Source organism: Volucribacter amazonae, from assembly GCF_029783845.1.
GTDB lineage: Bacteria > Pseudomonadota > Gammaproteobacteria > Enterobacterales > Pasteurellaceae > Volucribacter > Volucribacter amazonae.
Genome location: NZ_LWID01000001.1, coordinates 2,107,843 through 2,165,513, shown reverse-complemented (window position 1 = coordinate 2,165,513; position 57,671 = coordinate 2,107,843). Strand labels below are relative to the sequence as shown.

The following is a 57,671-nucleotide window of genomic DNA, read 5'->3' as shown; positions in this document are numbered from 1 at the left end:
GTTCGCCTTAGCCAAAGTTTGCTACATACGTTTTGGTTTTTACCCAGCGTATCCGCTTGCTATGCAATGAAAAATCTCCTTAACCAAAAACAAAATCTCTTTTATCAAGATTATCAAATCATTGTTGCTGCAGGTAACCAAGCAGGTATGGGAGCAGACGCCTTAATCCCTGTGAAAAAAGCCATGCAAAATCCGTTAAAAACCAAATCAATTACCCTATCTTGTGGCAAACTTACCACTGGCGTCTCGGTTGCCCCTTGGACAGGCATATTTATGTTACGCAATTTAAGCTCCCCTGAAACCTATTTTCAGGCAGCCTTTCGTGTGCAAACCCCTTGGGTATTGCGTGGACGAGATCCTAACCAACCCAATAATGAATGTATTATCAAACAAGAATGCTATGTTTTTGACTTTGCCCCTGATCGCGCCTTAAAGCAACTGGCGGATTATTGTATTCAACTCAATACTGACAACAAAAACCCTGAACAAAAAGTGGCTGAATTTATCCAATTCTTACCTGTATTAGCCTTTGATGGTAGCAGTATGCGAGAAATTGATGCCGCTGGTATCTTAGATTTAGCCATGAGTGGAACAACAGCTACCTTACTTGCTCGCCGTTGGGAAAGTGCGTTGTTAGTGAATGTGGATAATGATACCTTGAAAAAATTGCAACAAAGCGCTGAAGCAATGCAAGCCTTGATGAATATTGAAGGCTTCCGTTCTCTCAATCAAGATATTGATACCATTATCAATAAATCGGAAAGTGTGAAAAAAACCAAACAACAAGCCAATGAACAAGAACTTAGCCCCAAAGAGAAAAAACAACTAAAAGAGGAAGAAAAACAAGAACGCAGTTTACGCAAACAAGTACAAGAAAAACTGATTAAATTTGCCACACGCATTCCTATTTTTATGTATCTCACTGACTATCGTGAATACACCTTACAAGATGTGATTACCCAACTTGAACCTGAACTCTTTAAGCGTGTTACTGGCTTAACACAACAAGACTTTAATTTATTAGTGAGCTTGAATTTATTTAATAGCGGTATGATGAACGATGCCGTCTATAAATTCAAACGCTATGAAGATGCAAGTTTAAGCTATACAGGCATAGAAAAACGACAAGATGAACGGATTGGGTTGTATGATACCACTATAAGCAAACAAGAATACAGGCTACTTAATCCCCACTAATTTAAACCAATAAGTTAAAATAAGTTATTAACTTTATTTTAACTTATTGTTATTTATATTAAATTTAATAGAAATTTTTCAGTAAATTTTCAGTAAAAATAGATCTAAAACAACTATCCGCTATTTTTTTATTTAATAAATTAAATGATATTTGCGTCCTTTGTACATTTTTGTTATATCTACTATCAGTGATTATTTTAATTTTATGAGGGTATTTCCTATGATTGAACAGTACTCAGCAATGCGACACAATATCAATATGCTTGGGCATTTTCTTGGCGAAACCATTAGTGATGCACAAGGTAGCGATATTCTTGATTTAATTGAAAATATTCGTGTGTTATCACGCAATTCTCGCAATGGTGATGATCAAGCAAGAAATCAGTTGCTTGATACTTTAGAAAATATCTCAAATGATAATATTATTCCTGTTGCTCGTGCATTTAGCCAATTTCTTAATCTGACTAATATTGCTGAGCAATATCAAGGTATTTCTCGTCATCATCAAGACAAAAATGCGTCAGATCGTTCTATTTCTGCCTTATTTCAGCGATTAAAAGCACAAAATACCTCTCAACAGCAACTGTTAGATACGGTTGAGAAATTGCTTATTGAGTTGGTTTTAACCGCACACCCTACTGAGGTAACTCGCCGTTCTTTGGTGCATAAACATGTAGAAATTAATAAATGTTTAAGCAAATTGGATCATGATGATTTGACCGAAAAAGAACGTAAACAAATTGAAAGCCGTTTATTACAGCTTATTGCGTTAGCTTGGCATACCAATGAAATTCGTACTCAACGCCCAACCCCCTTTGAAGAAGCAAAATGGGGCTTTGCGTTTATTGAAAATAGCTTATGGCAGGCTGTTCCAGCATTTTTGCGTCAATTAAATGAGAATATGGTGGAACATTTTGATTTGCAATTACCTGTTGAATTGACCCCTGTGCGTTTTTCTTCTTGGGTTGGGGGCGATCGTGATGGTAATCCTTATGTAACTCATCAAGTAACGGAAAAAGTATTATATTTAGCACGTTGGAAAGCCGCCGATCTCTTTTTGAAAGATATTCAAGCCTTAACGGAAGAATTGTCTATTGTTGAATGTACCCCTGAATTTAGACAAAAATATGGCGATCATATTGAACCTTATCGGGTGTTGGTCAAAGAATTGCGTAGTAAATTAATCAATACCTTAGCTTATTATAATGATTTACTCTCTGATCGTAAGCCGAGTATTGATGAAAGTGTGATTATTCGTTATGACGAACAACTTTGGCAACCGCTTTATGATTGTTATCAATCTTTATTGGCTTGTGGTATGCGTATTATTGCTAATGGTTTATTATTGGACTGTTTACGCCGTATTCGTTGCTTTGGGGTTACCCTTTCTCGTTTGGATATTCGTCAAGAAAGTACAAGGCACACTGATGCGATTGCTGAAATTACTCGCTATATTGGCTTAGGCGATTATGCACAATGGACAGAAGAAGATAAACAGGCTTTTTTAATTAAAGAACTCAACTCTCGCCGTCCGCTTATTCCTTTAGATTGGACACCTTCAGCGGAAACTAAGGAAATTTTGGATACCTGTAAAGTTATTGCTCATCAGCCAGAAGGTGTCATTTCCTGTTACATTATTTCTATGGCTCGCACAGCCTCTGATGTGCTGGCTGTGCATCTATTATTAAAAGAAATGGGTGTGCCTTATCATTTACCTGTGGTGCCTTTATTTGAAACCCTTGATGACTTGGAAGCCTCTGAGCAAGTGATGACCCAATTATTTAATATTGGTTGGTATCGTGGGGTTATTAATAATAAACAAATGGTGATGATTGGTTATTCCGATTCCGCCAAAGATGCAGGTATGATGGCAGCCTCTTGGGCACAATATCAAGCACAAGAATCTTTAGTGAATTTATGTGAGCAATTAGGCATTGAATTAACCTTGTTCCATGGGCGTGGTGGTACTATCGGACGTGGTGGCGCACCTGCTCATGCGGCATTATTATCTCAACCCCCTCGTTCTCTTAAAAATGGCTTACGAGTAACCGAACAAGGGGAAATGATCCGTTTTAAACTCGGCTTACCTGACGTAGCAGTAGAAAGTCTTGATTTTTATGCCAGTGCCATTTTAGAGGCAAATTTATTGCCACCGCCTGAGCCTAAAGCAGAATGGCGTAACCTGATGCACGAACTTTCCCAGTCGTCTTGTCAGATTTATCGTGGTGTGGTGCGAGGGGATAAAGATTTTGTGCCTTATTTCCGTAGTGCTACCCCTGAGCAAGAATTATCCAAATTGCCTTTAGGCTCACGCCCCGCTAAACGTAATCCCAATGGAGGGGTTGAAAGCCTGCGTGCCATTCCTTGGATTTTTGCTTGGATGCAAAATCGCTTAATGTTACCTGCTTGGTTAGGGGCTGGTGCGTCATTACAGCAAGCTATTGCTCAAGGTAAGGGCGAAATTTTAGAAGATATGTGCAAAAACTGGCCTTTTTTCTCTACCCGTATTGGTATGTTAGAAATGGTTTATAGTAAAGCAGATACTTGGTTAGCCGAACATTATGATCAGCGTCTTGTTAAACCTGAATTATGGTATTTAGGTAAACATTTGCGTGAACAACTTAATGCGGATATAAAAACGGTGTTATCTTTATCGCACGAAGATAACTTAATGACCGATTCGCCTTGGATCGCTGAATCCATTGCCCTACGCAATATCTATACTGATCCATTAAATATTCTGCAAGTGGAATTATTATGCCGTTTACGCAAACAGGGGGAACAACCTAATCCTGATTTAGAACAAGCATTAATGATTACTATTGCAGGTATTGCTGCGGGTATGCGTAATACAGGTTAAATTTTGGATTTACACTTAAAGAAACAAGCTAAATACCCATTAAGGGTATTTAGCTTTTTGCTTATAAAACAAACAATTATGCTGTAATTCTATTAATTTTCAGCAAATCTTGCAAAAATCCACCGACAATCAGGCAAAACTAAAGTACAATATCGCTATTTAAATTCATTCCTAGGATAAATTATGGTCGCCAAAAAAAGCAATAAAAACAACATAGACTTTGAACAAACGCTAACGCAATTAGAAGATATCGTTGTTCGTTTAGAAACTGGCAATCTTAGCCTAGAACAATCCTTAGCCGAATTTGAACAAGGTATTCAACTGGCTAAACAAGGGCAACAACGTTTAAGCCAAGCTGAGCAACGTATTCAGATTTTATTACAAAAAAATGAAACAGCTGAATTAAATGATTATCAACTTGATGAATAATTTCTCCATAGAATGTGTGCATAAATATGTATCAATTTAATCAAGACTTACAACAATTACAGCAACGAATTAACCATTTTCTTAACCAACAAGTAGATAATGTGAGTTCTTCTCATTTATTAGATGCCATGAAATATGGTTTATTACTTGGTGGTAAGCGTATTCGCCCTTTTCTTGTTTATGCCACTGGGCGTATGCTCAATGCTGAAATGCAACATCTTGATTATGCGGCGGCAGCCATTGAAGCTATTCATGCTTATTCTCTTATTCATGATGATCTTCCAGCAATGGATAATGATGAGCTACGGCGAGGACAACCAACTTGTCATATTGCCTTTGGTGAAGCCTCCGCAATTTTAGCGGGCGATGCACTACAATCTTTTGCTTTTGAGTTGGTGAGCCATATTCCCACTTTGTCCCCCCCTCAGCAACTTAAATTAATTCAGCAACTTGCCATTGCCGCAGGGGTAAAGGGTATGTGCCTAGGGCAAAGTCTTGATTTATTGGCTGAACATAAACAAATTTCTTTAGCCGAACTTGAACAAATCCACCGTAATAAAACAGGTGCATTATTAACTGCGGCAGTGATGATGGGCTTTTATTGTTCCCCTTATTATCAAGATAAACAATTAGGCGAACAATTAAGCCAGTATGCACAAGCTATTGGTTTGGCTTTTCAAGTGCAAGACGATATTTTAGATATAGAAAGCGATAGCCAAACCTTAGGCAAAACCGCAGGCTCAGATTTATTGGCTGACAAAAGCACTTATCCTAAATTACTGGGATTAGCAGGGGCAAAACAAAAAGCACAGCAACTTTATCAACAAGCTATACAAGCATTAGACAATATTTGTTTTAATACTACCGCACTTCGTGAACTCGCGGCATTTATTATTCATAGAAAACATTAATGTGGGGCAATAATAACCATGCAAAAGTATCCTCTTCTCACTCTCATTGATTCACCTGATGATCTCCGCTTACTTAGCAAAGATCAACTTCCTCAAGTCTGTCAAGAACTACGAGATTATTTATTGGAATCAGTGAGCCAAACTAGTGGTCATCTTGCATCAGGTCTCGGCACAGTAGAGCTTACCGTTGCTCTCCATTATGTATTTAAAACTCCCTTTGATAATCTCATTTGGGACGTAGGGCATCAGGCGTATCCTCACAAAATTCTCACTGGTCGCCGCGATAAAATGCACAGTATTCGGCAAAAAAATGGCTTACACCCATTCCCTTGGCGTGAAGAAAGTGAGTTTGATGTGCTGAGTGTTGGGCATTCCTCTACTTCAATCAGTGCTGGATTAGGTATGGCAGTGGTAGCACAGAAAGAAAATGCAGGGCGTAAAACCGTCTGTGTGATTGGTGATGGTGCAATTACAGCAGGTATGGCATTTGAAGCCTTAAACCATGCGGGTTCATTACATACGGATATGTTAGTTATTCTTAATGACAATGAAATGTCCATTTCAGAAAATGTGGGGGCATTAAATAATTACCTTGCTCGTTTATTATCAGGCTCATTTTATTCTTCTATTCGTGAAGGGGGCAAAAAAATTCTGTCCAATCTTCCGCCAATTAAAGAATTTGTCCGCAAAACAGAAGAACATGTTAAAGGCTTTGTTTCACCTGTTGGCACAATGTTTGAAGAATTGGGGTTCAATTATATTGGTCCGATTGACGGACATAATATTGATGAACTCATTACCACGCTCAGTAATATGCGTACATTAAAAGGTCCACAATTTCTGCATATTATGACCAAAAAAGGCAAAGGTTACGCCCCTGCGGAACAAGATCCCATTGGTTTTCATGGTGTCCCTAAATTTGATCATCTTAGCGGAAAACTGCCTAAATCTAGCACTGTACCCACTTATTCTAAAATTTTCGGTGATTGGCTTTGTGAAATGGCAAGCAATGACGAGAAACTTATCGGCATTACCCCAGCGATGCGAGAGGGGTCTGGTATGGTTGAATTTTCTCAACGTTTTCCACAGCAATATTTTGATGTGGCTATCGCTGAACAGCACGCAGTTACCTTCGCAGCTGGATTAGCCATTGCAGGTTATCGCCCTATTGTCGCTATCTATTCTACATTTTTGCAACGTGCTTATGATCAAGTGATTCACGATGTCGCCATTCAAAATCTTCCTGTTCTCTTTGCCATTGATCGAGCGGGTATTGTGGGCGCGGACGGACAAACCCATCAAGGGGCATTTGATATTAGTTTTATGCGTTGTATTCCAAACTTGGTGATTATGACCCCAAGCGATGAAAATGAATGTCGGCAAATGCTATATACGGGTTATCATTGCGGTAAACCTGCTGCGGTACGCTATCCTCGTGGCAACGCAGTTGGAACAGAATTAACTCCACTACAATCTCTTCCCCTTGGACAATCTCGGCTTATTCGTCAAGGTGAAAACATTGCATTATTAAATTTCGGTACATTACTTCCTGCGGTAATGGAAGTGGCAGAAAACCTTAATGCAACAGTTGTTGATATGCGGTTTGTTAAGCCTATTGATGAACAAAGAATTATCGCACTTAGCCAAACGCATCAGCTTTTAGTCAGCATTGAAGAAAATGCCATTCAAGGCGGAGCAGGTAGTGCGGTTAGTGAAGTGCTAAATAAAAATCAAAAATTGACCGCACTTTTACAACTGGGTTTACCTGATTATTTTATTGCTCAAGGTACACAGCAAGAAATGCTGGCAGAACTCAAACTTGATAGTCAAGGAATACAACAGCAAATTCAGCATTTTCTTGCTCAACAAGAACTTTAAATAAAAAAAATGAAAAAATTTGATTTTTATTGAACTATTTTAGCGTAAAAGAGTCTGAGATAATGCTAGTGTACTGCATATTGCAGATGTCTTTTTTATCTTATTTATTAAGACCTCGCCGATATTCAATTTATTGAATATCGGTTTTTTTTATCTCTTATAGCCGTTTCAATTTAAAATGAGATAAGGCGGTACGCCGAAGACAGTACAAATAGTACGGCGAGGCGTACCAACGCTGTATCATTTTAAAGTGGAACGACTATATAATTTAAAAAAGCATCAATCTCCCACATTCATAGCCAAAAATCTATCCCTATGCTAAAATCGCAAATTCTTGATAGATTAGCTAGATAAACAGAAGAATGTCCACAGAACCAGCCAATTCAGTGCAACATAAAAAAAAGAAGAAAAAAACAGCCTCGTTTAGAGCAAACTGGAAAATATTTTTATGTAAATGTATTTTTACCATGTTCTGCTTAGTGGCTTTTTATATGCTCTATCTTGACAGTAAAATCCGCAACAAAATGGACGGGCAAATTTGGCATTTGCCAGCGGAAGTTTATAGCCGTATTGAAAGTATTCGTACCGAAAATCAGCAATCTATGGACGAAATCAAACAATTATTATTAGATAATGGCTATCGGCAAACCACTATGCTTGCCGCCCCCGGTGATTTTAAAATTGAACAAAATAGCTTAGTTTTAATCCGCCGCGCTTTTCCTTTTCCTGATCAGGCTGAGGCACAACGGGTTTTTCGTTTACGCTTCCAGCAAGATAAATTGCAAGTGATTGAAGATCTGGTTAATCAGCGAGCCATTGAGTCTTTTCGCTTAGCCCCTAAATTAATTGCAATGTTACAATCCGAAAATGAAGAACGCTTAGCGATTGCATTGCAAAACTATCCTCGTTTACTGATTGATACCCTATTACTCACTGAAGATCGCCGTTTTTATGAACATTCTGGGATTAGTCTTATTGGGATCACAAGGGCAATGCTAACCAATTTAAAAGCAGGTTATACTGTACAAGGTGGTAGCACTATCACTCAGCAATTAGTGAAAAATCTGTTCTTGAGCAATGATCGCAATCTTATTCGTAAAGCCAATGAAGCATTAATGGCAGTGATTTTAGATTGGCGTTATGATAAAAATCGCATATTAGAAACCTATCTCAATGAAATTTATTTGGGACAAAGTGGCGATATTCAAATCCATGGTTTTGAATTAGCAAGCCAATTCTATTTTGGTCGCCCAATTCGTGAAATCAGTTTAGATCAAATTGCTCTATTAGTGGGTATGGTAAAAGGACCGTCATTGTATAATCCTTGGCGTAATCCGAATAATGCTATGGAACGGCGTAATGTGGTATTGAAATTATTGGTCGATCACAAAGTCATCGGGCAAGAACTTTACGAGATCCTTATTAAACGCCCACTCGGTGTACAAGCGAGAGGGCAAATTACACGGAATTATCCCGCTTTTATCCAAACCTTACAAAAAGAATTAAGGGAAAATCTTGCCGAATATAAAGCAGGCACGCTACTTGGTGCAAGAATTTTTACCACACTTGATGTCAATCAGCAACGCTATGCAGAACAAGCTGTTATTCAGGGTGTGAAAGCCTTACAAGAGAAAACGAAAAACCCTTATCTACAATCTGCTTTTGTTGTTGCCAATTATCATACTGGCGAAATAAAAGCCTTAGTGGGCGGTGTACAAACTCAATATGCTGGGTTTAACCGAGCGGTCAATGCACAACGTCAAATTGGTTCGTTAGTCAAACCTGCTATTTATTTAACTGCTTTGTCTAAACCAGAGCAATTCAGGCTGAATACCCCAATTCAAAATCAACCAATCACGATCAGAACCAAAGGTAGCCCACCTTGGCAACCACGAAATTATGATCGTAAATACAGTGGCTCTGTGATGTTAATGGACGCTCTAGTGCGTTCCCTTAATATCCCCACTGTAAATATCGGTATGCAAGTTGGTTTATCGGAAGTGATTGCTACCCAAAAAAAGATGGGCTGGGATAAAATCGCTATTCCTCATGTTCCTGCAATGTTGCTTGGATCTTATGCCATTTCGCCTTATGATGTAACTAAACTTTACCAAGTGATTGCCAATGAAGGCTATAAAATCAACCTAACGACTGTTGATGTCGTAGTAAATCGGCAGGGGAAAATTATTTACCAACCTAACCAAACTGGTGAGCAAGTGGTGCCACAACAAGCCGCCTTTCAAACCTTATATACCATGCAACAAACCGTAGAAAGAGGAACTGGACGTAGCCTACAACGAGAGTTTGCCCATTTACACCTAGCGGGTAAAACGGGTACTACCAATGATGCACGAGATACTTGGTTTGTCGGTATTGATGGTAAAGATGTTGCCACTGTTTGGCTTGGAAGAGATGATAATGGTGAAACTAAACTCACAGGGGCAAGTGGGGCATTACAAATTTATCAGCATTATCTGCAACAAGCTAACATTAAACCACTCAAATTAACAACGCCTGCGGAAATCCAATGGGTAGGTATTAATAGTTATGGTGGCTGGGATTGCAACAGCTCACGCACCATTCCCGTTTGGGCAAAACCCAACCAACGTTTTTGCCAACCGCAAACCGTCAATTCCAATACAATGCCAAACAATAATGACTCAACACCAAGCCTATGGGACGTTTTAAAGGAAAAGCCTAATGTCGCTCCAGTGGAAGAAGCAATGCCGGCTAACTAAGATAAAAAAGACGGTGTAATGGACAAAAGTGTGGGATCTAATTATTTTTATATCACTCTACTGGCTCTTTTTATTCAAAAAAATCCTTTATAAACATATATCTTACATTTTCTGCTTAATCCATTATGATTAATTAATTTTCTCTTAAGTTCACTAAATAAACTTTCTAACTGATTTGTTGTTTTTTTTCAATATTTTATAGCAATTCAAAATAAAATATTATGATAACTAATTTTATCAGGCAAAAAATGGCATTCTCAATAGATCTACGATAACACGTAAAAAAGTCCACGAAGTACAAATAATATTAGTTGCCCCTATGGTGTATCAAAACACTATGACCAGTAGTTTTTTTGAAGCCTGGTTTGAGCATACTTTACTCCCCTCATTCACACAGAAATCGGTCATTATTTTGGATAATGCATGTTTTCATAGAATGGGTATTTTGCAAGTAATGGCGAATTAAGCGGGAACATCATATTTTACTGCTGGCACCTTATTCGCCAGAACTTCATCCCATTAAACGCACTTGGGCAAATATTAAGAAGATATATACGTGCTATACTACTTTGTTCGGGTAACTTGGCGGATATGCTGGTGTATCATTCTTATTTTAATTAACGAAAAAAACGTGGCATTAAAACCACGTTTTTTCTTACGACTTGTACTATGCGTTTTTTCCCCAAACTTCTTCGGCGATTTCCCGAATAAAGTTTAATTTATCCCATTGTTGCTGTTCCGTTAGGATATTGCCTTCTTCGGTGGAGGCAAAACCACATTGTGGACTTAAACAAAGCTGATTAATATCCACATATTGTGCCGCCTCTTTGATACGCTTAATGATTTCTGCTTTATCTTCTAATTCACCGCTTTTTGAGGTAACCAAGCCTAATACCACTTGTTGATTTTTAATAAAGCGTAGAGGTTTGAAGTCACCAGAACGGTCACTGTCGTACTCTAAGAAAAAGCCGTCAACATGACAATGCCCAAATAATTGTTCTGCCACTGGTTCATAACCCCCCGAAGAAAACCAAGTGGAACGGAAATTACCACGGCAAATATGCATAGTAATCGCCATATCTGCTGGGCGATCCGCAATGGCTTGATTAACCATTGTCACATAGTCCTTAGCTAATTGGTCTAAATCAATACCTCGTTGCTGATAAGCGGCTCTTTTCTCTTCAGAACACAATTCGCCCCAGCTGGTATCATCAAGCTGTAAATTGCGACAACCTAGGTCATAAAACTTTTGAATAGCCACTTTGTAGCTTTCAGCAATATCCGCTAATAACTGTTGATTATTGTCCGCATAGCGTGCAATGGGTTGATAATCCGTTTCTCTTATCGTACAAATAAGATGCAACATAGAAGGGGAAGGAATGGTAAATTTAACGGGATAGTCCCCTGCGATTTGTTGTAATGAACGGTAATGGGATAAAAATGGATGATTATCAGGAAAAGCCACTTTATCCACAATTTTTAGGGTTTTAGGTCTAACACTATGATGTTTAAATTGTACCGAAAATTTTTCCGCCTCAACTTCTTCCACACCACTTAATGCCGCGAGGAAATCCATATGCCAAAAGGTGCGACGAAATTCGCCATCGGTAACGGCATGTAATCCCACTTGCTTTTGTTTATCAACGAGTTTGGCAATTTCTTTATCTTCAATTTCCGTTAGTTCTGCACAAGATATATCCCCACAAGCACATTGTTGGCGAGCCAGTTTAATCGCTTCTGGTCGCAAAAAACTGCCGACAATGTCAAAACGGTAAGGGGCTTTGGTTCGAGGTTTTGCCTGTTCAAATAAGGTTGTCATTTTCACTCCTATTATTAATAAAGTTAAAAATTTTGCTAAAACAAACCGCACTTTACTAAAGCGAGTATAAGTGCGGTCTATTTTAAAATAATTTTTTATTTACTTTCTAATTTTGGCAAGATGCTATCTTTATCACTGGTTAATAATCCCACTTGTGAATAAATGCCTAATTTACCACGCGTATCCACAATATCTAAATTACGCATTGTTAATTGTCCAATACGATCAATCGGATCAAATGGGGCATCTTCCACTTTTTCCATACTTAAACGCTCTGAGGCATAAGTGAGGTTAGGGGATTCGGTATTTAAAATAGAATAATCATTACCACGACGTAACTCTAAGGTTACTTCGCCAGTAATCGCCTTAGCCACCCAACGTTGAGTAGATTCACGCAACATTAATGCTTGCGGATCAAACCAACGTCCTTGATACAATAAACGCCCTAAACGTAAGCCGTTAATGCGGTATTGTTCAATGGTGTCTTCATTATGAATACCTGTTATTAAACGTTCATAGGCGATATGCAATAATGCCATACCGGGTGCTTCATAAATACCGCGTGATTTTGCCTCAATAATACGGTTTTCAATTTGGTCAGACATACCCAACCCATGACGACCACCAATCCGATTCGCCTCTAAAAATAATGCCACTTGATCACTAAAGGTTTTGCCATTTAATGCCACTGGTACACCCTCTTCAAAGCGAACTGTAACGGTTTCCGCTTGAATTTGTACATTTTCGTCCCAGAATGCCACGCCCATAATTGGCTTAACAATTTTGATGCCAGTGCTTAACTCTTCCAAATCTTTCGCTTCGTGAGTCGCACCAAGCATATTAGAATCAGTAGAATAGGCTTTTTCCACTGACATTTTATAATCAAAGCCATTCGCAATTAAAAATTGCGACATTTCAAAGCGTCCGCCTAATTCATCAATAAATTGCTGATCAAGCCAAGGCTTATAAATTTTTAATGCTGGATTGGTTAATAAACCATAGCGATAAAAACGTTCAATATCATTGCCTTTAAAGGTTGAGCCATCGCCCCAAATATGTACGTCATCTTCTTTCATCGCCGCAACAAGCATTGTGCCTGTTACCGCACGCCCTAATGGTGTGGTATTAAAATAAGTTGCTCCCCCGGTGGAAATATGAAATGCCCCACATTGAATAGCGGCAATCCCTTCATGAGCAAGTTGTGCACGACAATCAATTAAACGTGCATTCTCAGCCCCATATTCCATAGCTTTACGTGGAATGGCATTGTAATCTTCTTCATCAGGTTGCCCTAAATTTGCGGTATAAGCATAAGGTAATGCTCCTTTTTGTTTCATCCATAACAAGGCAGCACTGGTATCTAAACCTCCAGAAAAAGCAATACCCACTTTTTGTCCTTTCGGCAGATGTTGTAAAATTGTGTTTGACATACTCATTCCTATTATTAAGTGATCAAAGAATACATAAAGCAATCGTTTGCTTATGATTAAGCATAGAGTTTTTATTATCAATGAAAAGTGCGGTAAAGTCCACCGCACTTTTAAGGATTAGAGATTAATGTAACTTTAAGGCTGGTTTAATAAAACGGTTAATACGGCGAATTAAAATCATCACGCCTGTTTTTAAACAGCCATGTAAAGCATGGTGATGCATACGATAAAGGGAAACATAAGCAATACGAGCCAATTTGCCCTCAATCACCATTGATTTATCTTCCTTACCAATATTCCCTAAAGCAGTAAACTTAGATAGGGACACCAAAGAACCTTTATCATTGTAAACAAAGGGTTTTAAACTCTTGTTATCAAATAATGCCACAATATTTTTATAACAGCGTTTCGCCATTTGGTGAGCGGCTTGGGCTCTTGGTGGCACAGGTTTACCATTAGCTTGTACCAAGAAAGCACAATCGCCAATGGCAAAAATACTGTCATCAACGGTAGTTTGTAAGGTGTCTTTAACGTGAATTTGATTGATACGATTAAGTTCTAAGCCATCAAATTGTTGTGAAACAGAAGAGACTTTTACCCCTGCCGCCCAAACAATTAAATCCGCTTTGATCTCTTCGCCATCACGTGTGGTAAGTTGATTTGCACTGGCTTCGGTAATCATTGTATTTAATTTGACAACTGTTCCTAATCCCTCTAATTGCTTTAAGACTGATTGAGAAATACGTTCAGGCAAAGCAGGTAATAAACGACTTCCTGCCTCAATTAGGGTAACCTGTAAACAATCACTATTAATTTTACCATAACCATAAGACGACAAATCTTGTGCTGCATGATAAAGTTCTGCACAAAGCTCTACGCCTGTGGCACCACCACCCACAATGGCGATATTCACTTTGCCCTCTTCCACTAAACGTTGTTTACTTTCACTTTCGCCAATATCATCTAAAGCACGATTTTCGGAGAATTTTAAGAATAGCTCGAGCATTTTGTGTTGAAAGCGTAAAGCCTGTTCTTGTCCATCAAGGAAAATACAATGTTCCTCAACACCTTTGGTATTAAAATCATTGGATTTACTACCAATGGCTAACACCAAATAATCATAAGGAATACGGCGGGCAATCACAATCATATCGCCGTCCATACCATATACAGGAGCAAGCTCAACATATTTTTGCTCACGATTAATACTAATGATTGAACCTTGTTCAAAACTAAAATTATGATTTTTGGCATGGGCACGATAGCTTAAAGCATCAACGCCTTCATCAAGTGAACCAGATGCCACTTCATGTAGCAAGGGTTTCCAAAGATGGGTAGAATTTTTATCAATTAAGGTAACTTTGGCACGAGATTTTGCACCAAGTTTATCACCTAAAAAGGTAACAAGCTCTAAACCGCCTGCTCCTCCACCAACAACAACGATATTTTTCATATTGCTTTCCTAAGTTTAACGTTTAATTTTACAAAAAATGATAATTCCATAACACTTGTGCGAATTATATATAACAATGGCGAGCTATTATAGTAAAAAATACAAATATCGCCAGTTAGTTTACTTTTTATACAAAAGAAAGGTTGAAAATCGCTTAATTAAGCAGTGAAATGAATCTTATTACTAACAACTGATCATAAGATAAGGATCAGGATATTGATAAACAAAGCCTAATTCTTGGCAAATTTTCTCGCCAACAATGATACGTTGTGGATCTTGTTCTGAACAAACAAAGTGCGGTAAGTTTACGCCAAATTTTTGTGCCGCATATTGATAATAAGCTTGTTTTGTTGGGTGGATAGGGGCAACCAAATGATATAAACGTTGATAGCTTGGGGTTTCTAATAATAATTGAATGGCTCTGGCACAATCATCTAAATGCACTAAATTAACAGGTTGGTTACCTTGCTTAATATGTTCTCGTTGGCCTAAGCTGTACACAGGGTGACGATCTGTCCCCACTAATCCCGCCAAGCGAATAATATCTATATCAATATTGTTAAAACTAAGCAAGCGTTGTTCTATCTCAAGTAAGCCTTTACTTATATCAGAATGGGGAATAGGCACAATGCTTTCATCAAATTGTCCACTTATATTGGAAAAAACAGATGTGGAACTGATAAAGATAATATGTTGTACGCCACATAACACTGCCTCTTGGATTACATTTTCTACACCAATAACATATTGTTGAATATCAAAAAAATATTGACTTGGCGGAATATTAATCACTAGGGCATTAACCGAAAATAACTGAGTTAGATCATCAGGGGCTGCATTAATCTCTGGCATAAGCTCTAAATGATAAGTTTCTAAGCGTAACAATCGCATTGCTTCTACGCCTTCATGGGTACGTTTACTTCCTTTCACTTGCCAACCTAGCTGTTGTAAATGTTTCGCTAAAGGTAAACCTAACCAACCTAAGCCAACAATAGATACGGATTTATTCATATTTTTCTCCCTGATGTTTAGTCATAAGATTAACCTGCTCACCAGTTTTGTCAAGTTTCTCTATTTTTACCAAAACATGTAAAAAATAAATGTTCAAATAGCATTCAAATGGTAAATAATTCATTTATTTTCCTTTATTTTTTCTATCTTATTGCATATTATTTCATTTCTTTTAAATAATTATTCAAAATAGGAAAAAACTATATGCAAAACAATAATAAACTAAATCGTCGTCATTTTTTACGCAATACGCTTGCCACGTTAACGAGTTTATCATTAGGTTCTGTGGCATTTGCTAATGAAAATAACCGCTCATCAGTATTTTCCCAATTATCGGATAAATTTACGCCACCTACAGCACAGAATTTATTGGGCTTGCACTATAATGAAAACCCATTAGGTATGTCGCCAAAAGCGCAACAAGCGGCTATTTCTGTGATCTCTGGGGCAAACCGTTATGGTGATGAATATGCTGAAACATTGCGTACCTTGGTCGCGCAATATCATAATGTCAAAGAAGATTATATTTTATTTAGTGCGGGTTCTTCTGATGCCATTCGTTTAACTATTGCGGCTCACGCCACAGCTGATACACAATTTGTCGTCCCTGAATTAACTTACGGCGATGGCGAAGATTTTGCTAAGGCTTACAATTTAAAAATAGCTAAAATTAAATCAAATCCACAAGATTGGTCTATTGATCTTAAAGGTATGCAAGAGGCGGTAGCAAAATATCAAGGTCCAAGTATTGTTTATCTCGTTAATCCAAATAATCCAACCTCAACGGTAATTAATTCTAATGAAATTGAAAGCTGGATTAATAGTAAACCCAAAGATACTTTATTTATTTTAGACGAAGCCTATGCCGAATATGTGAATAACCCAAACTATCGTTCTGTTGATCATCTTATTGCCAAAGGGGCGGATAATGTGGTGCTATTAAAAACTTTCTCTAAAATTCATGCTATGGCAGGTATGCGAGTAGGTTATGCGGTAGCGGCTCCAGATAAAATTAAGCATTTGCAAGATTATTTAGAATTTGATGCATTAGCAATTTCTTCTCCATCAATTAAAGCCGCTACTGCATCTATGCAAGACAAAGACTTTTTAGCTTATAGCAAAAAAAGCAATGACAGTGCAAGAGAAATTTACCTCAATACCTTGCAAGAATTAGATATTGAATATCTTCCCTCTGAAACAAATTTTGTCTTTCATAAAATCAAAGGCAATATTGAAGAATTTAGACAACGTATGTTGGAAGAAAATATTAAAGTGGGGCGTCCATTTCCGCCTGCTAATGATTGGTGTCGTGTTTCAGTAGGCACTACTGATGAAATGATTTATGTTTCAAATAAACTTAGAGAGTTTCGTCAAAAAGGTTGGATTTAATAAGAAAAAGATATAGTCGTTTAAGATAAGGCGGTACGCCAACGCCAAAGACTACAACGTCGTATTTTATTTTAAAGATGTAATGGATAAAATCCTACATTTTTGTCCATACAACTATTATAAAAAACCCAAGCAAAAGCTTGGGTTTTTATTACTAGGGAAAGGTAAGAATTACATCATTCCGCCCATTCCACCCATGCCGCCCATACCAGCAGCACCTAAATCCGCTTTATCTTCTTTTGGTAGATCAGTTACCATACATTCAGTGGTAATCATTAATCCTGCTACAGAAGCAGCAAATTGTAAGGCAGAGCGTGTTACTTTAGTTGGATCTAAGATACCCATTTCTAACATATCGCCATATTGCTCTGAACCAGCGTTATAACCAAAGTTACCTTCGCCATTTTTCACCGCACTTGCAACCACAGAGGCTTCTTCGCCTGCGTTAGTTACGATTTGACGTAATGGGGCTTCCATTGCTCGTAAAGCAAGTTTGATACCCACATTTTGCTCTTCGTTGTCGCCTTGTAAACCAGCAACTTTGCTTGCCGCACGAATTAAGGCAACACCGCCACCTGCAACGACACCTTCTTCTACCGCTGCACGTGTTGCGTGTAGCGCATCTTCAACACGAGCTTTTTTCTCTTTCATTTCAACTTCAGTCGCTGCACCCACTTTGATTACAGCCACACCGCCAGCCAATTTCGCCACACGCTCTTGTAATTTTTCTTTGTCATAATCAGAGGTAGATTCTTCGATTTGTTGACGAATTTGTGCCACACGACCTTGAATTTGAGCTTCTTCGCCGATACCGTCAATAATAGTGGTATTATCTTTATTGATAACCACACGTTTAGCTTGACCTAAATCTTCTAAGGTAGCTTTTTCTAATTCCATACCGATTTCTTCTGAAATCACTGTACCAGCAGTTAAGATTGCAATATCTTGTAACATTGCTTTACGGCGATCACCAAAGCCCGGTGCTTTCACTGCTGCCACTTTCACAATACCACGCATAGTATTTACCACTAATGTGGCTAAGGCTTCGCCCTCAACATCTTCGGCAATGATTAATAATGGTTTACCTGCTTTAGCAACCGCTTCTAACACTGGCAATAATTCACGGATATTAGAGATTTTTTTATCCACTAATAAAATATAAGGATTGTCTAACTCTACTGTGCCTGTTTCTGGCTTATTCACGAAGTAAGGGGATAAATAGCCACGGTCAAATTGCATACCCTCAACAACGGCTAATTCATCTTCTAAACCTGTACCGTCTTCAACGGTAATTACGCCCTCTTTACCCACTTTTTCCATCGCCTGAGCGATTAATTGACCTACAACCTGATCAGAGTTAGCCGAAATTGTACCCACTTGTTCAATTTCTTTTGAGCTTTCGCAAGGTTTAGATAAGGTTTTTAATTCAGCCACAACTGCACTAACGGCTTTATCAATACCACGTTTTAAATCCATTGGGTTCATACCTGCGGCAACAGCTTTTAACCCTTCGTTGACAATCGCTTGCGCAAGTACAGTTGCAGTGGTTGTACCATCACCAGCGGCATCATTGGCTTTAGAGGCAACCTCTTTCACCATTTGAGCCCCCATATTTTCAAATTTATCTTCCAACTCAATTTCACGAGCCACAGACACACCGTCTTTAGTAATGGTTGGTGCACCGAAAGATTTATCTAATACTACATTACGTCCTTTTGGACCTAAAGTGACTTTTACTGCATCAGCAAGGATATTCACACCCGCTAACATTTTTACACGAGCATCATTACCAAATTTTACATCTTTTGCTGCCATTGTTCTTTTCCTCTCTAATTAAAATTTGTTGATTATTCTACGATAGCTAATACATCATTTTCAGAAATGATTAATACTTCTTCGCCATCAATCTTTTCTGTTTTCACGCCATAACCTTCATTAAAAATGACGGTGTCGCCAACTTTAACATCTAAAGGTTGTACCGTACCATTTTCTAAAATACGCCCTTTACCCACTGCTAATACTTTAGCACGAGTGGATTTAGTGGCTGCTGAACCAGTTAGTACAATACCGCCAGCAGATTTAGTTTCAACTTCTTCACGTTTGATAATTAAACGATCATGTAATGGACGAATATTCATATTTATTTTCCTTTTTTAAGTGATTAAAAAAATGTTCTTTGACTATATGGGGAACGATTTTATGATTTCAAGAGGTTATTTGTGGTTATTTTAACCGCTTGTCTTGATCTTGCTGTTTTTCGTATTCCGCCTCAAAAATATCTTGTTGTTGATCGGTATTAAACCCCTGTTGACGGCGGAAACGAAAACCTGAGGCAAAAAACTTAATTTTGTTACTTACCAGTTTTTCAATCCATAAACTTGCCATAGGCGTTAATAAAAAGAGGGCGAATAGATCAGTAACAATGCCGGGAATAAAAAAGAGAACACCGGCTAAAATCCAAATGCCTGATTTGAGTAAAGAAGTTGCTGGTATTTCTCCCTGTGATAATTGTTTTTGTACATTAAGCAAAGTGTACCACCCCCTTGCTCGGATCATGGTAAGCCCGACTAAAGAGGATAAGATAAGCAAGGCGATTAACGCTAAAATGCCAAAGGTTGAACCAAACCAAATTAATAACGAAAATTCAAGGTAAACAAATAAAAATGCACAAAGAAAAAATAGAAGTAGTGGCATAATTTCCCCTTTCCTAAATAAATAGGTTTAGACTAATAAATGGGGATAAGTTTGGCAAGATCAATGTTTTTTGTATAAAAAAACTAATGGATAAGATAAAAATTTCTCTATTGTCGCAAAAGTAAAAATGCGATTTCGGTCACATTTTGTTTAAGCTGATTTTTCTATAATCTACTTCAAATGATAAATATAGTCGTTCCACTTTAAAATAATACAGCCTTGGCACGCCTTGTTTTATTTTAATTGAAATGACTATACATTGAGATGAATGAATAAGGATTATTTGACTAATTTATTGAAATGATTAGTTATTTATTAATTAATTGAAGTTGGAAATTGTATGACAAATATGCGTAAAGAAGTTGATTTACTTGGGGAAAGAGAGGTTCCTGCGGAGGCTTATTGGGGAATTCATACCTTAAGAGCGGTAGAAAATTTCAATATTTCTCGTATAAAAATTTCAGATATTCCAGTGTTTGTACGAGCTATGGTTATGGTAAAAAAAGCGGCAGCATTAGCTAATGGCGAATTAGGTGCTATTCCCAAAGATATTGCTCAAGCTATTGTTTCTGCTTGTGATGAAATTTTAACTACAGGAAGATGCTTAGATCAATTCCCTTCAGATGTTTTTCAAGGTGGTGCAGGAACATCGGTAAATATGAATACCAACGAGGTTGTTGCCAATTTAGCTTTGGAATTAATGGGGCATCATAAAGGTGAATATCAATTTGTTGATCCAATGGATCACGTTAATGCGAGTCAATCTACTAATGATGCTTATCCAACGGGTTTTCGCCTTGCGGTATATAATAGCATTATGGCATTAGTAAATAAGTTATTTTATTTGCAACAAGGATTTGAAAATAAAGCCAAAGAATTTGTTGATGTGCTAAAAATGGGGCGAACGCAATTACAAGATGCTGTGCCAATGACAGTAGGACAAGAGTTTCAGGCTTTTTCTGTGTTATTAGAGGAGGAAGTGCGTAATCTTACACGCATTGCGGAGTTATTATTAGAAGTAAATTTAGGTGCAACAGCCATAGGGACAGGGTTAAACACGCCACAAGGTTATGCTGAATTGGCAGTAAAATATTTAGCGGAAGTAAGTGGTTTACCTTGTGTTCCTGCACCAAATCTTATAGAAGCGACTTCAGATTGTGGAGCCTATGTGATGATACATAGTGCTTTGAAACGGACTGCCGTAAAATTGTCTAAGGTGTGTAATGATTTACGTTTACTTTCATCAGGCCCAAGAGCAGGGTTAAATGAGATTAATTTACCTGAATTACAAGCGGGTTCATCTATTATGCCTGCTAAAGTTAATCCTGTTGTGCCAGAAGTGGTAAATCAAGTATGCTTTAAAGTTATTGGTAATGATACAACGGTAACTATGGCTGCAGAGGCTGGGCAATTACAGCTAAATGTTATGGAGCCTGTGATTGCACAAGCAATGTTTGAATCAATTTCTTTATTAACCAATGCTTGTGTCAATTTACGAGATAAATGTATTGACGGTATTACTGTGAATAAAACTGTTTGTGAAAATTATGTCTTTAATTCCATTGGGCTTGTTACCTACCTTAATCCTTTTATTGGGCATCATAATGGCGATCTTATTGGAAAAATTTGTGCCAAAACAGGGAAGGGAGTAAGGGAAGTTGTGTTAGAACAAGGCTTATTAACAGAGCAACAACTTGATGAAATTTTATCGGTGCAAAACCTAATGTATCCTCGTTATAAAAGGGCGTTATAGTTTTTGCATTGTCATTGTTATAGGTGATAAGACGGATAAATGATGATTATTTTTGATTAATAGAGAAATTTTTATGTGCTTAAGATTTTCTTAATATTTATCTGTTTTAATAAGCCTCAACAAAGCAAGGGGCTTTGTGTTTTAAACCATTTAATTTATTAAGGAGTTTTTATGAAGAAAGTAGTTTTAGCCTCTTTATTAGCATTATCAACAGCAACCGCTATGGCACAAGCACCTGCTGGTGGTTTCCAAGATCCTGCCGCACCAGGTGCAACTCAACCACATCATAAAGGTAAAGATTTTAGACAAGGCGGGTTTGTTAATACGCAACAAGAAATCAGCAAAGTGGCGGATTCTTCTAAATGGAAAGATGATCAATATATCTTATTAGAGGGGAATATTGTTCGCCAAGTAGGTAAAGATGATTTTATGTTTAAAGATAACACGGGCGAGATTGAAGTGGAAATTGAAAGACGTGCTTGGGCGGGGCAAACCATTACCCCTGAAGATAAAGTAAGACTTTATGCGGAAGTGGATAAATCTTGGAATAAGATTGAAGTTGAAGTAAATCGTATTGAAAAAATCAAATAAGACGAAAAGCTGTTAAACTATAAAGGAAGATAAGCGTAAGTTTATCTTCCTTTTCTATTGGTTATATAGTCGTCGTACTTTAAAATATAGTCGTCCCACTTTAGAATGATACAGCGTTGGTACGTCTCGCCGTACTACTTGTACTGTCTTCGGCGTTCCGCCTTATCTCATTTTAAATTGAAACGACTGTAATACAGTGTTGGCACGCCTTGCTCTATTTCATATTAAAACAACAATATAATGAACAAATTGGTTAAATAAAAATGCGTATTTTATTGATTGAAGATGACCCATTAATTGGCGATGGATTAAAACAGGGATTAACAAAATCAGGTTTTTTAGTGGATTGGTTTACTGATGGTAAAACGGGTTTTGATGCGTTATCCCTTGCCCCTTATGATGTGGTAGTGTTAGATTTAACCTTGCCTAAACTTGATGGTTTGGCGGTTTTACAAGGTTGGCGTAAAGCTAATCAAGATGTACCTGTGTTAATTTTGACCGCAAGAGATACTTTAGATGAGCGGGTTAAAGGTTTACAAATTGGGGCAGATGATTATTTATGTAAACCCTTTGCTTTGGCTGAGGTGGTGGCACGTTTGCAGGCATTAACTCGGCGGCGGAATGGGCATATTAATCCGATTATTCAACATCATTTACTGACCTTTGATCCGATGAAACGTAAAGTTTGTTTAGCACAACAAGAAATTCCACTGACTTCGCAAGAATACCGTTTATTGGAATTATTTTTGAATAACAAGGATCGGGTCTTATCTCGTTCTTTTATTGAAGAAAAATTGTATAGCTGGGACGATGAGGTAAGCAGTAACGCTTTGGAAGTACATATTCATCATTTACGCAAGAAATTGGGCAAACAAATTATTCGCACAGTACATGGCGTGGGCTATGCTTTAGGAAATAATGATGAAAAGAACTAGTTTAAGTTTTCGTTTAATTTGTTTATTGTCCATTACGGCGTTATGTATTTGGGCAATTTCTACCGCCATTGCTTGGTTTCAAGTGCGTAAGGAAGTGAATGAAGTCTTTGATTCACAACAAATTTTATTTGCTCAACGTTTAGCCTCAACGGATTTGCGTAATTTATTTTTAGAACGTCATCAATTAGGTGGTTTTCGTGAACAGCGCGCAAGACGTCCGCTAAAAAAGATGAAACGTGATGATGATGCCTTGGCATTTGCTATTTTTACTCAGAACGGCGAAATATTAGTAAGCGATGGTGAAAATGGCAATAATTTTATTTATGCCCCAGTAAGAGGATTTTCTGAAACCCATATTGCGAATGATGATGATTTATGGCGAATATTTTGGTTACCGGTGGCGGACAGTAATAACCGTTTGATGATTGCCGTTGGTCAAGAGTTGGATTATCGTGAGGATTTAGTTAATGAAATGGTCTTTGGACAAATGTGGGTTTGGATTGCGGGCTTGCCGTTTTTATTGGCTTTAATGGTGGTGGTTATCCGTAAAGAATTGTCGCCGTTAAAACGTATGAGCAATAATTTATTACAGCGTTCGCCCGATGATCATCAAGCCCTGCCAACGGATCAACTGCCTTCCGAAGTATTGCCCTTGGTGCAAAATTTAAATTTGTTTTTTCACCGCACTTCGGCAATGTTATTGCGAGAACGGCGTTTTACTTCTGATGCAGCCCACGAATTGCGTAGCCCTTTATCCGCCTTGCGTATTCAAACAGAATTAGCCCAAATGGCAGGGGACGATGAAGCAATGCGTCATCAAGCCTTACAAAATTTAACTCAAGGTATTGATCGTGCAAGCCAATTAATTGAGCAATTATTAACCTTATCGCGTTTAGACAGTTTAACCCAGTTAGAGGAGTTGCAGGATATTCATTGGCATTTATTATTGCAATCCATTGTGGCGGATTTTTATTTTCCAGCTCAAAAACGCAAAATGGACATTCGTTTAACTGTTGAACAACCGCCAGCAATTAAACAAGGACAACCGTTATTATTATCCCTAATGTTGCGAAATATTGTGGATAATGCCATTCGTTATTGCCCTGAAGGCAGTGAAGTTCGTTTAATTTTGCAACAAGATAAAGTGATTATTGAAGATAATGGACTAGGGGTGGCGGAAGAAGATTTAGAAAAACTAGGGCAACGTTTCTATCGCCCAGCAGGGCAAAATGAAAAAGGCAGTGGTTTGGGGCTATCTATCGTTTACCGTATTGCTGAATTACACCATTACCAAGTGCGGTTGGAAAATAGAAAAAATTCGCAGGGGAAAATTTTGGGGTTACGAACCATTATTTATCTATAACACAAGCCTATATTGGATAGGCTTGTTATATGTTGGTACGCCTTACCGTACTTGTTGTACTGTTTTCGGCGTGCCTCTTTGCCTTATTTTAAATTGAAACAACAATAGAAAGTGCGGTCATTTTTGCGATTATTTTTTGCTAATGATATGCTCAGTGGTAAGTTGTGCTTCACTATCAGGCCAAGCATTAACCACCGCTTTAACTAATGTTGCCAGAGGAATGGCGAAAAACACGCCCCAAAAGCCCCATAAACCACCAAATACCAGGACCGCAATAATAATGGTTAAGGGGTGTAGATTTACTGCCTCCGAAAAAAGAAAAGGCACGAGTAAATTGCCGTCTAAAATTTGGCTAATGGTATAGGCAACCATTATGTACCAAAACGTAGGAGAAATACCGAACTGTGAAACTGCCACAATGGTAACAGGAATGGTAATTAAAACCGCACCAATATAAGGAATTAAGACAGATAGCCCTACCCCTACCGCTAATAACAAAGGATAATATAAGCCAAAATAAAGAAAAATCCCATAGCTCACAATGGTCATAATCACAATTTCAATGATTTTACCACGAATATAATTGGCGATTTGTTGTTTCATTTCTCGCCAAACTTGTGAGGCGAGGTGGCGATTACGAGGGAGGAATTGGCTTACCCCAGCGATTAATTCTGTTTTATCTTTGAGCAGAAAAAATACCATTAATGGCACTAAAAAGGCATAAATGCCGATAGTAACCAAACTCATAATTGAAGTAAGCGACAGCTTTAGAGCCGATTCTGCAAAGGTAAGGATTTTATCTCTTGATGCGGTAAAAAAAGAGTCAATTAGGGCATAATCCACTAACTCAGGGTAGCTTTCTGGTAAGGATAACACCCAAGTATGAAATTGATTTACCATATTGGGTAAATCACGCAATAAATTCAGCATTTGATTCCATAAATTAGGAATAAGCACAATAATTGTAAACAGGGTAAAGGCAAGGAAACCACCTAGTACAAGGAATAAGGCAAGCCCATAAGGTAATTTAACTTTTTCCGAAAGAAAACGAATCGGCCATTCCAATAAATAAGCTAAAACAATGGCGATCAGTAGCGGGGCAATTAAATCACTAAAGAAATAAATGGCGATAAATGCAAACAATAAAATCGCCAATAATCCCATGGCTTGTGGATCGCTAAAACGCCGATAATACCAAGTTTTCAGCATTTCTAACATGGGGAACTCCTTGTCTTCATTATTATTTGGTGTAATGTTATGATTATAACAAGTTATTATTGAGAGAAAAGCGAAATTGGGAGAAATGCATGTTAGTTCAACTTTATCATAATCCAAATTGTTCAAAAAGCCGACAAACTTTGGCTTTATTACAGCAACAGGGTATTGAACCTGAAATTATTTGTTATTTATCGCATAGATTTAACTTGGCGGAATTAACAAGATTAAAGCAACAATTACAATTTTCTAGTGTAAGACAAATGATGCGGGTAAAAGAACAATGCTATGAACAACTTGGTTTGCATAATGAACACTTATCCGAGCAAGATTTATTGCAGGCGATTATACAAAATCCTATTTTGCTAGAACGCCCTATTGTGGTAAAGGGCGAACAAGCCAAAATTGGTCGCCCACCTGAGGCAGTGTTAGCCCTTTTTACATCCACATAAAAAATATTGAATTTAGACCGCACTTTTATTGTATAGTCGTTCCACTTTAAATTGAAACGACTATACTTTGCTTGAAAAGCAAAAATCTTCACTATAAAATAGCCTGCTGAAAAAAGGCTTTCACGTTTTTAAACTATTTATTATAAAGAGGAAACATTATGGCAAAGAAAAAATCCTTGCAAAGCCAACAAACAACGGTGTATTGTCATCAAAAAGGCAATATTACCGATAATGCGTTGTTTGCGTTGGTAAAAGATCCGTTATTTCATCAACGAGTGGAAAAAAAGCGTAAGGGAAAGGGAAGTTATCAGCGTAAAGCGAAGCATAAACATGATTATTTGGCAAAGCCCGATCATAAGATTTTAGTAAAGCAAGATTTTATGAACGGGCTTTTTTATAGTTATCTACTTTAGAATAATACGGCGTTGGCGTGTCTCGCCGTACCTGTTTTATTTTAAATTGAAAAGACTAATTATGGGTGTTTTTATCCGCTTTTTCTGTAAATATTAATCAATAAGGAAAGAAAATATGAATATTGAAACACAACCTTTATTTTCTAATAATTGGACAGTGCGTATTAGCGATCCCGGTGAGGAAGGGGCAAATAGCCATTTATTTGAAACAACTTATGTGGATTTGGTGGCTTATTGGCAAAACGAGCAATTACATTATCGTTTTACACGTAAAACTGAAGATAAGATTGAATTACAGCAAGAATTTCTTGATTTAAAAGAATTATTTAAATTTTTACAAGATTATCTTGATCCCATTAGTCTTGGTTTGCTTGGGGTGGATATTGGCAAGCTGATCTCAACCAAAGCCAAATAGAGACGAGAGTATTAATCTAAAATGAACCGCACTTTTAAGTGTAATGGACAAAATAGTTGCTAATAATAATTTCCTCAAATTATTAGCAACTCTTTTTGTTTAAAAAATCCTTTATAAATATAATGTTATGCTTTCTACTTAATCCATTTTGATGGATTAATTTTCGCTTAACTTCACAAAATAAACCTTCTAATCGGTTTGTTGTTCTTTCAATATTTAATTATTCATGCTTTTCAAAGGTAAATAAATATCTTTCATAATAATATTTCATACTCGCTAATACCTCTATTAATCCTTTATATTTATAAGAAAAATAACCTTTTTCGTCATATTTATCTTAGTGTTCATGCAAATAATCTTGATATTTTAATACCAATAATGCAGACGGAAAAAATCATTCTTAGGATTTCTTTTAGCATTTTCATGATGATTTTGAATTTCTTTCCAGCCATAGATTTATATTTTTTCCTAGCTTTATTTATTACCATAATCTTTTCCTATAAGGCTATCCATCAACATTAAAATACCAAAATCTTACTAAAAAAAGTAGTACCTGTAATAATATTTAAATAAATTTCTGTGGGATTTAATCTATTTTGAAAGGTAAAATTTTTATAGTAATGATTGCATCTATAGCATTAAATATTATTTCTAATACTATACTTTTTATCTATTTATTTAAACAATAATAACAGTTTTTGTTCATTACTCAAAGAAGTGATTAAATTTTTACAATATACTACTTTTTAGTGGCCATTTTACATTACACCTTATATTTTTAATATTTATACTAATAGACCCAACGACATGTGGAAAATAATTTATTTTAGTCATGGATCTGCCTATTAATTTATATTTCATATAAATTGATATATAATTTATTCTTTATCTATTTATTAAATAATAAAAATTTAATAAAACTAAAAAATTTCAATAATATTTTGATCTAAAGTCATCTACTATTCTAGTAATATTATTATATATCTTACTAAATTCATCAAAACTAAAATTATTAAATTGGCCAGATTTAATATATTTACCAAGAGTATTTCTTGATAAAAATCTATTTTCACTATAAAAAATCTTATTCCTATTCTCTTGATCAACTAAAAGTTTAGTTCCTTTAAACTTTATAAAATTTTCTATATAGGAATGGTATTTATTATTATAAAAGGTATAATTACCATAATTATCCTTGGATAGAGAATTTAGTAATAAAAGATAAATATTTTCCTTAATACAAGCATATTGATAGTTATCAATAAATTTATTAAAAATTTTATTAGAAAAGGCATCTAGATCTTGATTATAATCAATAATAAAAATCACTGGAAATTTTGGTTTAACTTTAATTTTAAAAAAATCAATGTAACAATTATCTTGATAAAGATAGTTAAAAAAACGATTAATATCTATATTATCTTTCGATAATCCTAACTTAGCCATCTCATTATTTATAGGTACAATATTTATGTTATCTTTTTGCATAACTTTCCAATATTGTTGTTCTATTTTATCCTTTACTATAATTGTTATTTTAGATACATCTACAAAATATTTATAAAATAAAACATCTCTTAATAATTTTATCTGTCCATCATCCTTAATAGTATTATCTATTCCCTTATAACTTCCTTCTGTAAAGATATCCTTTAAATTTAAATTAACTTGTTTCTTTAACTCATCATTAGATATATTACTGCAATTTATTCTCAATTCATTTATTAATGTTTCTCGATATTTTATTGAAATAGCATGATTAATTCTACCAATTAATCTATTCAGGTTACCTTTGTTTAAAATACCTTGATAATCTTGATAAAAATTACCTGTTGATAACAAAGAATATACCATTGCTCTATTTTTCTTTCTATATTCTTTATCTGTATTTAATATTTTATTAACAATAACACCTGTTACAACTTGCTTGGTTTTAAAAGTAGTATAACGCGTTTTTTTATGATTTACCTCAAATCCACAACGAGAAATAATATCTAATATTTCATTATTTAGCGAAATATTACCTTCTGAGTTAACTAATAAATATGATGAAAAATCTCTATTTGATGAAAAAGTAATATCATCTGCGTATCTTGTATAATTTAAACGATATTTTTTTGCAATAGCAATTAATCTAACATCAAGCAAATTACCAATTAAGGAAGCCAATATAGGAGATAATGGTGAACCTTGTGGTAAATAACCATGGTAGGTTGCTAATTTTGCTATAATTTTAGATAAGTTTGGAGAAAGCGAAAAATAACGATCATTTTGTAAAAAACTAATTATTCTTCCATAATGAATAGATTGAAAAAAATCTTTAAGATCTAAATTCAATAAATAGCGTTTTCCTCTATGAATTCTCGCATTAGAAGAAATAGATTTATTTCTCTCAAAGGCATGATTATTAGATAAATAAGATAAATTTTGCTTTTTAATCTCAGAAACACATTCATAAAATACATTAGCAATTTCTTTTTGTAAATACTTCAATGAGGCATTAGGAATAGAAATTTCTCTCATTGAGCCATCTGATTTATTTATATAATGTAAAGAATATTTTTTCTCATCAGACAATTTATATACAATATAATAAAATTTCTTAACACTAATATTTAAGCTAAATATAGTGATTAGATCATTAATACTATCACATGTCTTTAATCTAGATAAAAAATTCATAGTTATAAAATAAATTTTAATAAAAATTTGGCATAAGAACTCTTATGTGATTGTATAATTCACCTAATTATAATAGGTGGATTAGACAGTATATCTTCCCCACCTAGGTAATGGCCGTAGGCCATATTCATCATAAATCTAGGACGTGAGCGTAGCGAACCCTTAAACTACAGAAACACTAACACCCATATAAATAACAACCCTAGCATTATTATTAGTTACTCCGAAACAGAACAAAAAATCTACTTATGCCTTATAATTAAATATTAAAATAAAGATTTTTGTTTCTCTTCTTTAATTAACAATCTATCTATTGTGTCATTTATAGCATGTGGATTAACCACAATAATATCTTTGTCACTTTTCATTAATTCTCGGTTAAGTGCATATTTGTCATCTTTTATATTACTCGTACTATACATAACAGCACGAGTAATGCCATAGGCTTTAGCTTTTTCCATTGCATGTCTAGCTCCACTATCACAGCTTTTATCCTTATCACTCATACTCTTACTATAACTTGCAATAAGTAAAACTGAGTCACTAAATAACGCCTGCAATCTATCTCTTCTAATAAATCTTCCATTCAACTCATATTTACTTTCTGGTTCATCATAATATTCTGTAATTAATAATCCACCTTTATTACCTATATATTCAGCTATAGGATTACATTGTTTAGGAATAATATTATTAAGTGGACTAGGTAAAATTGCTATAGTTTTACTTCCCGAGCATAATGCTTGATGATGAGCTATTCTATCGCAACCTAATGCCAATCCGCTTACAATAGTAATATTGTTTTTCGCCAATCTATCGACAATATCTCTTTCTTGTTTCTCTATAAACTCGTCAGGCTCTAATAAACCAATAACTGCAACATTATGATTAGATAAATCTAATAAACTGATATCGCCTTTATAAAATAAAACCATAGGATGATCTATATCTTTTATTTTTTGATTGGTTCTTAATTTAGGAAAGTTTTTATCACCAAATACCACTATGCCATCATAAAACCCAGACAACTTATCTAAGTTATTAATAACCTCCTTTTGTTTTTCCTTAAAATATTTTTCAGTAAACTTTTCTTTTTCATCATCTGTAGAATTTTCCTTTATTAAATGTTTCTTTAATAAAGATAAAATTTCCTCAAGAGGTAAATCTTTTTTTAAGTTTTTAAAAATCCAAGCATCACCAATACCTTTAAATTTTTTTGCGGTTAATATATTAAGCATATGTTTTGAATATTTCATTTAATCTTTACCTTTGTTTAAAAACAGTATATCCTATAGTGAAAACAATAACATTTTTAGCACCATGATCAAGTAATGATTGAACCATATCCTCAATAATATTAATTGTTTTAGTATATAAATCATCAATTAAAATAATATTTTTGCCTTTAATATCTTCCGAAAAAATACAAGTATCTTTAGAAATTCCCGGATAAGGTAAATCTCCTTCTCCACCATATCCAGATTTATTTAGATGAGTTGTTTTAGTATCCTTATAACGTATGATATAATCTGTCCCATCATTCTCTTTAAAAAAACGTTTTACAATATATTTTATTGTAAAATAAAACAAACGCTGATTATCTAATAAATTGGCTTTAGATCTTGGTACAATAGATATCATTGCATTATTATCAAATATACTTAGTAAACTTCTCAATTCTTGTCTAAGCCTATCTCCATCTAATAATAACTCCGCCCCCTCTTTTAAACAATATGTCCTATCCCTAAAGTCATTTTTTAACATAACTAAATAATCAGGATTACCTTCCTTTTTATAACCATAATAATCACTCCGATAATACCCATCTATATCTTTAGATAAAAAATGATTTTTATCTATTTTAAAACTTTTTAATAAAAAACCAGTCTGCTCAGGAATCTGCGGAAGTTTTTTAGCAACTACCTCTAAAGTAGTTTCAGCAGAGGAAATCGCTGTAGACACGCTAGTGTCAACTCTACGTCTTTGAAGTGCCATAATAGTTCTCCAATATATCAATAGTTAATAATAATGTTTAATCTAATAGAAATTTATTAACCTCTCCTATATTAATTATCTTATTTTTATTAACATAAAATAATTTTTCTTTTTTAGCTCCTAAATCAGATGCTTTAATTAAATTATTTATGTTATCTTCAAATAATATAACCTTAGTAGAGTTATTAATATTTATGATATCATTGTACTTATAATCATCACATTTACTAAATATAAATTTAGAAAATAAAAATTCCAAATTAAAATATTTTATAATAGAGTAAACACGTTCCACATTACCACAGGTTACTAAAAAAATAAAATTATCATCCTTCAATTTATATAATAAATCATAAAGATTTTTATTAATCACATTCATATCTATATAATTATTAACTATCATTCTTTTATGAGAGATAATTTTATCTAAAACAGATTTATTGAGTTCGTTATTTAATATAAACTTAATATCTTTCCCTGTGATTCTTTTTATCCCAGAAAATATACCTAAATCAAAATTAGGGACGTAATATATAATTGCTTGTTTATAAGCATTATTATTCGCTTCATCGGTAAAAAATAAGGTATTATCAAAATCAACCAAAATACAGTTATTAGTATAATTTCTATTATTCATATTTTAAATTTAGTTATTTATTGTATTCAAATATTCTCTTACTCGATTGTTTTCAATACTTGCTAAAAAATCAGAATGATTGCTGGGTAATTTTATATCAATATTATTAAAGCGATTTTTTATTGATTCTGTATTTGCAACACTATGTTTTGTAGTATTTAATAAAACCTCCATTAAGTCACTAAGATCATCAGAAGAAGACACCTCATCATTTTTTTTCAATGGTTGCTCTCTAATATCTGTTTTTGTTTTCTCATTGCTTATCGTATTGGTATATGTAACCTTACTTTTGTAATTTACTTTCGGTTCTTCTTTCTTTTTACTATAAGGAGGAGATTTAGAACTAGCCGATCCCCCAGAAGAAAAAGTACCAATAATAAAACAAACGACAAGAAAAATAATGATACATTCCATAAAAAAAGTTACTCCTAACACTCAAAACAAAACTTCCCTATTGAAAAAAAAAAACGGTTTGTGTCAAGATAAAAATGCCATTTTTTTGCAATTTTTTTCAGAAAAACAGTGTATCGTAAAGAAAGAGGTAAAAATGCAGTTACAACTCAAAATTAAGTTAAAGTTTAAGCTGATAAATAAAGTTAAATTGGTATTGTGGATTAAGATAGGAAATTAATCAGAATTATCAATATACTGTTTTGATATAAAAAACGCCCCAATGGGGGCGTCTACTGGTTTTAACCAATAAAAACTACTCTTCCCCCAACAATTTAAGCTCTCGTTGGCGTACTTGTTGTTTTAGCATTTGGACAAATTCGTCAACGGCAATAGAGCCAAGATCTTGTCCTTTGCGGGTGCGGACGGCGATTTTGCCTGCTTCAATTTCTTTGTCGCCACAAACTAACATATAAGGCACACGGCGTAAGGTATGTTCACGAATTTTGAAACCGATTTTTTCATTGCGTAAATCGGATTTCACTCGTAATCCTGCGTCAGACAATTTTTTAACCACATCAAGCACATAATCCGATTGGCTATCGGTAATGTTCATTACCACTGCTTGTACAGGGGCTAACCAAGCTGGGAAAAAGCCTGCGTATTCTTCGGTAATAATACCGATAAAACGTTCAATAGAACCTAAAATGGCTCGATGGATCATCACAGGGGTTTTGCGTTCGTTATCTTCTGCCACATAATAGGCGTTTAAACGTCCCGGCAAGGCGAAATCAAGCTGAATCGTACCACATTGCCATTCACGATCTAAGCAATCACGCAGGGCAAATTCAATTTTTGGTCCATAGAATGCCCCTTCGCCCTCTTGGATTTCATAGTCTAAGCCATTATGTTTTAACGCATTGGCTAATCCTTGTTCCGCTAGATCCCAAATTTCATCAGAACCAATACGACTTTCTGGGCGAGTGGAAAGTTTGACTTGGATATTGGTAAAGCCAAAGGTGCTATAAATATCGTAAACCATTTTAATACAGCTGGTTACTTCGCTTTCTACCTGTTCTTCGGTACAGAAAATATGGGCATCATCTTGGGTAAAGCCACGCACACGCATTAAGCCATGCAGTGAACCAGAGGGTTCGTTACGATGACAAGAACCAAATTCCGCCATACGCAAAGGCAGATCACGATAGGATTTTAAGCCTTGGTTAAAAATTTGGACGTGTCCCGGGCAATTCATCGGTTTAATGGCATATTCACGATTTTCTGATTGGGTGGTAAACATCAAATCGCCATAATTTTGCCAATGCCCTGTGCGTTCCCATAACACTCGATCCATCATAAATGGACCTTTTACTTCTTGATAATCATATTGTTTTAATTTGGTACGCACAAAGGTTTCTAACTCTCGGAAAATTGTCCAGCCGTCATTATGCCAAAACACCATACCCGGTGCTTCTTCTTGCATATGATATAAATCTAAGGTTTTACCAATTTTACGATGATCACGTTTTGCCGCTTCTTCTAAGCGTTGTAAATAAGCGGCTAATTGCTTTTTATCTGCCCAAGCTGTACCGTAAATTCGTTGTAGCATTTTGTTTTTACTGTCGCCACGCCAATATGCCCCTGCTACTTTCATTAATTTAAAATGATGACAAAAACGCATATTCGGTACATGCGGTCCACGACACATATCAATATATTCTTGGTGATGATATAACGCTGGGGTGGCGGTTTTTTCAATATTTTCATCTAAAATGGCAATTTTGTAAGGCTCGCCACGTTGTGCAAAGGTATCTCTCGCCTGTTGCCAACTGACCACTTGTTTCACCACATCATAATTGGTTTTGGCTAGCTCAAGCATTCTTTTTTCTAATTTTTCAATATCTTCTTGGGTTAAAGAACGATCGAGATCCACATCATAATAAAAACCGTTTTCAATGGTTGGTCCAATCGCCATTTTTACATCAGGGAAAAGCTGTTTTATGGCGTGTCCAAGTAAATGGGCACAAGAATGGCGAATAATTTCTAAGCCGTCTTCATCTTTTGCGGTAATAATTTCTAATTGGCTATCTTCGCTAATCATATCGCACGCATCTTTGCGTACACCATTAACTCGTCCTGCAATGGTGGCTTTCGCCAATCCAGCACCAATATCTTGTGCTACTTCTAATACAGAAACAGGTTGTGCAAACTGACGTTGTGAACCGTCAGGTAAAGTAATAATTGGCATAATTTATCCTTAATACAGTGGTCGCCCATACGCAAGGCAACTTGTGTGCAATAAAAAATTTTATAAAAAATGACCGCACTTTATCTTGCGAAAACTAAAATAAAGTGCGGTGCGAAATTGTAACATATTTCATTATTGACTGTAAAAGGGACGATTTAGCAAAAATTATTCATTTTATGGCTAACCAATAATGAAAAATTTGACCTCTATCACAGTATATTTTGTCATTTCTTTTTATTATCAAAACAATCTGGTAAAAATAAAATCAGGGGGTTATTTATGTGGAAAACCATTTCGCAAATACTGGCTGAACAATTTGGGGCTTATTATGTGATTAAACATAAACAACAAATCCAAGATAAACCTTATCAACAACGCTGGCTTATTGATGACGGTATTCAACCTGTTTTGGTAAAATGTGCAAGTCGCAGTTATCGCTCTAAATTTCGTGCCGAGGCGGATCAACTGGCATTGTTAGCCAAAACTCAACGCCTTTCTTTGCCTCGTGTTTATGGCGTAGGCTGTACAGAGCAACAAAGTTTTATTTTATTAGAGGCGTTTCGTCCTTTTCATTCCCTTGAGTTTTCTCATTTATCCGCTGAAAGCCTAAAACATTTTGGTCGCCAACTGGCAGGATTGCACCAATGGCAACAGCAACAACAATACGGTTTGGATTTTGATACTTGGCTAGACAAAGTCTATCAACCTAATGAATGGAAAAGTAACTGGGCAACCTTTTTCAGCGAACAACGCATCGGTTGGCAATTACAATTATGTCAAGAACAAGGCATTTATTTTGCCGATATTGATAAAATTACCCAAGCAATCGCTCATCAATTAGCCAAACATAACCCTGTCCCTGCGTTATTACAAGGGGCATTATGGCAAAAAAATTGTATTCCTCTTTACCAAAACAATTCCGCTCAGCAAGCAGAAATTGTTTGTTATTCGCCAGCCTGTTATTGGGGCGATAAGGAATGTGATTTAGCCTTAACGGAATTACAAGGTTTTCCTCGTGAATTTTATCAAGGCTATCAACAAGTCTATCCCCTTGACAGCGACTATTTACAACGTAAGCCCATTTATCAGTTATATTACTTATTACATCTTATCCAACATCAACAAAAGGATTACATTGAACAAGCCCAACAAATTATTGATTTATTTATCTAATGGGTTTACTCACGCCATAAAATCCTTTAATCTTCGCCCATTACAAGCAAAGGCAAATGGCAGAAAGTGCCATTGCCATTATGTTCCCTTATCTGCCTACACAAGGAAAATTTATGTATGTTACTGACGTGTTTTTTGCTTATCAAGGCAAAACACCACTGTCCTCGCCACAACATTATGCTGTTAATCAAGTTGTGGAACAATGGCGTTATAATGGGCAAATTATTGGGCGAGAAATCCCCCTATTTAATGCTGAACAAGAGAAAGTCTTAGGTATCGGCTTGCGAGTGATTTGTCCTGAACAAAGTAGCTTGCTCAGTGAAAACAATAACCTATTGGTTAATCAAGCCCTTGCCCAAGCGGAACAAAAGGGATTGCAACTTGATAGCCTACAAATTGTGGCTGATGATCTCAATTCTGATCAAAGCTGTTTTCAGGCTACGCCCTCGTGGCAAATGCTTTACACCACTTACTTACACACCAGCTCGCCCTTGCACAGTGGCGACAATTTTCTCCCCATTCCGCTTTATAAACAATTAAAAAACCAACCGCACTTGAGTATGGATATCATTAAATGGCAAGAAAACTGGCAAGCCTGCGATCAATTACAAATGAATGGGGCGGTATTAGAAAGCCAAGCTTTACATCAACTTTGTCAGCTTGATAGCCCGCTGGCAAAACATGGCTATGCCCTTGTGCAACAAATTGAGCAACTTACTCATATTCCCACTTATTATTATCTTTATCGGCTTGGCGGACAGGATCTTGCCAGCGAGCAACAGCGTTGTTGCCCCAAATGCCAACAATCTTGGCGACTTGCAAGCCCATTATTTGAACAATTTTATTTTAAATGCGACACTTGCCGCCTGATTTCTAACTTATCTTGGAATTATCATTGTTTCAATTTAGAATAAGGCAAGGCGTGCCAACGCTGTATCATTTTAAAGTGGAATGACTATAAAGGGGAACAAGGATATTTATGACCTATCAACATCATTCATTAGATCAACTCAAACTCGGACAAGCCCACACCCAATATGAACATCACTATGATCCACAATTATTACAAGCTGTGCCTCGTCAACTAAACCGTTCCGCTTTAGGGATTGAAAAACAACTTCCCTTTCGCTATGGGGCTGATCTCTGGACAGCGTTTGAAATTTCTTGGCTTAATCCCCAAGGATTGCCACAAGTTGCCATTGGCGATATTCAGCTTGATTTTCGCTCACAAAATTTGATTGAATCCAAAAGTTTTAAACTTTACCTCAATAGCCTTAATCAACATAAATTTGCCAATATGCAAGCCCTAGAACAGACTCTCGCTCAAGATTTAGCACATTGTGCCAAAGGCGAAGTAAGGGTAAAGCTACACAAACTTCATGATTTCACAGGGCAAACCATTCATCAACTACAAGGCACTTGTATTGATGAACAAGATATTCATATTGAAAATTATCAATTCAATGCCAATTACTTACAGCATTGCACCCTTAAAGGGCAAAAAGTTGAAGAATATCTCGTCAGCCATTTACTCAAATCAAATTGCCTGATTACCCAACAACCTGACTGGGGCTCATTACAAATTCATTATATTGGCGACAAAATTCAACCTGAGCCTTTATTGCGTTATATTATTTCATTCCGCCAACATAACGAATTTCACGAACAATGCGTTGAACGGATTTTTCACGATATTATGCACTTCGCTCGCCCTGAAAAATTGACAGTTTACGCCCGTTATACTCGGCGAGGGGGCTTAGATATTAACCCATTCCGTTCAAATTTTGAGGAAATTCCGTTAAACTTAAGGCTCGCTCGTCAATAATTAAGCAAACAAAAGGAGTATTATGTCTATTCATTACGTTAATCCCAAAGGCAGTATGGATCAGCTTTCGCATTTGGAAGTGGAACTGCTTGCCAAAGCCAAATCGGATTTATATACCCTTTACCGCAACTGTTCTTTAGCGGTACTCAATTCAGGGGCGGTTACTGATGATAGCCGTGAACTATTGGGAAAATACCCTGATTTTGATATTCATCTTATTGCCCGAGAACGTGGTGTCAGCCTTGAACTACACAATCCCCCTGCTGATGCTTTTGTGGATAATCAAATGATCCGCAATATCCAATATCATCTGTTTGCTGTATTACGTGATATTTTATTTGTTAATGTACTAAGTCAACGCCTTAACCCCACTAATCAACAAGATAGCAAATACATTACCAACCAAGTTTTTGCCATTTTACGTAATGCCAAAGCCTTAATTGTAGGCGAAGCACCAAACTTAATCGTTTGTTGGGGCGGACATTCCATTAACCAAATTGAATACCAATATTGTCGTGCAGTGGGATTGGAATTAGGCTTGCGTGAATTAAATATTGTTACTGGCTGTGGACCCGGTGTAATGGAAGCCCCAATGAAAGGAGCTGCCATTGGACACGCTAACCAACGCTATAAAAACAACCGTTTTATTGGTATTACTGAACCTTCTATTATTGCCTCTGAGCCACCTAATCCGATTGTTACCGAATTAATTATTATGCCAGATATTGAAAAACGTTTAGAGGCGTTTGTGCGTATGGGGCATGGTATTATTATTTTCCCCGGGGGTCCCGGCACATTTGAAGAATTTCTCTATATTTTAGGGATCAAACTGAACCCTGCTAACAAAGACCTACATCTGCCATTAATCCTAACAGGTCCAAAAGAAAGCCAAGATTATTTTGCTACCATTGATCGTTTTGTGGCGGAGATTTTTGGTAAAGAGGTGCAACAACTCTATGAAATTATTATTGATGATCCTGAAACCGTTGCCCAAAAAATGCGTCAATCTATGCACCTTATCAAGCAACAGCGACAAGCCAATAACGATTCCTACGGCTTTAACTGGTCATTAAAAATTCCAGAGGAATTTCAATTACCTTTTATTCCTACGCACCAAAATATGGAAAGCCTAGATTTACATCTTGAACAATCCACAATGAGTTTAATCGCTAACTTACGCCGAGTATTTTCTGGCATTGTGGCAGGCAATATCAAACCAGACAGCATTGACCAAATTGAACAATATGGGCCTTTTAAACTGCATGGCGATAAACATCTAATGGAAAAAGTGGATCAAGTGTTACAAGATTTTGTGGTACAACATCGTATGAAATTACCGGGCGGCGAAGATTATGTACCTTGTTATCAAGTAATAAAATAGCTTGGATAATATAACGGTATAAGTGCGGTTGATTTTTAAAATATTTTCGGTTAGGTCGCCGATTTTTCCTGTTTCGCACGTTGGGCAACTGATTTTCAGTGTAATGGTCAAAAATATGGGGAAAAAAGAGAGTTTAAGCCTTATAGTGCAAGGCCTTAACTCACTTTTTTGAAAATGAACAAAAAACTTGTCCTTTTTGCCTAAATCTGAATATGGCACTCAAAATAATATTCAACGCTATAAATGCCATCATTGTAATAAAGCCTTTATCTTTCAAAATAAATTAAATCTCTCTGAAATTTGGCTTCATTATTCTCAAGGAAAACAAACATATAAAGAGCTTGCAATTAAATATCAATGTTCTGTTAAAACAATCCAAAGAGATATTGATAAAGCCCCTAAAACAACTTCCCCCTCTATCAATACATTTAAATATTATTATGGATACAACTTTCTTTAAGCGAGATTTTGGTGTGTTAGTGTTAATGGATAGTCTCATAGGAAAAGTGATGTATCATCAAATTGTGAAAATAGAAAAAGAGATTTATTATCAAACAGCATTAAATCTGTTAAGAAAAAAAGGCTATATTATTCAATCAATTACCTACTATGGTCGGAAAAATATTTATTTACCTTTGAAAAACATGCGGAATTAAATACTGAAAAAACAACAAACCGGTTAGAATACTTATTTAGTGAACTTAAGCGAAAATTAATTAATCATAATGGGTTAAGCAGAGAGAGTAATATTATGTTTATAAAGGATTTTTTAATAAAAAGAGTTGCTAACAACTTGGAAAAATTATTATTAGCAACTATTTTGTTCATTACACCGTTTTAAAATGGAACGACTATATAACCATTTTTATTTAAAATGAGACAAGGCGGTACGCCGAAAACAGTACAAGTAGTACGGCGAAGCGTACCAACGCTGTATCATTTTAAAGCGGAACGACTATAATCAAGCCAATAACCATAATGTACCAAAAAAATCATAACCTAATTTATTGGCAAAAATTAGAATAAAGCCCAGTATCATCACTGAGAAATCAATCATACCTGTACGGGGTAAAATCCGGCGAATTGGGGCTAATAAAGGTTCTGTAATTTGATAGAGTAAATATTCAGCTTGGCTATTACCACCACTAAACCAGCTCATAATCGCGCGAATTAAAATTGCCCAAAAGATCAGCTCGCCAAAGGTTTTTACCACGCTTAATGCCCCAATAAGCAATGCTAAGCCCCAGTTTATTGTAGTTTGCCCCACAAGAAAATTTAAGACAGGGTATTTTAATGAACAAAGGATAAAAGCCACAAAAAGTGCTGCTAAATCAATATTATTTAAGCTAGGGATAATTTTGCGTAAAGGACTTAACACTGGTTGAGTGAGTTTAACAATGGTTTGAGAAATAGGATTATAAAAATCCACTCGGCAATATTGTAACCAAGTGCGTAAAATCAAGATAAAGGCATAAAGCCCCATAATGGTTAAGATTAGGTATTGAATGGCGTTCATATCGTCTGATTTTCCCTCTGTTTTATTTTAAAATCTGGTTCTATAATGTGGCTTATTGGGAAAAAATTCAAGTATCTTTCTTCCTCTTTAAAATATTTTGGACGCAGTAAAAACAAGATGAAGTAAGTACTAAAGATCCTCTATAATAACCTCCATTCTTTTTTAAGCGAAGGTTTGTAATGAAAAAAATTTTTCTTATATTGACCGCACTTTTTAGCTTATCGGGTTGTGGCACTATCGTGAGTTTGATTAATCCTAATGAGCCTTATGGGGCTTATGCGGGGACGAAATATGATCTTGCCATGGCGAAAAAATGGGGCTTGCCTATTTTAGATTTACCCCTTTCTTTTTTATTGGATACGGCGTTATTGCCTTATGTGTTAGTACAAGATAAATGATGATGAAATTAAATTCACAACAACAACAAGCTGTTGAAAGTGTCAATGGAGCTTGCCTTGTTTTGGCAGGAGCAGGTTCGGGGAAAACGCGCGTTATTATCAATAAAATTGCCCATTTGGTAGCAAATTGTGGCTATTTACCACGCCAAATTGCGGCAGTTACCTTTACTAATAAAGCCGCTAGAGAAATGCGAGAACGAGTGGCACATTCTATTGGTAAGTCGCAAAGCAGAGGATTAATTGTTTCCACATTTCATACCTTAGGGTTTGATTTAATTAAGCGTGAGCATCGTCATTTAGGGTTAAAAAGCAGTATTACCTTGTTTGATGAACAGGATCAGTTGGCGTTATTAAAAGAATTGACCAGCGAGGTAGAGAATAAGTTAGGCGAGGAATATAAGGACTTTTTACGTACTTTGGTGTCAAAAATTTCTTATTGGAAAAATGATTTGATTTTGCCAGAACAGGCTTTATCGCTTGCTCAAGAGCCTAAACAGCAATATTTTGCTCAATGTTATCAGCGTTATGCACAACAAATGCGAGCCTATAATGCCTTGGACTTTGATGATTTGATTATGTTGCCCACGCTATTATTACGGCAAAATGAAGAAGTTCGGTCAAAATGGCAACAAAAAATTCGTTATTTGTTGGTTGATGAATATCAGGATACCAATACCAGCCAGTATGAATTGATTAAATTATTGGTGGGCGAGCGAGCTTGTTTTACCGTAGTGGGTGATGATGATCAATCCATTTATTCTTGGCGGGGGGCAAAACCGCAAAATATTATGCGATTGCGTGATGATTTTCCAAGTCTACAGGTCATTAAACTTGAGCAAAATTATCGTTCCACCCAGCGGATTTTGCATAGTGCCAATATTTTAATTGAAAATAATGAGCATATTTTTAGCAAGAAATTATTTTCTAATTTAACTCAAGGCGAATTATTGCAAGTTATTGAGGCAAAAAATGAAGAGCATGAAGCGGAGCGTGTGGTAGGCGAGTTAATTGCTCATCGCTTTTCCCATAAAACCAAATATAAGGATTATGCCATTCTTTATCGTGGTAATCATCAATCTCGTTTACTAGAAAAAATGTTAATGCAAAACCGAATTCCTTATAAAATTTCGGGAGGAACGTCCTTTTTTTCTCGGGCAGAAATTAAGGATATGATGGCATATTTACGTTTGCTCGTAAATCAAGACGATGAAGCGGCATTTTTGCGTATTGTAAATACACCTAAACGTGAAATTGGGGCTGTAACCTTGCAAAAGCTAGGGGAGTTAGCTCAGCAAAAGCAAATCAGTTTATTTGAAGCCATTTTTGCTGCGGAATTAGTTCAATTTGTTACGCCAAGAGCCTATGATGCGCTGCAAAAATTTGCTCGCTGGATTGTGGAATTGAATGATGAAATATTGCGCTCTGAGCCTGAGCGTGCGGTAAAATCCATGTTGGCCGGGTTGCAATATGAAGAATATTTGTATGAACAAGCTAATAGCCCCAAAATGGCGGAAATGCAGGCTCGTAATGTCGCTACATTGTTTGAATGGGTTGCCGATATGTTAAAGGGCGACGAATTTAATGAACCTTTAACCTTAAATCAAGTGGTTACTCGTTTGACATTGCGAGATATGCTGGAACGCAATGAAGACGATGATGAAAGTGATCAAGTGCAATTAATGACCCTACATGCCTCAAAGGGATTAGAATTTCCTCACGTTTATTTAATTGGTATGGAAGAGGGAATTTTACCACACCAAACCAGCATTGATGAAGATAATGTAGAGGAAGAACGGCGGTTGGCTTATGTGGGTATTACCCGAGCCCAGCAAAGTTTAACCTTTACTCTATGCAAAGAACGCCGTCAGTTTGGCGAATTAATTAAACCGCAACCGAGCCGTTTTTTGTTAGAGTTACCGCAAGATGATTTACAGTGGGAACATGATAAACCTGCATTAACCGAGCAACAACGTCAACAAAAAGCCGAACGTAATTTTGCTAATCTGCGGGCGATTTTAAACAAAAAATGATATTTTTGTAGATAAATCAGTCAAACAAATTAAAAGTGTAAAAAAAGGGTTTGACTTATTTTCAAAAGAAAGTATTATACCGCCCACAAACCGATTGCGGTGAGATGGCCGAGAGGCTGAAGGCGCTCCCCTGCTAAGGGAGTATGGGGTCAAAAACTCCATCGAGGGTTCGAATCCCTCTCTCACCGCCATTTACTCAGAGCACCCGTAGCTCAGCTGGATAGAGTACTCGGCTACGAACCGAGCGGTCAAAGGTTCGAATCCTTTCGGGTGCGCCATTTTATTTTTTACTCTAGAATAAATATGGTTCAATGAGCGGTTTACAGAATTTCACACAACGCACCCGTAGCTCAGCTGGATAGAGTACTCGGCTACGAACCGAGCGGTCAAAGGTTCGAATCCTTTCGGGTGCGCCATTTCAATCTTTATCCTTTTTATCATTATTCAAATAATAAATATTCAATTTAGTTAATATTTTTTATGCTATTTTTATAGCGTTTCAATTTAGTGATACGCTGAATGCAGTACAAAGTAGATATGCCAACACCGTATTATTTTAAAATGAAATGACTATAATTAAAAAATAAACATAGTCTTTTCTTACTCTTGCTTTATTTTAATGAATGCTATATTTGCTTTAAGTTTGCTCGGATATACTGATATAGTCGTCCCACTTTAAAATGATACAGCGTTGGTACGCCTCGCCGTACTACTTGTACTGTCTTCGGCGTACCGCCTTGTCTCATTTTAAATTGAAACGACTATACTTTGATAATACAAAAAGGAAAATATTATGAAAAAGTGGTTATCAATGACAACAGTGTTGACGTTGACATTATTTTTAAATGCTTGTTGTTTATTTCCATGGTGGAATCCGCCTCATCAAGGTGGCGGTATGGGCGGTGGTGCACCAATGCAACAGCAAGGGCATAGTAAAATGCAACCAAGACGTTAATTCATAAAAAAATCTGTACTTAAATAAGTACAGATTTTTTATAGTCGCTCCACTTTAAAATGATACAGTATTGGTACGTCTCGCCGTACCGCCTTGTCTTATTTGAAATTGAAACGACTATACTTTTTTTGAGCTTTATTTTTTCTTAGCGTATTTTAAGGAATCAATCGCCACTGCAAGAATAATAATGCTACCTTTGATGATATATTGCCAGTAAGGGCTTACGCCAATATAGGATAAACCATAGTTAATAACAGTGAAAATAATGACCCCTGTGATAACGCCGATAACCGTACCTACACCACCTGCAAATGAAACACCTCCCACAACGCAAGCGGCAATAGCATCTAATTCATACATAAAGCCTAAATTATTGGTTGCACTACCAATTCGCCCAGCTTCTAGCATACCACCAAAGGCATAGAACATGCCTGCAATCATATAAATTGCCACTAAGTTGCGAGCAACATTGACACCTGAAACACGAGCGGCTTCGGGATTACCACCGATAGCAAAGATATTTTTACCAAAGCGAGTTTTGTTCCATAAAATCCAGACGAGAATTGCAGCGATCGTGGCATAAATGGTGATATAGGACAGGCGGAATGTGCCTAGGGTAAAATAGCCTTGTGCGAAAGTAGAAAAGCCTTCAGTAAAGCCTGAAATAGGAGAACCGCCTACTGAGTCATAGTAAAGTGAATTAATGCCATAGACGATAATCATTGTTCCCATGGTGGCGATAAAAGGGGTAACATTGAGGTAAGCAATGACTAAGCCATTGAGCATACCAATAATTGCACCAATGGCACATACAATAAGAATAACCACTGGAATTGGAATTTCGCCTAAGTCAGGAAAGACTTTATTAAAGCTATCCATACCTTGTAGCAAGGTGGCAGAGATAACCGCTGCAAGCCCGACTTGTCGTCCAGCGGAAAGATCCGTCCCCTGCGTTACTAATAAACCCGCTACTCCTAAGGCAATAATTAAGCGAACAGAGGATTGGGTAAGGATATTACTAAAATTCCTTAAACTTAGAAAAGAAGGATCTTGTGCAATAATGAAAAGAAGTAAAATCAGTAGCACAAAATAAATGGCATTTTGTTTGAAAAAGTCTAATGACTTATTGGTTGTGAACCCTGACATAATTATTTTCCTTATAAATATTTGGCAGCAAGCTGTAAAATTTCTTCTTGGGACGTTTTGGCGGTTTCTACGATACCAGCGACTTTACCGTTACTCATTACCAAAATTCTATCGGTAACCCCTAATAATTCAGGCATTTCAGAAGAAATCATAATGATCGCTTTATCTTTTTTAGCGAGATCAATAATTAATTGATAAATTTCAAATTTAGCACCAATATCAATCCCCCTTGTTGGTTCATCAAGCATCAGAATTTCAGGTTGTGTTAATAACCAACGTCCAATAACCACTTTTTGCTGATTTCCCCCTGATAATGAGCCAATGTTGGTGCGATGTGATGGTGTTTTAACATTCATTGCATCAATCACCCATTGGGTATCGCTTTTCATTTTCTTATTACTTAATAACCCAAATTTGGTTAAATAAGATTTCATATTGGAAATTAGCGAATTAAATTCAATGTTTAAGTTGGCATAAATCCCCGTTGAACGTCTTTCTTCGGTAACTAAGGCAAAACCATTATTAATTGCTTCAAGTGCGGTGCGATTTTTCATTATTTTTCCATGCAGTTTAATTTGCCCGCTTGCTCGTTCACGCACACCAAAAATGGTTTCTACTATATCAGTACGTTTTGCCCCCACAAGCCCTGCAATTCCTAGAATTTCGCCTTTGCGTAATTGAAAAGATACCTCTTGAATAGAGGGTTGATTTTTCGCTGTAAGATGTTCTACTTCAAGCACCACTTCTTTCGGTTGATTGGTTTTTTCTGGGAAACGTTGGGTAAGTTCTCGTCCTACCATCATCGCCACAATGCTATCCATAGTAGAACTAGCGACAGGAACAGTGTTAATCCATTTGCCATCGCGTAAAATGGTAATTTCATCACAAATCTTAAAAATTTCGTCCATTTTATGGGAAATATAGATGATACCGCAGCCGCGTTGTTTTAATTTATCAATAATTTTAAATAAATGGGCCACTTCTTTCTCTGAAAGTGATGATGTCGGTTCGTCCATAATCACAATTTTGGCATTATAAGAAAAGGCTTTAGCAATCTCGATCATTTGCATTTGTGATACGGATAGTTTGCCGACTTTTTCTTTGGGATCAATATGAATATCTAATTCATCAAAAATGGCTTTGGTCTCTTGATACATTTTACTATGATCCACAAATAAGCCTTTGGTTGGATAACGTCCTAGCCAAAGGTTATCCATCACAGTGGTTTGGCGAACAAGATTGAGTTCTTGATGCACCATAGAGATACCGTTTTCTAAAGCTTCTTTTGAGGTTTTAAAATCAACAGGTTTCCCCAGAAATAAAATATCCCCCTCGTCTTTGGCATAGATACCAAATAGGCATTTTAACAAAGTGGATTTTCCTGCACCATTTTCTCCCATTAAGGCGTGGACTGAATGAGATCGTACAGTTAAATTGGCTTTATCAAGGGCTTTAACCCCGGGAAAGGATTTACTCACATTGGTCATTGTGAGTAAGATTTCTCCTTGTGGAACAGATTGAGTTATCATAGGTCAATCTCAATAAAGTTATTAAAGGTTCAATAAACGAGGGGAGAAATTCCCCTCAGTTTGTTTCTATTATTTTAGGAACTCCGCTAAATTATCTTTATCTACGCCAACATAAGGAATACGTACTACACGTTCCTCAAGTTGCCATTGTGTTCCTTCCGTTGGGTTTTTGCCAGCGGCAAGATTTTGGGAGAGTTGTACAACGGCTTTACCTTGGCTAACACCATCATTTAACACTGTTCCCGCTAGTTCGCCAGATTTAATTAATTCTAAAGCTCGAGGTAAGGCATCAACGCCAAAGATTGGTAATTTTTTACCTTGTGCTTTGGTGGCTTCTAAAGCCCCTAATGCCATACCATCATTATTGGAAATAATGACCTCAATTTGGTCTTTTTTCGGTCCAGATAGCCAAGAATCCACAATATCTTTAGCTTTAGCGGTATCCCATTCTGCTCCCGCTAAGAACAATTCTTCCGTTTGAATGCCTTGGCGATTTAATTCTTCAATCACATAACGTGTACGCGCCTCCGCATCAGGGTGTCCTAATTCCCCTTTGAGTAACACATATTGTAATTTACCGTCCTTGTTAAGGTCTAAATCGGGATTGGCTTTCCATTGTTTAGCGATTAAGTCGCCTTGAATAATACCTGATTCTTTTGGATCTGTGCCGACATAATAGGCTTGTTCATAGCTACCAATAGCACGAGGTCCTGGATCTTTATTAAAGAAAACCACAGGTAAATTTTCTAATTTAGCTTTAGCGATAATGGTAGGGGCGGCATTTGGATCGACTAAATTAATGGCAAGGGCTTTAACACCACGAGAAATAATGGTGTCCACTTGGTCATTTTGCACACCTTGCTGATTTTGAGAATCATTCATTAATAATTCAATTTGCGGATAATTTCCTGCCTCTTTGCGAATTTCATCACGCATCAGGGTCATAAATGGATCATCGTATTTATAAATGGTTACGCCAATACGGGTTTTCGCTTCTGCCACTGTACTCAAGGTTAAGCTTAAACCAACAGATAATGCGAGGGTGCTGAGTAATGCTTTTTTCATAATGGGTTCTCCCTAATTGATACTCAAAGGTCAATGCTAAATTGCGTATTTAGCATACGCTGTTTATTGTTAAAATAATGTGATCTCTTTCACATTATGAAAACGATTACAGAAATAAATTGTAAATTTGTAAGCTAGCTCACAAATTTTATGGGTATATGGCTACTGTTTATGTCTGTGTCTCCGAATGTGGGCTTGCTAACGAAAAACGGCGTACTAAAGTCGGATTAAATTGGATAGGGCGATTTACTTTGATTTCTTGATAGACTAAACTTAACGCTAATTTAGCAGCATAATTTGCCATTAAATCAATAGGATAACGAATGGTAGTAAGTTTGGGGATAAGATAACGAGCGATAGGCATATCATCAAAACCAACCACTGAAAATTGCTGTGGTACTTTAATGTTGTTTTCATGCAATACTGACAATGCACCCGCTGCCATACTGTCATTATAAGCAACAACCGCAGAAAGATTTTTGTTGTAACTTAATAAATGAATCATCGCTTGTTCGCCACCTTCAAAATCAGGCGAACCTTGGGCGACGGCATAATCAATTAATGGCAAATGATAATGGGATAAGGCATTAACATAACCTCGGTAACGTTCTTTTTCATCGGTAATTTTATGGCTAGAACCAATATAAGCAATATGTTTATGCCCTAGTTGAATAAGGCTTTCTGTGGCTAAAAATGTGCCTTTTTGATTATCTAAACTTACGCAACGTTGTTCATAGTGGGGAATGGTACGATTAATGATAACCATACCCGGTATTTGCTGTAAATATTGGGCAAGGGTATGATCATCTAAGGCTTTTGAGTGAACTACCAAACAGCTACAACGTTTACGAATCAAGGTTTCTATCGCTTCCCTCTCTTTTTCAGCATTATGATAACCAATGCCGATTAAAATATTTTTATGGTATTGCTCAGCCACTTGATCCACCGCTTTGACCAAAATAGCAAAAAAAGCATCGGTAACGTCAGTAACCACAACCCCAATGGTACTATTCGTTTGTGAGGCTAAGGCTTGTGCATTGGCATTGGGTTGATAACCTAATTGTTGAACTGCCTTAAGTACCGCTTGGCGAGAACGTGGGCTAGCGGACGAGTGATTATTTAATACGCGTGAAACAGTGGCAACAGAAACACCCGCTTGTTTGGCAACCTCTTTGATGGTAATCATGGTTTGTTCCTTGATTTTTGGCTCAACATTTTATGGGTATCATAGTGAATTTGGACTAAAGATGAAAACCTTTACTGTGAAAAATCTAAGCTAGCTCACAAAAAATTATTCAAGGAAGCAATGATAAATATGATTTTGTGATCGAGCTAACAGTTTATTGCAAAAAATATTGTTATCTTATGATGACATTTTGTAATCGTTTTCATTTCGTTGCTTTTAAACGAGGACAGGCTATGCAACAGACATTATTTGATCCTACCGAACACCCTCATCGCCGTTATAACCCACTTACTGATCAATGGGTATTAGTGTCTCCTCATCGTGCTAAACGCCCTTGGCAAGGTCAACAAGAAAAAATGGAGCAACAAGAAATCCCAAGTTACGATCCCCATTGTTATTTATGCCCAACTAATCAACGTATTACAGGAGAACGCAACCCAGATTATCAACAACCTTTTGTGTTTAAAAATGATTTTTCGGCATTAATGACAGATACACCAACACCGCTACCAGCCAAAAATTTTTTATTTCAGACCGCACTTGCTCAAGGAGAAAGCCGAGTGATTTGTTTTTCGCCTGATCACAGCAAAACCTTACCCCTTTTGTCCTTAGCCGAAATTGAGGCGGTGATTGACACTTGGCAACAACAATTAAATGAATTAGGGCAACGTTACCCGTGGGTGCAGATTTTTGAAAATAAAGGGGCGGCAATGGGCTGTTCTAATCCACACCCCCATGGGCAAATTTGGGCAAACAGTTTTTTACCTAATGAAATTGTCAAAGAGGATCGTACTCAACGAGCTTATTTTGAGCAGCAAGGTTCAGTGATGCTGTTAGATTATGTTCAAATGGAACTGGAGTTAAAACAACGCCTTGTTGTAAATACCGAGCATTGGGTTGCCGTTGTGCCTTATTGGGCAGTTTGGCCTTTTGAAACCCTATTATTGCCAAAAAGTCCTATCCAACAATTAACCCAACTCGCGCCAGTCCAACAACGAGATCTTGCCTTAGCATTAAAAAAACTCACCAGCCGTTATGATAATTTATTTCAAACCTCTTTTCCTTATTCTATGGGCTTTCATGGTGCGCCTTTTAATCAACAGGATAATCGCCATTGGCAATTACACGCCCATTTTTATCCGCCTTTATTACGCAGTGCAACGGTAAGAAAATTTATGGTGGGTTATGAAATGCTGGCAGAAAGTCAGCGAGATCTTACCGCAGAGCAAGCGGCAGAACGCTTAAGATCGCTAAGTGATAAACATTATAAAGAGCAATAAATATTTAATAAAAGGAATAAGGTATGCAACAAGTTGAACGTGCAAAACAAGTATTTCGCCAACAATTTCATCGTACAGCAAATTTAGCAGTGTATGCCCCGGGACGGGTAAATATTATTGGCGAACACACTGATTATAATGATGGCTTTGTAATGCCTTGTGCTATTAATTATGGTACAGCGGTGGTGGGGGAGAAACGTGATGATTACCAATTCAAGGTGTATGCGGCTGATTTTGAACAATGGGATTGTTTTTCCCTGAAGGAACCAATCTTGCCTGTTATAGAACAAAAATGGACAGGTTATGTGCGAGGTGTGGTTAAATTTATTCAACAGCATTGTCCACAGTTTAAGCAAGGGGCAAATTTAGTGATTTGTGGTGACGTTCCTTTATCGGCGGGGCTAAGTTCTTCCGCTTCCCTTGAAGTGGCAGTGGCAAAATTTTGTCAGCAACTGGGGGAATTGCCTTTAACGGATACTCAATTAGCGCTAATTGGGCAACAAGCGGAAAACCAATTTGTGGGGGCAAATTGTGGCAATATGGATCAATTAATTTCCGCTTTAGGGCAACAGGATCACCTATTAATGATTGATTGTCGTTCTCTCGCCATTCAGCCCGTTCCTGTTCCCCAAGAACTTGCAGTGATGATTATTAATTCCCATGTTAAGCATGATTTGGTTAATGGCGAATATAACCAACGGCGACAACAATGTGAACAGGCGGCACAATTTTTTGGTGTAAACGCTTTGCGTGACGTTTCGCTCGCTCAATTTGAACAACGAGAACAAGAATTAAAGGCATTGGATATGCAAATGGCGAAACGAGCCAAACATGTTATTAGCGAAAATCAGCGAGTATTGGCGGTGGTACAGGCATTACAACAAGGGGATTTATTACAGTTAGGCAAGCTAATGGCACAATCCCACGATTCTATGCGTGATGATTTTGAGATTACCGTACCACAAATAGATTATCTCGTTGAATTGGCACAACTTGCCATTGGCAATGAAGGGGGAGCAAGAATGACTGGTGGCGGTTTTGGCGGTTGTGTAGTGGCATTAGCGCCACAGCATAAGGTTGAGGCAGTGCGTAAAATCATTGCGGATAATTATCAACGGCAAACAGGTTTAAAAGAAGATTTTTACGTTTGCCAGGCTTACCAAGGGGTAAGGCTATGCTAAATCCTAATATTATTACTTTGAACAATAAGAAAGGTATGCAGATTAGTCTAATGGATTGGGGGGCAACTTGGCTTTCTTGTCAACTGCTTGTACAGGGTAATTATCGAGAAGTGTTGCTGGGTTGTCCGCCAGAACAATACGATCAGCAATCTGCTTATTTAGGGGCAAGCATAGGACGTTATGCCAATCGTATTGCCCATAGCCAATTTTATTGGCAAGGGCAATGCATTCAGTTAGAGGCGAATCAAGGAGAACATCAATTACATGGAGGACCGATAGGCTTTGATAAACGTTATTGGCAAATAGAAAAGTGCGGTCAGAATTTTGCAAAATTTTCCTTATTTTCCCCCGATGGGGATCAAGGATTTCGTGGCAATGTACAAGCAAGCGTTGTTTATCATTTAAGCCAACAAAATTGGCTAGAGATTGAATATTCTGCTTATAGTGATCAAGATACGCCATTAAGTTTAACTAATCACGCTTATTTTAATTTGCTAAATGGGCAACAAAGCGAAGATATACGTCAACATTATTTACAAATCAATGCGGATTATTATTTGCCAGTGGATCAACAAGGCATACCCTCAGCAGCTTTAACCTCGGTAAACAACACTAGTTTTGATTTTCGTCAAATGAAAACCATTGCTCAAGATTTTTTACAAGGAGAACAACAACTTACCAAAGGCTATGATCACGCTTTTTTACTCAATCAACGCCATATTGAAAACCAACCTGTCGCCAGTTTACTCGCTCCTGATAAAAGCCTACAATTACAGCTTTACACCTCACAGCCCGCATTGCAGGTTTATACAGGCAATTATTTATCTGGCACAGCACAACGACAGGGCGGTTATTATCAAGATTACGCTGGCATTGCCCTAGAAACCCAAGCCCTACCAGACACCCCCAATCATCAAGAATGGCAAGCATTAGGTGGAATGTTAAAGGCAGGAGAAACCTATCGGCACTGGACGAGATTTGATTTTATCATGACTTAACCCAAAATATAGGTGTAGTAGACAAAAATGTGGGAGCTAATTATTTTTAGGTGCTGTATTAGATTAGCAGTTATGATAACTGAAAAATTAGGATAACTCATTGTAAATTAAAAAAAGTACAGTTAAAGTTCCTTGAATTTTTTGTTCTTGAAGTGATGGCAAGAGCAGTGGTTGATTTATTAGGAATAAATCCTAATTCTTCGGCATTTTTTACCGTAAAATTCTCCAAGTGGTTTGCTATCATCTTATCCTACAAGCTAACGATGTTTTTGAAGGCGAAGTTAAACTAGATAAAAATTATTTTTGTAGTGTAAGGAAGGAAAACGAGGGCGTGAGGCTGCAGGGAAAATGAAAAAATCGCTGTTTTCGGCATGCTATAGTTAATTCATAATAAAATGTTACAACAACTAATTTTCTCAGGCAAAAATGGCATACTCAATAGATCTACGAAAAAAAGCATTAAAGCTTTACGCCCAATGCAACAATACCAGTCAAATCGCTAACGTTTATGGTATCGCACGTCCAACACTTTATCGCTGGCTTAACTTGAAAAACAAACAGGTAACTTAAAACACCGAGAGACAGGGCAAAATGCCATCAAATTAGATAGGAAAAAACTGATGAGTTATGTAGAACAACCCCCTGATGCCTACCTTTATGAAATTACTTAACATCTCAATTATTCAGCCTCTGCGTTTTTTATACATTCAAAAGATGAGTAATAGCACGTAAAAAAGTCCACAACATATAAAGAACAAGCCCAAAAAAATCGCACTTTATTTGACACAATTAGCGCAATTTACTGATTATCAACAGGTTTATCTTGATGAAACAGAAGATCGATACTTATCTCTTTCGCCACAATACACGTAGTCCAAAAGGCAAAAGGTTAAAGCCAAAGCCAGAGGAAGAAAATATCAACGTTTATCCTTGGTTACATCCCAAATCGGACATAAATTAGTTGTCCTATGGTGTATCAAAACACTATGATTAGTAGTTTTTTTGAAGCTTGGTTTGAGCGTACTTTACTCCCCTCATTCACACAGAAATCAGTCATTATTTTGGATAATGCATGTTTTCATAGAATGGGTATTTTGCAAGTAATGGCAAATAAGCGGGAACACCATATTTTACCGCTGACACCTTATTCGCCAGAACTTCATCCCATTGAATGCACTTGGGCAAATATTAAGAGATATATGCGTGCTGTACTACTTTGTTCGGGTAACTTGGCGGATATGTTAGTGTATCATTCTTATTTTAATTAACCATAATATAGCATTGGCAAACCCACTGTACTTTTGGTAATTCGGCTTGCCACTTGTCTTATTTTAAATTGAAATGACTATATTATTCCTCTTCAACTTTATTTTCTAACCCCATTTGCCAAAAAGCGATTTCCATTCTTACCGCTGTGTTAAAAATCTGTTGGATTTTGTTTTGCTGATGAGGTTGTGCGAGTAAGCGGTTTAGGGTGTTTTCCGCTTGTTGGGCGGCGGTTTGGTAGTCTTGGCTGGCGTACATATCAATCCAGCTTTGGTAAGGGTTGTTCGCTGGGCTTTGGGTGGCTGCCTGTTTGCCAATTTCGGCGTAGCCCAGTATGCAAGGGGCGAGGGCGGTGTGTAATTCGGTGAGTGTGCCTGTTAAGCCACAGTCTAAGACATAGCGCGTGTAGGCGATGCAGGCAGGGTGTTCTTCAAGTTGTTGGAGCTGTTGTTCGGTTACGCCGTATTGCTGGCAATATTGGATATGCAGTTGAATTTCTTGGTCAAGCATAGCGTTAATGCCCTGTTGAGCGGCGCGCATATCGGCAAGATTGTCGCTTTTATAAACGGCTAAGCCCCAAGTGCGGGTGAATTGAAGGAGAAAAAGATAATCTTGTTGTAAATAGTAACGAAAGTTGGCGAGAGGGAGGGTGCCTTGACGCAGTTGTTGAACAAAGGGGTGGTTGATATAGTCTTGCCAATATGGGCATTGTTGTTTGAGTTGTTGAAAGGTCATATTTCCTCCTTAGGTGGTAAGTAGTTGTTGCACGCTTTGGGCGATGTTGGGGGATTGGCTAATGGCGGAAATGACAGCAATACCATTAGCCCCAGTTTGACGTAGGTAGCGACAATCTTGAGGGTGTTTGATGCCACCAATGGCGACAATAGGCTTTTTTATCCCTGCTTGTCTAAGCTGTTGAATGAAGTTTAAGCCTACCACGGGTTTGGGATCTTCTTTGGATTGAGTAGGAAAAATCGGCCCAACACCAAAATAATCAATATCTGGGTTATTATCGCTGGCTAAGGCTTGGGATAAGGTGTTAATGGATAAGCCTAGTATAAAAGTGCGGTCAGTTTTGCGTTTAATTTCTGCGATAGAGGTATCGGTCTGCCCAACGTGAATACCATCGGCTTCAATCGCTATTGCTAAGTTGACGTCATCATTGATGATAAAGGGGACTTGGTATTGACGACATAAATCTCGGCATTGAATGGCGAGCTGTTTTTGTTGCTGTGGTTGCGCGGCAAGAGAAAATGCCCCTTTATCACGAAATTGAAAGCAACTAATGCCTGCTTGCAAGGCTTGGTTTAAGGTATTGAGAAAATGTTCGCAAGGGTTGCCAGTGAAATGGCGAAAGTCTTGGCTACCAGCGACAAAATAAAGAGAAAGTTTGGTTTGCATTATGCCTCCTGATAAGCCCAATGGTTAGTTGGCCCATGCCCTTGACCAATATTGAGGGGTTGGGCAATGGCGGCGGTAATAAAGGCTTTGGCGGTTTTAATGGCTTGTGTTAAAGGTTGCCCTTTGGCAAGTTCGGCGGTTAAACAGGCAGAAAATGTGCAACCTGTGCCATGGGTATGGGGCGTGTCAATGCGCGGCGTAGTGAGGCTAAATTGTTCTGTAGGGGTAAAAATCCAGTCTTGGCACTCCTCACTTTGCGAATGAAGATAATGCCCCCCTTTTATAATGACATTTTGACAACCCATTTTTTGTAATTGGTGTGCCGCTTGTTGCACACTTTGTTGATCGTTAATGTTAATCCCCGTTAAAGTTTCCGCCTCTGGAATATTTGGGGTAATTACATCGGCAAGAGGCAGTAAATGCTGAATTAAGGCATCAATGGCATTTTGTTGTAGCAAGGGCGCGCCACCTTTGGCAATCATCACAGGATCAAGCACAAAATACCCAAAACGATATTGCTTTAATTGGCGAGCCACACACTCAATAATCTCCGCGCAACCGAGCATACCCACTTTAAAGGCGTTAATCTGAAAATCTTGGGCAATGGCTTGGAGTTGCGCCTCAATATTGCCACAAGGAATGGTATGAATATCAAACACACCAAGCGTATTTTGGGCGGTTACCGCCGTAATCACCGAAGTGCCAAAAACCTGACGCATTTGGAAAGTTTTTAAATCCGCCTGAATGCCTGCACCACCGCCACTATCTGAGCCAGCAATGGTTAATGCTTGTGCCATCTTAGACATAATCTACCCTCCCATATTGCGTAATTTGTTCAGCATTGATTGCACCAAGTTGATCTAATAATGCCATATTAAATTGCCCATATTGGGTAGGCTGGAGAGGCTGGGCGGCAAGTTCCCCTGCAATCGCATAAACCGTACAAGCCTCAAGGGTTGCCGCAAAATATTGAGAGGGATTAGCCACCGCCACAAAAGCCGCGCAAACCGCACTCAACAAACAGCCAGACCCTGTAATTTTGGGAAACATCGGCGTTCCATTGTGAACTAAAGCGGTATTGGCACCGTTACTAATCACATCGGTTGCCCCACTGATTGCTACCACACATTGATATTGTTGGGCGACACGCTGTGCAATGGCAATTAAATCGCCATTGCCTTGCCCAGCATCAACCCCTTTACTTTGCCACTGTTCCCCAGCAATACACGCCAATTCGCCAGCATTGCCTCGAATCACCGCAAATTTCACTTCGGCAAGCAAACTATCAATGGTTTCACGACGATAAGCCGTTGCCGCCACGCCCACAGGATCAAGCACTACAGGAATATGCTGTTGATTTGCGGTTTTACCCGCTAAAATCATCGCCTCCACCCCTTTGCTAAATAACGTACCAATATTAATCACTAAACCACGATTAAATTGCTGAATATCCGCCACTTCCGCCACATTATCAGACATCAACGGCGAAGCCCCTAAAGCCAATAAACCATTGGCACTATAATTGGCAACCACGATATTGGTAAGATTATGAATCAGCGGATTTTGCTGGCGAATTTTGGCTAAAAATTGAGATTGCATAGCAAGTCCTTATTGCAAAATTGAACGAAAGAAAAGATTGTCAATACTAAGAAATAAGGCGAGCAATAATAAAAGAAAGGGATAAGCATACTTAGTTTCCTACGGCAGTATTAACTGAATCAGGTTCACGGGTATTTTCTCAGCGAAGTTAAAAGAATAACTAAGCACCCCGACTATGTATGGCAGTATAGGGGATTTTGGATAAAATGAGAAGTAAAAATATTTAGCTATTAAATTTAAATAAAATTAGTGATAAATTTATCTCACTAACAATTATGGAGTAGCTTTATGTATAAAAATTATTCATTGTTATTGCCAAATTATCCTTTTAATTCAGAATTGATTGCGGGAATAACGCAAGGGGAAAAAGGAAACTATCTTGATTTTATTGTAGATAGACCTGAAGGTATGAAGGGGTATATGTTACAGCTAACTACTTTCGGGAAAGGCGAGGTATTTGATGGCAAGAAAAAATTTGAAGCAGTGAAAGGACAACTATTGTTATTTTCCCCACAAGCTATGCAGTGTTATCAAAGACATCATGAAAGTCAATATTGGCATTATAAATGGATTTATTTTTATCCAGATCCTAAATGGTTGAAATGGTTAAACTGGTCGAATACACAGCAGCATATAGGGAAAATATTTATTAATAATCAACATTGTTTCTTAGAAATTAGTCAATTATTCAGTAAAGTGGAAATTGAATTAAAATCAAGCCATATTGTTAAGCAAGATCTTGTTTCAACTTTATTAGAATATTTACTAATGAAGTGTTTTTCAATTGAAAAACTTAAATGTATACCAAGTATTGATCAAAGAGTTTTGATTATTTGTGAATATA

At 36.9% G+C, this 57,671-nt stretch carries 52 protein-coding genes, 3 tRNA genes, 1 pseudogene and 1 riboswitch (2 of these 57 only partly in view); of the genes and pseudogenes, 32 read left to right on the top strand and 24 right to left on the bottom strand.

Annotated features, from left to right (window positions below; translation table 11 throughout):
• The 6 genes from A6A20_RS10425 to mrcB all read left to right on the top strand — a co-directional run.
• Window positions 1-1,197, top strand: the final stretch of a protein-coding gene (locus tag A6A20_RS10425; protein WP_279573361.1) for a DEAD/DEAH box helicase family protein. The gene continues 1,293 nt to the left of window position 1, outside the view; only the last 1,197 of its 2,490 coding nucleotides appear in the window; its start codon lies off the left edge, out of view; it ends in the stop codon at window positions 1,195-1,197.
• 220 nt (window positions 1,198-1,417) lie between these two features.
• Window positions 1,418-4,057 carry a phosphoenolpyruvate carboxylase gene (gene ppc, locus A6A20_RS10420; RefSeq protein ID WP_279573360.1) on the top strand — a complete coding sequence of 880 codons (2,640 nt, stop codon included), beginning with the start codon at window positions 1,418-1,420 and terminating at the stop codon, window positions 4,055-4,057.
• 183 nt (window positions 4,058-4,240) lie between these two features.
• Entirely contained in the window at window positions 4,241-4,486 is a 246-nt protein-coding gene (xseB, locus tag A6A20_RS10415; protein ID WP_279573359.1) for an exodeoxyribonuclease VII small subunit, read from the top strand.
• A gap of 26 nt (window positions 4,487-4,512) precedes the next feature.
• The gene (gene ispA, locus A6A20_RS10410) at window positions 4,513-5,397 is read left to right on the top strand and encodes a (2E,6E)-farnesyl diphosphate synthase (RefSeq protein WP_279573358.1); all 885 of its coding nucleotides are present in this window, start codon (window positions 4,513-4,515) and stop codon (window positions 5,395-5,397) included.
• Between the two features lie 18 nt (window positions 5,398-5,415).
• Window positions 5,416-7,275: a 1-deoxy-D-xylulose-5-phosphate synthase gene (dxs, locus tag A6A20_RS10405; RefSeq protein ID WP_279573357.1), complete on the top strand. Its 1,860-nt coding sequence runs from the start codon at window positions 5,416-5,418 to the stop codon at window positions 7,273-7,275.
• Between the two features lie 362 nt (window positions 7,276-7,637).
• The gene (mrcB, locus tag A6A20_RS10400) at window positions 7,638-10,013 is read left to right on the top strand and encodes a penicillin-binding protein 1B (protein WP_279573356.1); all 2,376 of its coding nucleotides are present in this window, start codon (window positions 7,638-7,640) and stop codon (window positions 10,011-10,013) included.
• A gap of 667 nt (window positions 10,014-10,680) precedes the next feature.
• Here mrcB and A6A20_RS10395 read toward each other — a convergent pair.
• The 5 genes from A6A20_RS10395 to A6A20_RS10375 all read right to left on the bottom strand — a co-directional run bounded on the left by A6A20_RS10395 (window position 10,681) and on the right by A6A20_RS10375 (window position 15,850).
• Window positions 10,681-11,832 carry a 5-methyltetrahydropteroyltriglutamate--homocysteine S-methyltransferase gene (locus tag A6A20_RS10395; RefSeq protein WP_279573355.1) on the bottom strand — a complete coding sequence of 384 codons (1,152 nt, stop codon included), beginning with the start codon at window positions 11,830-11,832 and terminating at the stop codon, window positions 10,681-10,683.
• Window positions 11,833-11,927: 95 nt separating this feature from the next.
• Window positions 11,928-13,262: an argininosuccinate synthase gene (gene argG, locus A6A20_RS10390; protein ID WP_279573354.1), complete on the bottom strand. Its 1,335-nt coding sequence runs from the start codon at window positions 13,260-13,262 to the stop codon at window positions 11,928-11,930.
• A 124-nt stretch (window positions 13,263-13,386) separates the two neighbouring features.
• On the bottom strand, window positions 13,387-14,715 hold the full coding sequence (locus A6A20_RS10385) for an NAD(P)/FAD-dependent oxidoreductase (protein WP_279573353.1): 1,329 nt from the start codon (window positions 14,713-14,715) through the stop codon (window positions 13,387-13,389).
• Window positions 14,716-14,898: 183 nt separating this feature from the next.
• Window positions 14,899-15,726, bottom strand: coding sequence for an SDR family oxidoreductase (locus A6A20_RS10380; RefSeq protein ID WP_279573352.1), 828 nt, complete (start codon window positions 15,724-15,726; stop codon window positions 14,899-14,901).
• A complete protein-coding gene (locus A6A20_RS10375) occupies window positions 15,719-15,850 on the bottom strand; it encodes a hypothetical protein (protein ID WP_279573351.1) in 132 nt (43 codons plus the stop codon). Before A6A20_RS10375 ends, A6A20_RS10380 begins: the two co-directional genes overlap by 8 nt.
• Before the next feature lie 80 nt (window positions 15,851-15,930).
• On the opposite strand from A6A20_RS10375, the gene A6A20_RS10370 reads away from it, so the two are divergent.
• The gene (locus A6A20_RS10370; protein WP_279573350.1) at window positions 15,931-17,115 is read left to right on the top strand and encodes a pyridoxal phosphate-dependent aminotransferase; all 1,185 of its coding nucleotides are present in this window, start codon (window positions 15,931-15,933) and stop codon (window positions 17,113-17,115) included.
• Window positions 17,116-17,286: 171 nt separating this feature from the next.
• On the opposite strand, the gene groL is transcribed toward A6A20_RS10370, so the two are convergent.
• The 3 genes from groL to A6A20_RS10355 all read right to left on the bottom strand — a co-directional run bounded on the left by groL (window position 17,287) and on the right by A6A20_RS10355 (window position 19,809).
• Window positions 17,287-18,930 carry a chaperonin GroEL gene (groL, locus tag A6A20_RS10365; RefSeq protein ID WP_279573349.1) on the bottom strand — a complete coding sequence of 548 codons (1,644 nt, stop codon included), beginning with the start codon at window positions 18,928-18,930 and terminating at the stop codon, window positions 17,287-17,289.
• A gap of 32 nt (window positions 18,931-18,962) precedes the next feature.
• A complete protein-coding gene (locus A6A20_RS10360) occupies window positions 18,963-19,253 on the bottom strand; it encodes a co-chaperone GroES (protein ID WP_279573348.1) in 291 nt (96 codons plus the stop codon).
• Window positions 19,254-19,338: 85 nt separating this feature from the next.
• Window positions 19,339-19,809 carry an FxsA family protein gene (locus tag A6A20_RS10355; RefSeq protein WP_279573347.1) on the bottom strand — a complete coding sequence of 157 codons (471 nt, stop codon included), beginning with the start codon at window positions 19,807-19,809 and terminating at the stop codon, window positions 19,339-19,341.
• 340 nt (window positions 19,810-20,149) lie between these two features.
• On the opposite strand from A6A20_RS10355, the gene aspA reads away from it, so the two are divergent.
• From aspA to qseC, 4 genes are all read left to right on the top strand, one after another.
• Complete coding sequence (gene aspA / locus A6A20_RS10350; RefSeq protein ID WP_279573346.1) at window positions 20,150-21,562, top strand: aspartate ammonia-lyase; 1,413 nt, start codon at window positions 20,150-20,152, stop codon at window positions 21,560-21,562.
• Window positions 21,563-21,733: 171 nt separating this feature from the next.
• Window positions 21,734-22,153 (top strand): YgiW/YdeI family stress tolerance OB fold protein, encoded by a 420-nt coding sequence (locus tag A6A20_RS10345; RefSeq protein WP_279573345.1) that lies wholly within the window; start codon window positions 21,734-21,736, stop codon window positions 22,151-22,153.
• 263 nt (window positions 22,154-22,416) lie between these two features.
• Complete coding sequence (locus A6A20_RS10340; protein ID WP_279573344.1) at window positions 22,417-23,088, top strand: response regulator; 672 nt, start codon at window positions 22,417-22,419, stop codon at window positions 23,086-23,088.
• Window positions 23,072-24,451, top strand: a complete 1,380-nt coding sequence (gene qseC, locus A6A20_RS10335) for a quorum sensing histidine kinase QseC (protein ID WP_279573343.1) — start codon at window positions 23,072-23,074, stop codon at window positions 24,449-24,451. The genes A6A20_RS10340 and qseC overlap by 17 nt, the downstream gene beginning before the upstream one ends.
• Before the next feature lie 129 nt (window positions 24,452-24,580).
• Here the strand turns inward: qseC and A6A20_RS10330 are convergent, their stop codons facing one another.
• On the bottom strand, window positions 24,581-25,669 hold the full coding sequence (locus tag A6A20_RS10330) for an AI-2E family transporter (protein ID WP_279573342.1): 1,089 nt from the start codon (window positions 25,667-25,669) through the stop codon (window positions 24,581-24,583).
• 89 nt (window positions 25,670-25,758) lie between these two features.
• Between A6A20_RS10330 and arsC the strand changes: the two genes are divergently transcribed.
• The 3 genes from arsC to A6A20_RS10315 all read left to right on the top strand — a co-directional run bounded on the left by arsC (window position 25,759) and on the right by A6A20_RS10315 (window position 26,946).
• A complete protein-coding gene (gene arsC, locus A6A20_RS10325; RefSeq protein WP_279573341.1) occupies window positions 25,759-26,118 on the top strand; it encodes an arsenate reductase (glutaredoxin) in 360 nt (119 codons plus the stop codon).
• Between the two features lie 158 nt (window positions 26,119-26,276).
• On the top strand, window positions 26,277-26,531 hold the full coding sequence (locus A6A20_RS10320; protein ID WP_279573340.1) for an alternative ribosome-rescue factor A: 255 nt from the start codon (window positions 26,277-26,279) through the stop codon (window positions 26,529-26,531).
• 115 nt (window positions 26,532-26,646) lie between these two features.
• Complete coding sequence (locus A6A20_RS10315; protein WP_279573339.1) at window positions 26,647-26,946, top strand: DUF5377 family protein; 300 nt, start codon at window positions 26,647-26,649, stop codon at window positions 26,944-26,946.
• A gap of 930 nt (window positions 26,947-27,876) precedes the next feature.
• Here A6A20_RS10315 and A6A20_RS10310 read toward each other — a convergent pair.
• From A6A20_RS10310 to thrS, 6 genes are all read right to left on the bottom strand, one after another.
• Window positions 27,877-29,523, bottom strand: a complete 1,647-nt coding sequence (locus A6A20_RS10310) for a reverse transcriptase domain-containing protein (RefSeq protein WP_279573338.1) — start codon at window positions 29,521-29,523, stop codon at window positions 27,877-27,879.
• Window positions 29,524-29,894: 371 nt separating this feature from the next.
• The gene (locus tag A6A20_RS10305) at window positions 29,895-30,884 is read right to left on the bottom strand and encodes a DNA-processing protein DprA (RefSeq protein ID WP_279573337.1); all 990 of its coding nucleotides are present in this window, start codon (window positions 30,882-30,884) and stop codon (window positions 29,895-29,897) included.
• A gap of 7 nt (window positions 30,885-30,891) precedes the next feature.
• Complete coding sequence (locus A6A20_RS10300; RefSeq protein WP_279573336.1) at window positions 30,892-31,623, bottom strand: phosphoribosyltransferase; 732 nt, start codon at window positions 31,621-31,623, stop codon at window positions 30,892-30,894.
• Window positions 31,624-31,660: 37 nt separating this feature from the next.
• A complete protein-coding gene (locus A6A20_RS10295; protein ID WP_279573335.1) occupies window positions 31,661-32,260 on the bottom strand; it encodes an HAD family hydrolase in 600 nt (199 codons plus the stop codon).
• 9 nt (window positions 32,261-32,269) lie between these two features.
• The gene (locus tag A6A20_RS10290; RefSeq protein WP_279573334.1) at window positions 32,270-32,674 is read right to left on the bottom strand and encodes a hypothetical protein; all 405 of its coding nucleotides are present in this window, start codon (window positions 32,672-32,674) and stop codon (window positions 32,270-32,272) included.
• Between the two features lie 292 nt (window positions 32,675-32,966).
• Complete coding sequence (gene thrS, locus A6A20_RS10285) at window positions 32,967-34,898, bottom strand: threonine--tRNA ligase (protein ID WP_279573333.1); 1,932 nt, start codon at window positions 34,896-34,898, stop codon at window positions 32,967-32,969.
• Window positions 34,899-35,177: 279 nt separating this feature from the next.
• Here thrS and A6A20_RS10280 point away from each other — a divergent pair, with 279 nt between their 5' ends.
• The 5 genes from A6A20_RS10280 to A6A20_RS10260 all read left to right on the top strand — a co-directional run bounded on the left by A6A20_RS10280 (window position 35,178) and on the right by A6A20_RS10260 (window position 39,933).
• Window positions 35,178-36,071 (top strand): fructosamine kinase family protein, encoded by an 894-nt coding sequence (locus A6A20_RS10280; protein ID WP_279573332.1) that lies wholly within the window; start codon window positions 35,178-35,180, stop codon window positions 36,069-36,071.
• Between the two features lie 113 nt (window positions 36,072-36,184).
• Window positions 36,185-36,985 (top strand): Zn-ribbon-containing protein, encoded by an 801-nt coding sequence (locus A6A20_RS10275; RefSeq protein WP_279573790.1) that lies wholly within the window; start codon window positions 36,185-36,187, stop codon window positions 36,983-36,985.
• Between the two features lie 65 nt (window positions 36,986-37,050).
• The gene (gene queF / locus A6A20_RS10270; RefSeq protein ID WP_279573331.1) at window positions 37,051-37,896 is read left to right on the top strand and encodes an NADPH-dependent 7-cyano-7-deazaguanine reductase QueF; all 846 of its coding nucleotides are present in this window, start codon (window positions 37,051-37,053) and stop codon (window positions 37,894-37,896) included.
• A gap of 22 nt (window positions 37,897-37,918) precedes the next feature.
• Window positions 37,919-39,277: a nucleotide 5'-monophosphate nucleosidase PpnN gene (gene ppnN, locus A6A20_RS10265; RefSeq protein ID WP_279573330.1), complete on the top strand. Its 1,359-nt coding sequence runs from the start codon at window positions 37,919-37,921 to the stop codon at window positions 39,275-39,277.
• 440 nt (window positions 39,278-39,717) lie between these two features.
• Window positions 39,718-39,933, top strand: a complete 216-nt coding sequence (locus A6A20_RS10260) for a transposase (protein WP_279573329.1) — start codon at window positions 39,718-39,720, stop codon at window positions 39,931-39,933.
• Between the two features lie 305 nt (window positions 39,934-40,238).
• On the opposite strand, the gene A6A20_RS10255 is transcribed toward A6A20_RS10260, so the two are convergent.
• On the bottom strand, window positions 40,239-40,793 hold the full coding sequence (locus A6A20_RS10255; protein WP_279573328.1) for a YggT family protein: 555 nt from the start codon (window positions 40,791-40,793) through the stop codon (window positions 40,239-40,241).
• A gap of 179 nt (window positions 40,794-40,972) precedes the next feature.
• Between A6A20_RS10255 and A6A20_RS10250 the strand changes: the two genes are divergently transcribed.
• From A6A20_RS10250 to A6A20_RS10225, 6 genes are all read left to right on the top strand, one after another.
• A complete protein-coding gene (locus tag A6A20_RS10250; RefSeq protein ID WP_279573327.1) occupies window positions 40,973-41,191 on the top strand; it encodes a YceK/YidQ family lipoprotein in 219 nt (72 codons plus the stop codon).
• Window positions 41,192-41,193: 2 nt separating this feature from the next.
• Window positions 41,194-43,221 (top strand): DNA helicase Rep, encoded by a 2,028-nt coding sequence (gene rep / locus A6A20_RS10245; RefSeq protein ID WP_279573789.1) that lies wholly within the window; start codon window positions 41,194-41,196, stop codon window positions 43,219-43,221.
• 98 nt (window positions 43,222-43,319) lie between these two features.
• Window positions 43,320-43,412: transfer RNA gene (locus tag A6A20_RS10240), tRNA-Ser, on the top strand.
• Between the two features lie 10 nt (window positions 43,413-43,422).
• Window positions 43,423-43,499, top strand: a tRNA-Arg gene (locus A6A20_RS10235).
• A 61-nt stretch (window positions 43,500-43,560) separates the two neighbouring features.
• Window positions 43,561-43,637: transfer RNA gene (locus A6A20_RS10230), tRNA-Arg, on the top strand.
• 377 nt (window positions 43,638-44,014) lie between these two features.
• The gene (locus A6A20_RS10225) at window positions 44,015-44,176 is read left to right on the top strand and encodes a hypothetical protein (protein ID WP_279573326.1); all 162 of its coding nucleotides are present in this window, start codon (window positions 44,015-44,017) and stop codon (window positions 44,174-44,176) included.
• Between the two features lie 135 nt (window positions 44,177-44,311).
• Here the strand turns inward: A6A20_RS10225 and mglC are convergent, their stop codons facing one another.
• The 4 genes from mglC to A6A20_RS10205 all read right to left on the bottom strand — a co-directional run bounded on the left by mglC (window position 44,312) and on the right by A6A20_RS10205 (window position 49,102).
• Window positions 44,312-45,322 carry a galactose/methyl galactoside ABC transporter permease MglC gene (gene mglC / locus A6A20_RS10220; protein ID WP_279573325.1) on the bottom strand — a complete coding sequence of 337 codons (1,011 nt, stop codon included), beginning with the start codon at window positions 45,320-45,322 and terminating at the stop codon, window positions 44,312-44,314.
• A gap of 11 nt (window positions 45,323-45,333) precedes the next feature.
• Window positions 45,334-46,851: a galactose/methyl galactoside ABC transporter ATP-binding protein MglA gene (gene mglA, locus A6A20_RS10215; protein ID WP_279573324.1), complete on the bottom strand. Its 1,518-nt coding sequence runs from the start codon at window positions 46,849-46,851 to the stop codon at window positions 45,334-45,336.
• A 69-nt stretch (window positions 46,852-46,920) separates the two neighbouring features.
• The gene (gene mglB, locus A6A20_RS10210) at window positions 46,921-47,916 is read right to left on the bottom strand and encodes a galactose/glucose ABC transporter substrate-binding protein MglB (protein WP_279573323.1); all 996 of its coding nucleotides are present in this window, start codon (window positions 47,914-47,916) and stop codon (window positions 46,921-46,923) included.
• Window positions 47,917-48,085: 169 nt separating this feature from the next.
• Entirely contained in the window at window positions 48,086-49,102 is a 1,017-nt protein-coding gene (locus tag A6A20_RS10205) for a substrate-binding domain-containing protein (protein ID WP_279573322.1), read from the bottom strand.
• Window positions 49,103-49,335: 233 nt separating this feature from the next.
• Here A6A20_RS10205 and galT point away from each other — a divergent pair, with 233 nt between their 5' ends.
• The 6 genes and pseudogenes from galT (at window position 49,336) to A6A20_RS10180 (ending at window position 53,829) form a co-directional block, all read left to right on the top strand.
• Window positions 49,336-50,382 (top strand): galactose-1-phosphate uridylyltransferase, encoded by a 1,047-nt coding sequence (gene galT, locus A6A20_RS10200; protein WP_279573321.1) that lies wholly within the window; start codon window positions 49,336-49,338, stop codon window positions 50,380-50,382.
• Window positions 50,383-50,405: 23 nt separating this feature from the next.
• On the top strand, window positions 50,406-51,563 hold the full coding sequence (gene galK, locus A6A20_RS10195) for a galactokinase (RefSeq protein ID WP_279573320.1): 1,158 nt from the start codon (window positions 50,406-50,408) through the stop codon (window positions 51,561-51,563).
• Window positions 51,557-52,561: a galactose-1-epimerase gene (gene galM / locus A6A20_RS10190; RefSeq protein ID WP_279573319.1), complete on the top strand. Its 1,005-nt coding sequence runs from the start codon at window positions 51,557-51,559 to the stop codon at window positions 52,559-52,561. Before galK ends, galM begins: the two co-directional genes overlap by 7 nt.
• A gap of 86 nt (window positions 52,562-52,647) precedes the next feature.
• Window positions 52,648-52,912 (top strand): annotated as a pseudogene (locus A6A20_RS10185) (IS1595 family transposase); the annotation flags it as partial.
• 75 nt (window positions 52,913-52,987) lie between these two features.
• Window positions 52,988-53,131 carry a helix-turn-helix domain-containing protein gene (locus A6A20_RS12785; RefSeq protein WP_424585429.1) on the top strand — a complete coding sequence of 48 codons (144 nt, stop codon included), beginning with the start codon at window positions 52,988-52,990 and terminating at the stop codon, window positions 53,129-53,131.
• A gap of 398 nt (window positions 53,132-53,529) precedes the next feature.
• The gene (locus A6A20_RS10180; RefSeq protein ID WP_279573318.1) at window positions 53,530-53,829 is read left to right on the top strand and encodes a transposase; all 300 of its coding nucleotides are present in this window, start codon (window positions 53,530-53,532) and stop codon (window positions 53,827-53,829) included.
• An 82-nt stretch (window positions 53,830-53,911) separates the two neighbouring features.
• On the opposite strand, the gene tenA is transcribed toward A6A20_RS10180, so the two are convergent.
• Genes tenA through thiM form a run of 4 tightly spaced genes read right to left on the bottom strand, consistent with a single transcriptional unit; the run spans window position 53,912 to window position 56,827 of the window.
• A complete protein-coding gene (gene tenA / locus A6A20_RS10175; protein ID WP_279573317.1) occupies window positions 53,912-54,562 on the bottom strand; it encodes a thiaminase II in 651 nt (216 codons plus the stop codon).
• 9 nt (window positions 54,563-54,571) lie between these two features.
• Window positions 54,572-55,228 (bottom strand): thiamine phosphate synthase, encoded by a 657-nt coding sequence (thiE, locus tag A6A20_RS10170; RefSeq protein WP_279573316.1) that lies wholly within the window; start codon window positions 55,226-55,228, stop codon window positions 54,572-54,574.
• The gene (gene thiD / locus A6A20_RS10165) at window positions 55,228-56,034 is read right to left on the bottom strand and encodes a bifunctional hydroxymethylpyrimidine kinase/phosphomethylpyrimidine kinase (protein ID WP_279573315.1); all 807 of its coding nucleotides are present in this window, start codon (window positions 56,032-56,034) and stop codon (window positions 55,228-55,230) included. Before thiD ends, thiE begins: the two co-directional genes overlap by 1 nt.
• Window positions 56,027-56,827 (bottom strand): hydroxyethylthiazole kinase, encoded by an 801-nt coding sequence (thiM, locus tag A6A20_RS10160; RefSeq protein ID WP_279573314.1) that lies wholly within the window; start codon window positions 56,825-56,827, stop codon window positions 56,027-56,029. Before thiM ends, thiD begins: the two co-directional genes overlap by 8 nt.
• Window positions 56,828-56,906: 79 nt before the next feature.
• A riboswitch (TPP riboswitch) is annotated at window positions 56,907-57,009 on the bottom strand.
• 106 nt (window positions 57,010-57,115) lie between these two features.
• Here thiM and araC point away from each other — a divergent pair.
• Window positions 57,116-57,671, top strand: the 5' portion of a protein-coding gene (araC, locus tag A6A20_RS10155; protein WP_279573313.1) for an arabinose operon transcriptional regulator AraC. The gene runs 296 nt beyond the window's last position; only the first 556 of its 852 coding nucleotides appear in the window; its start codon is at window positions 57,116-57,118; the stop codon falls past the right edge of the window.

Coding starts and splice junctions, on each gene's coding strand:
- galK (WP_279573320.1), top strand. CDS start 50,406: ATGCAACAAGTTGAACGTGCAAAACAAGTATTTCGCCAACAATTTCAT.
- dxs (WP_279573357.1), top strand. CDS start 5,416: ATGCAAAAGTATCCTCTTCTCACTCTCATTGATTCACCTGATGATCTC.
- A6A20_RS10300 (WP_279573336.1), bottom strand. CDS start 31,623: ATGGCACTTCAAAGACGTAGAGTTGACACTAGCGTGTCTACAGCGATT.
- ispA (WP_279573358.1), top strand. CDS start 4,513: ATGTATCAATTTAATCAAGACTTACAACAATTACAGCAACGAATTAAC.
- galT (WP_279573321.1), top strand. CDS start 49,336: ATGCAACAGACATTATTTGATCCTACCGAACACCCTCATCGCCGTTAT.
- A6A20_RS10260 (WP_279573329.1), top strand. CDS start 39,718: ATGGATACAACTTTCTTTAAGCGAGATTTTGGTGTGTTAGTGTTAATG.
- A6A20_RS10370 (WP_279573350.1), top strand. CDS start 15,931: ATGCAAAACAATAATAAACTAAATCGTCGTCATTTTTTACGCAATACG.
- A6A20_RS10395 (WP_279573355.1), bottom strand. CDS start 11,832: ATGACAACCTTATTTGAACAGGCAAAACCTCGAACCAAAGCCCCTTAC.
- tenA (WP_279573317.1), bottom strand. CDS start 54,562: ATGACCTTTCAACAACTCAAACAACAATGCCCATATTGGCAAGACTAT.
- A6A20_RS10280 (WP_279573332.1), top strand. CDS start 35,178: ATGTGGAAAACCATTTCGCAAATACTGGCTGAACAATTTGGGGCTTAT.
- A6A20_RS10375 (WP_279573351.1), bottom strand. CDS start 15,850: ATGAATTATTTACCATTTGAATGCTATTTGAACATTTATTTTTTACAT.
- A6A20_RS10255 (WP_279573328.1), bottom strand. CDS start 40,793: ATGAACGCCATTCAATACCTAATCTTAACCATTATGGGGCTTTATGCC.
- A6A20_RS10315 (WP_279573339.1), top strand. CDS start 26,647: ATGAATATTGAAACACAACCTTTATTTTCTAATAATTGGACAGTGCGT.
- ppc (WP_279573360.1), top strand. CDS start 1,418: ATGATTGAACAGTACTCAGCAATGCGACACAATATCAATATGCTTGGG.
- rep (WP_279573789.1), top strand. CDS start 41,194: ATGAAATTAAATTCACAACAACAACAAGCTGTTGAAAGTGTCAATGGA.
- A6A20_RS10360 (WP_279573348.1), bottom strand. CDS start 19,253: ATGAATATTCGTCCATTACATGATCGTTTAATTATCAAACGTGAAGAA.
- A6A20_RS10330 (WP_279573342.1), bottom strand. CDS start 25,669: ATGTTAGAAATGCTGAAAACTTGGTATTATCGGCGTTTTAGCGATCCA.
- A6A20_RS12785 (WP_424585429.1), top strand. CDS start 52,988: ATGGCATACTCAATAGATCTACGAAAAAAAGCATTAAAGCTTTACGCC.
- A6A20_RS10345 (WP_279573345.1), top strand. CDS start 21,734: ATGAAGAAAGTAGTTTTAGCCTCTTTATTAGCATTATCAACAGCAACC.
- mglA (WP_279573324.1), bottom strand. CDS start 46,851: ATGATAACTCAATCTGTTCCACAAGGAGAAATCTTACTCACAATGACC.
- groL (WP_279573349.1), bottom strand. CDS start 18,930: ATGGCAGCAAAAGATGTAAAATTTGGTAATGATGCTCGTGTAAAAATG.
- A6A20_RS10250 (WP_279573327.1), top strand. CDS start 40,973: ATGAAAAAAATTTTTCTTATATTGACCGCACTTTTTAGCTTATCGGGT.
- A6A20_RS10305 (WP_279573337.1), bottom strand. CDS start 30,884: ATGAAATATTCAAAACATATGCTTAATATATTAACCGCAAAAAAATTT.
- A6A20_RS10180 (WP_279573318.1), top strand. CDS start 53,530: ATGGTGTATCAAAACACTATGATTAGTAGTTTTTTTGAAGCTTGGTTT.
- mglB (WP_279573323.1), bottom strand. CDS start 47,916: ATGAAAAAAGCATTACTCAGCACCCTCGCATTATCTGTTGGTTTAAGC.
- qseC (WP_279573343.1), top strand. CDS start 23,072: ATGATGAAAAGAACTAGTTTAAGTTTTCGTTTAATTTGTTTATTGTCC.
- A6A20_RS10295 (WP_279573335.1), bottom strand. CDS start 32,260: ATGAATAATAGAAATTATACTAATAACTGTATTTTGGTTGATTTTGAT.
- A6A20_RS10290 (WP_279573334.1), bottom strand. CDS start 32,674: ATGGAATGTATCATTATTTTTCTTGTCGTTTGTTTTATTATTGGTACT.
- A6A20_RS10340 (WP_279573344.1), top strand. CDS start 22,417: ATGCGTATTTTATTGATTGAAGATGACCCATTAATTGGCGATGGATTA.
- argG (WP_279573354.1), bottom strand. CDS start 13,262: ATGTCAAACACAATTTTACAACATCTGCCGAAAGGACAAAAAGTGGGT.
- xseB (WP_279573359.1), top strand. CDS start 4,241: ATGGTCGCCAAAAAAAGCAATAAAAACAACATAGACTTTGAACAAACG.
- aspA (WP_279573346.1), top strand. CDS start 20,150: ATGACAAATATGCGTAAAGAAGTTGATTTACTTGGGGAAAGAGAGGTT.
- arsC (WP_279573341.1), top strand. CDS start 25,759: ATGTTAGTTCAACTTTATCATAATCCAAATTGTTCAAAAAGCCGACAA.
- mrcB (WP_279573356.1), top strand. CDS start 7,638: ATGTCCACAGAACCAGCCAATTCAGTGCAACATAAAAAAAAGAAGAAA.
- A6A20_RS10225 (WP_279573326.1), top strand. CDS start 44,015: ATGAAAAAGTGGTTATCAATGACAACAGTGTTGACGTTGACATTATTT.
- A6A20_RS10275 (WP_279573790.1), top strand. CDS start 36,185: ATGTATGTTACTGACGTGTTTTTTGCTTATCAAGGCAAAACACCACTG.
- A6A20_RS10320 (WP_279573340.1), top strand. CDS start 26,277: ATGGCAAAGAAAAAATCCTTGCAAAGCCAACAAACAACGGTGTATTGT.
- thrS (WP_279573333.1), bottom strand. CDS start 34,898: ATGCCAATTATTACTTTACCTGACGGTTCACAACGTCAGTTTGCACAA.
- mglC (WP_279573325.1), bottom strand. CDS start 45,322: ATGTCAGGGTTCACAACCAATAAGTCATTAGACTTTTTCAAACAAAAT.
- A6A20_RS10205 (WP_279573322.1), bottom strand. CDS start 49,102: ATGATTACCATCAAAGAGGTTGCCAAACAAGCGGGTGTTTCTGTTGCC.
- ppnN (WP_279573330.1), top strand. CDS start 37,919: ATGTCTATTCATTACGTTAATCCCAAAGGCAGTATGGATCAGCTTTCG.
- queF (WP_279573331.1), top strand. CDS start 37,051: ATGACCTATCAACATCATTCATTAGATCAACTCAAACTCGGACAAGCC.
- galM (WP_279573319.1), top strand. CDS start 51,557: ATGCTAAATCCTAATATTATTACTTTGAACAATAAGAAAGGTATGCAG.
- thiM (WP_279573314.1), bottom strand. CDS start 56,827: ATGCAATCTCAATTTTTAGCCAAAATTCGCCAGCAAAATCCGCTGATT.
- thiD (WP_279573315.1), bottom strand. CDS start 56,034: ATGTCTAAGATGGCACAAGCATTAACCATTGCTGGCTCAGATAGTGGC.
- A6A20_RS10380 (WP_279573352.1), bottom strand. CDS start 15,726: ATGAATAAATCCGTATCTATTGTTGGCTTAGGTTGGTTAGGTTTACCT.
- A6A20_RS10385 (WP_279573353.1), bottom strand. CDS start 14,715: ATGAAAAATATCGTTGTTGTTGGTGGAGGAGCAGGCGGTTTAGAGCTT.
- A6A20_RS10355 (WP_279573347.1), bottom strand. CDS start 19,809: ATGCCACTACTTCTATTTTTTCTTTGTGCATTTTTATTTGTTTACCTT.
- thiE (WP_279573316.1), bottom strand. CDS start 55,228: ATGCAAACCAAACTTTCTCTTTATTTTGTCGCTGGTAGCCAAGACTTT.